The 55,081-nt window shown below is 33.7% G+C and carries 60 protein-coding genes (1 of these 60 running past the window's edge); 37 read left to right on the top strand and 23 right to left on the bottom strand.

Features of this window, described 5'->3' with window-relative positions; translation table 11 throughout:
• Window positions 1-358: 358 nt before the first annotated feature.
• Complete coding sequence (gene gcvP / locus BSF41_RS21500) at window positions 359-3,208, bottom strand: aminomethyl-transferring glycine dehydrogenase (RefSeq protein WP_095931533.1); 2,850 nt, start codon at window positions 3,206-3,208, stop codon at window positions 359-361.
• A 198-nt stretch (window positions 3,209-3,406) separates the two neighbouring features.
• Between gcvP and BSF41_RS21495 the strand changes: the two genes are divergently transcribed.
• Complete coding sequence (locus BSF41_RS21495) at window positions 3,407-4,219, top strand: hypothetical protein (RefSeq protein ID WP_095931532.1); 813 nt, start codon at window positions 3,407-3,409, stop codon at window positions 4,217-4,219.
• Here the strand turns inward: BSF41_RS21495 and BSF41_RS21490 are convergent.
• The 7 genes from BSF41_RS21490 to BSF41_RS21455 all read right to left on the bottom strand — a co-directional run bounded on the left by BSF41_RS21490 (window position 4,214) and on the right by BSF41_RS21455 (window position 8,881).
• Window positions 4,214-4,480, bottom strand: coding sequence for a DUF3781 domain-containing protein (locus BSF41_RS21490; RefSeq protein WP_216359051.1), 267 nt, complete (start codon window positions 4,478-4,480; stop codon window positions 4,214-4,216). The two genes, BSF41_RS21495 and BSF41_RS21490, sit on opposite strands and share 6 nt — an antisense overlap.
• Window positions 4,481-4,775: 295 nt before the next feature.
• Window positions 4,776-5,171, bottom strand: a complete 396-nt coding sequence (locus BSF41_RS21485) for a DUF1090 family protein (protein ID WP_095931531.1) — start codon at window positions 5,169-5,171, stop codon at window positions 4,776-4,778.
• A 69-nt stretch (window positions 5,172-5,240) separates the two neighbouring features.
• Window positions 5,241-5,696 carry an SRPBCC family protein gene (locus BSF41_RS21480; RefSeq protein WP_095931530.1) on the bottom strand — a complete coding sequence of 152 codons (456 nt, stop codon included), beginning with the start codon at window positions 5,694-5,696 and terminating at the stop codon, window positions 5,241-5,243.
• Window positions 5,697-5,838: 142 nt separating this feature from the next.
• Window positions 5,839-6,747: a TIGR01777 family oxidoreductase gene (locus BSF41_RS21475; protein WP_095931529.1), complete on the bottom strand. Its 909-nt coding sequence runs from the start codon at window positions 6,745-6,747 to the stop codon at window positions 5,839-5,841.
• Between the two features lie 59 nt (window positions 6,748-6,806).
• On the bottom strand, window positions 6,807-7,193 hold the full coding sequence (locus tag BSF41_RS21470; RefSeq protein WP_095931528.1) for a hypothetical protein: 387 nt from the start codon (window positions 7,191-7,193) through the stop codon (window positions 6,807-6,809).
• A 385-nt stretch (window positions 7,194-7,578) separates the two neighbouring features.
• Entirely contained in the window at window positions 7,579-8,316 is a 738-nt protein-coding gene (locus BSF41_RS21460; RefSeq protein ID WP_095931526.1) for a YqjF family protein, read from the bottom strand.
• Between the two features lie 61 nt (window positions 8,317-8,377).
• Window positions 8,378-8,881 (bottom strand): GbsR/MarR family transcriptional regulator, encoded by a 504-nt coding sequence (locus BSF41_RS21455; protein ID WP_095931525.1) that lies wholly within the window; start codon window positions 8,879-8,881, stop codon window positions 8,378-8,380.
• A gap of 137 nt (window positions 8,882-9,018) precedes the next feature.
• Between BSF41_RS21455 and BSF41_RS21450 the strand changes: the two genes are divergently transcribed.
• The 3 genes from BSF41_RS21450 (at window position 9,019) to BSF41_RS21440 (ending at window position 11,101) form a co-directional block, all read left to right on the top strand.
• Window positions 9,019-10,281 (top strand): sodium:proton antiporter, encoded by a 1,263-nt coding sequence (locus tag BSF41_RS21450; RefSeq protein ID WP_095931524.1) that lies wholly within the window; start codon window positions 9,019-9,021, stop codon window positions 10,279-10,281.
• Between the two features lie 225 nt (window positions 10,282-10,506).
• Entirely contained in the window at window positions 10,507-10,749 is a 243-nt protein-coding gene (locus tag BSF41_RS21445) for a type II toxin-antitoxin system HicA family toxin (RefSeq protein ID WP_095931523.1), read from the top strand.
• 1 nt (window position 10,750) lies between these two features.
• Complete coding sequence (locus tag BSF41_RS21440) at window positions 10,751-11,101, top strand: type II toxin-antitoxin system HicB family antitoxin (RefSeq protein ID WP_095931522.1); 351 nt, start codon at window positions 10,751-10,753, stop codon at window positions 11,099-11,101.
• 31 nt (window positions 11,102-11,132) lie between these two features.
• On the opposite strand, the gene BSF41_RS21435 is transcribed toward BSF41_RS21440, so the two are convergent.
• A complete protein-coding gene (locus tag BSF41_RS21435) occupies window positions 11,133-11,792 on the bottom strand; it encodes a vancomycin high temperature exclusion protein (protein ID WP_095931521.1) in 660 nt (219 codons plus the stop codon).
• A gap of 144 nt (window positions 11,793-11,936) precedes the next feature.
• On the bottom strand, window positions 11,937-13,964 hold the full coding sequence (locus BSF41_RS21430) for a M3 family metallopeptidase (RefSeq protein ID WP_095931538.1): 2,028 nt from the start codon (window positions 13,962-13,964) through the stop codon (window positions 11,937-11,939).
• Window positions 13,965-14,182: 218 nt separating this feature from the next.
• On the opposite strand from BSF41_RS21430, the gene BSF41_RS21425 reads away from it, so the two are divergent.
• Window positions 14,183-14,854 (top strand): hypothetical protein, encoded by a 672-nt coding sequence (locus BSF41_RS21425; RefSeq protein ID WP_253251872.1) that lies wholly within the window; start codon window positions 14,183-14,185, stop codon window positions 14,852-14,854.
• A 115-nt stretch (window positions 14,855-14,969) separates the two neighbouring features.
• On the opposite strand, the gene purE is transcribed toward BSF41_RS21425, so the two are convergent.
• The 5 genes from purE to BSF41_RS21400 all read right to left on the bottom strand — a co-directional run bounded on the left by purE (window position 14,970) and on the right by BSF41_RS21400 (window position 21,158).
• Window positions 14,970-15,455: a 5-(carboxyamino)imidazole ribonucleotide mutase gene (gene purE / locus BSF41_RS21420; protein ID WP_012022518.1), complete on the bottom strand. Its 486-nt coding sequence runs from the start codon at window positions 15,453-15,455 to the stop codon at window positions 14,970-14,972.
• Between the two features lie 104 nt (window positions 15,456-15,559).
• The gene (locus tag BSF41_RS21415) at window positions 15,560-16,717 is read right to left on the bottom strand and encodes a 5-(carboxyamino)imidazole ribonucleotide synthase (RefSeq protein ID WP_095931536.1); all 1,158 of its coding nucleotides are present in this window, start codon (window positions 16,715-16,717) and stop codon (window positions 15,560-15,562) included.
• 220 nt (window positions 16,718-16,937) lie between these two features.
• Window positions 16,938-17,489 carry a hypothetical protein gene (locus BSF41_RS21410; RefSeq protein WP_095931520.1) on the bottom strand — a complete coding sequence of 184 codons (552 nt, stop codon included), beginning with the start codon at window positions 17,487-17,489 and terminating at the stop codon, window positions 16,938-16,940.
• 22 nt (window positions 17,490-17,511) lie between these two features.
• Window positions 17,512-19,614, bottom strand: coding sequence for a TonB-dependent receptor (locus tag BSF41_RS21405; protein ID WP_095931519.1), 2,103 nt, complete (start codon window positions 19,612-19,614; stop codon window positions 17,512-17,514).
• Window positions 19,615-19,883: 269 nt separating this feature from the next.
• Window positions 19,884-21,158 carry a sorbosone dehydrogenase family protein gene (locus BSF41_RS21400; protein WP_095931518.1) on the bottom strand — a complete coding sequence of 425 codons (1,275 nt, stop codon included), beginning with the start codon at window positions 21,156-21,158 and terminating at the stop codon, window positions 19,884-19,886.
• A gap of 186 nt (window positions 21,159-21,344) precedes the next feature.
• Between BSF41_RS21400 and hpt the strand changes: the two genes are divergently transcribed.
• The 4 genes from hpt (at window position 21,345) to obgE (ending at window position 25,093) form a co-directional block, all read left to right on the top strand.
• Window positions 21,345-21,875, top strand: a complete 531-nt coding sequence (gene hpt / locus BSF41_RS23995; protein ID WP_244165420.1) for a hypoxanthine phosphoribosyltransferase — start codon at window positions 21,345-21,347, stop codon at window positions 21,873-21,875.
• A 66-nt stretch (window positions 21,876-21,941) separates the two neighbouring features.
• A complete protein-coding gene (locus BSF41_RS23990; RefSeq protein WP_057114947.1) occupies window positions 21,942-22,514 on the top strand; it encodes an adenylate kinase in 573 nt (190 codons plus the stop codon).
• Between the two features lie 200 nt (window positions 22,515-22,714).
• Window positions 22,715-23,989 carry a hemolysin family protein gene (locus BSF41_RS21390; RefSeq protein ID WP_095931517.1) on the top strand — a complete coding sequence of 425 codons (1,275 nt, stop codon included), beginning with the start codon at window positions 22,715-22,717 and terminating at the stop codon, window positions 23,987-23,989.
• 102 nt (window positions 23,990-24,091) lie between these two features.
• Window positions 24,092-25,093: a GTPase ObgE gene (obgE, locus tag BSF41_RS21385; protein ID WP_095931516.1), complete on the top strand. Its 1,002-nt coding sequence runs from the start codon at window positions 24,092-24,094 to the stop codon at window positions 25,091-25,093.
• Window positions 25,094-25,201: 108 nt separating this feature from the next.
• Here obgE and BSF41_RS21380 read toward each other — a convergent pair whose 3' ends face one another.
• Entirely contained in the window at window positions 25,202-25,732 is a 531-nt protein-coding gene (locus BSF41_RS21380) for an outer membrane beta-barrel protein (RefSeq protein ID WP_095931515.1), read from the bottom strand.
• A 314-nt stretch (window positions 25,733-26,046) separates the two neighbouring features.
• Between BSF41_RS21380 and BSF41_RS21375 the strand changes: the two genes are divergently transcribed.
• Both BSF41_RS21375 and murC read left to right on the top strand, forming a co-directional pair.
• The gene (locus BSF41_RS21375; protein ID WP_095931514.1) at window positions 26,047-28,191 is read left to right on the top strand and encodes a S46 family peptidase; all 2,145 of its coding nucleotides are present in this window, start codon (window positions 26,047-26,049) and stop codon (window positions 28,189-28,191) included.
• 201 nt (window positions 28,192-28,392) lie between these two features.
• Window positions 28,393-29,748, top strand: a complete 1,356-nt coding sequence (gene murC, locus BSF41_RS21370; protein WP_095931513.1) for a UDP-N-acetylmuramate--L-alanine ligase — start codon at window positions 28,393-28,395, stop codon at window positions 29,746-29,748.
• A gap of 87 nt (window positions 29,749-29,835) precedes the next feature.
• Here the strand turns inward: murC and BSF41_RS21365 are convergent, their stop codons facing one another.
• Complete coding sequence (locus BSF41_RS21365; RefSeq protein WP_095931512.1) at window positions 29,836-30,468, bottom strand: DUF1287 domain-containing protein; 633 nt, start codon at window positions 30,466-30,468, stop codon at window positions 29,836-29,838.
• A 104-nt stretch (window positions 30,469-30,572) separates the two neighbouring features.
• Between BSF41_RS21365 and radC the strand changes: the two genes are divergently transcribed.
• The 3 genes from radC to BSF41_RS21350 are packed head-to-tail and all read left to right on the top strand — an operon-like array spanning window position 30,573 to window position 32,704.
• Entirely contained in the window at window positions 30,573-31,262 is a 690-nt protein-coding gene (gene radC / locus BSF41_RS21360) for a DNA repair protein RadC (RefSeq protein WP_095931511.1), read from the top strand.
• Window positions 31,263-31,265: 3 nt separating this feature from the next.
• A complete protein-coding gene (locus BSF41_RS21355) occupies window positions 31,266-31,952 on the top strand; it encodes a YjjG family noncanonical pyrimidine nucleotidase (protein WP_095931510.1) in 687 nt (228 codons plus the stop codon).
• Between the two features lie 2 nt (window positions 31,953-31,954).
• Window positions 31,955-32,704 carry a hypothetical protein gene (locus BSF41_RS21350; RefSeq protein WP_172426953.1) on the top strand — a complete coding sequence of 250 codons (750 nt, stop codon included), beginning with the start codon at window positions 31,955-31,957 and terminating at the stop codon, window positions 32,702-32,704.
• A 13-nt stretch (window positions 32,705-32,717) separates the two neighbouring features.
• Here the strand turns inward: BSF41_RS21350 and BSF41_RS21345 are convergent, their stop codons facing one another.
• Entirely contained in the window at window positions 32,718-33,995 is a 1,278-nt protein-coding gene (locus BSF41_RS21345) for a replication-associated recombination protein A (RefSeq protein ID WP_095931508.1), read from the bottom strand.
• Between the two features lie 174 nt (window positions 33,996-34,169).
• Between BSF41_RS21345 and BSF41_RS21340 the strand changes: the two genes are divergently transcribed.
• Window positions 34,170-34,934 carry a rhomboid family intramembrane serine protease gene (locus BSF41_RS21340; protein ID WP_095931507.1) on the top strand — a complete coding sequence of 255 codons (765 nt, stop codon included), beginning with the start codon at window positions 34,170-34,172 and terminating at the stop codon, window positions 34,932-34,934.
• Between the two features lie 57 nt (window positions 34,935-34,991).
• The gene (locus tag BSF41_RS21335) at window positions 34,992-35,495 is read left to right on the top strand and encodes a hypothetical protein (protein ID WP_253251870.1); all 504 of its coding nucleotides are present in this window, start codon (window positions 34,992-34,994) and stop codon (window positions 35,493-35,495) included.
• Here BSF41_RS21335 and BSF41_RS21330 read toward each other — a convergent pair whose 3' ends face one another.
• From BSF41_RS21330 to BSF41_RS21310, 5 genes are all read right to left on the bottom strand, one after another.
• A complete protein-coding gene (locus BSF41_RS21330; RefSeq protein WP_095931506.1) occupies window positions 35,496-36,299 on the bottom strand; it encodes a DUF2490 domain-containing protein in 804 nt (267 codons plus the stop codon).
• A 52-nt stretch (window positions 36,300-36,351) separates the two neighbouring features.
• The gene (gene rlmB, locus BSF41_RS21325; RefSeq protein WP_095931505.1) at window positions 36,352-37,086 is read right to left on the bottom strand and encodes a 23S rRNA (guanosine(2251)-2'-O)-methyltransferase RlmB; all 735 of its coding nucleotides are present in this window, start codon (window positions 37,084-37,086) and stop codon (window positions 36,352-36,354) included.
• 83 nt (window positions 37,087-37,169) lie between these two features.
• A complete protein-coding gene (locus BSF41_RS21320; protein ID WP_095931504.1) occupies window positions 37,170-38,612 on the bottom strand; it encodes a SusD/RagB family nutrient-binding outer membrane lipoprotein in 1,443 nt (480 codons plus the stop codon).
• Between the two features lies 1 nt (window position 38,613).
• Window positions 38,614-41,844, bottom strand: a complete 3,231-nt coding sequence (locus BSF41_RS21315; protein ID WP_095931503.1) for a SusC/RagA family TonB-linked outer membrane protein — start codon at window positions 41,842-41,844, stop codon at window positions 38,614-38,616.
• 84 nt (window positions 41,845-41,928) lie between these two features.
• Window positions 41,929-43,365, bottom strand: a complete 1,437-nt coding sequence (locus BSF41_RS21310) for a hypothetical protein (protein WP_371611639.1) — start codon at window positions 43,363-43,365, stop codon at window positions 41,929-41,931.
• 446 nt (window positions 43,366-43,811) lie between these two features.
• On the opposite strand from BSF41_RS21310, the gene rpsL reads away from it, so the two are divergent.
• The 21 genes from rpsL to rplR all read left to right on the top strand — a co-directional run.
• Window positions 43,812-44,195 (top strand): 30S ribosomal protein S12, encoded by a 384-nt coding sequence (gene rpsL / locus BSF41_RS21305; RefSeq protein WP_007136570.1) that lies wholly within the window; start codon window positions 43,812-43,814, stop codon window positions 44,193-44,195.
• Window positions 44,196-44,219: 24 nt separating this feature from the next.
• On the top strand, window positions 44,220-44,696 hold the full coding sequence (gene rpsG, locus BSF41_RS21300; RefSeq protein WP_017495022.1) for a 30S ribosomal protein S7: 477 nt from the start codon (window positions 44,220-44,222) through the stop codon (window positions 44,694-44,696).
• Between the two features lie 11 nt (window positions 44,697-44,707).
• On the top strand, window positions 44,708-46,864 hold the full coding sequence (gene fusA, locus BSF41_RS21295) for an elongation factor G (RefSeq protein WP_095931501.1): 2,157 nt from the start codon (window positions 44,708-44,710) through the stop codon (window positions 46,862-46,864).
• Window positions 46,865-46,874: 10 nt separating this feature from the next.
• Window positions 46,875-47,180, top strand: a complete 306-nt coding sequence (gene rpsJ / locus BSF41_RS21290) for a 30S ribosomal protein S10 (protein WP_007803605.1) — start codon at window positions 46,875-46,877, stop codon at window positions 47,178-47,180.
• 406 nt (window positions 47,181-47,586) lie between these two features.
• Window positions 47,587-48,204 carry a 50S ribosomal protein L3 gene (gene rplC / locus BSF41_RS21285; RefSeq protein WP_095931500.1) on the top strand — a complete coding sequence of 206 codons (618 nt, stop codon included), beginning with the start codon at window positions 47,587-47,589 and terminating at the stop codon, window positions 48,202-48,204.
• Complete coding sequence (gene rplD, locus BSF41_RS21280; RefSeq protein ID WP_095931499.1) at window positions 48,204-48,833, top strand: 50S ribosomal protein L4; 630 nt, start codon at window positions 48,204-48,206, stop codon at window positions 48,831-48,833. The genes rplC and rplD overlap by 1 nt, the downstream gene beginning before the upstream one ends.
• Window positions 48,834-48,840: 7 nt before the next feature.
• Complete coding sequence (rplW, locus tag BSF41_RS21275; RefSeq protein WP_008464286.1) at window positions 48,841-49,131, top strand: 50S ribosomal protein L23; 291 nt, start codon at window positions 48,841-48,843, stop codon at window positions 49,129-49,131.
• A gap of 9 nt (window positions 49,132-49,140) precedes the next feature.
• The gene (gene rplB, locus BSF41_RS21270; RefSeq protein WP_008464287.1) at window positions 49,141-49,965 is read left to right on the top strand and encodes a 50S ribosomal protein L2; all 825 of its coding nucleotides are present in this window, start codon (window positions 49,141-49,143) and stop codon (window positions 49,963-49,965) included.
• 6 nt (window positions 49,966-49,971) lie between these two features.
• Window positions 49,972-50,250, top strand: a complete 279-nt coding sequence (rpsS, locus tag BSF41_RS21265; RefSeq protein ID WP_008464288.1) for a 30S ribosomal protein S19 — start codon at window positions 49,972-49,974, stop codon at window positions 50,248-50,250.
• 8 nt (window positions 50,251-50,258) lie between these two features.
• Window positions 50,259-50,672 carry a 50S ribosomal protein L22 gene (rplV, locus tag BSF41_RS21260; protein ID WP_095931498.1) on the top strand — a complete coding sequence of 138 codons (414 nt, stop codon included), beginning with the start codon at window positions 50,259-50,261 and terminating at the stop codon, window positions 50,670-50,672.
• A 5-nt stretch (window positions 50,673-50,677) separates the two neighbouring features.
• Window positions 50,678-51,436 (top strand): 30S ribosomal protein S3, encoded by a 759-nt coding sequence (rpsC, locus tag BSF41_RS21255; protein WP_008464292.1) that lies wholly within the window; start codon window positions 50,678-50,680, stop codon window positions 51,434-51,436.
• A 19-nt stretch (window positions 51,437-51,455) separates the two neighbouring features.
• A complete protein-coding gene (gene rplP / locus BSF41_RS21250; protein WP_008464295.1) occupies window positions 51,456-51,881 on the top strand; it encodes a 50S ribosomal protein L16 in 426 nt (141 codons plus the stop codon).
• A gap of 12 nt (window positions 51,882-51,893) precedes the next feature.
• Entirely contained in the window at window positions 51,894-52,085 is a 192-nt protein-coding gene (gene rpmC, locus BSF41_RS21245) for a 50S ribosomal protein L29 (RefSeq protein ID WP_008464297.1), read from the top strand.
• A 17-nt stretch (window positions 52,086-52,102) separates the two neighbouring features.
• Complete coding sequence (gene rpsQ / locus BSF41_RS21240) at window positions 52,103-52,363, top strand: 30S ribosomal protein S17 (protein WP_012022485.1); 261 nt, start codon at window positions 52,103-52,105, stop codon at window positions 52,361-52,363.
• Between the two features lie 2 nt (window positions 52,364-52,365).
• On the top strand, window positions 52,366-52,734 hold the full coding sequence (gene rplN / locus BSF41_RS21235) for a 50S ribosomal protein L14 (protein ID WP_007803649.1): 369 nt from the start codon (window positions 52,366-52,368) through the stop codon (window positions 52,732-52,734).
• An 11-nt stretch (window positions 52,735-52,745) separates the two neighbouring features.
• The gene (rplX, locus tag BSF41_RS21230; RefSeq protein ID WP_026727873.1) at window positions 52,746-53,060 is read left to right on the top strand and encodes a 50S ribosomal protein L24; all 315 of its coding nucleotides are present in this window, start codon (window positions 52,746-52,748) and stop codon (window positions 53,058-53,060) included.
• Window positions 53,061-53,062: 2 nt separating this feature from the next.
• On the top strand, window positions 53,063-53,614 hold the full coding sequence (gene rplE, locus BSF41_RS21225) for a 50S ribosomal protein L5 (RefSeq protein ID WP_012022484.1): 552 nt from the start codon (window positions 53,063-53,065) through the stop codon (window positions 53,612-53,614).
• Window positions 53,615-53,617: 3 nt separating this feature from the next.
• Window positions 53,618-53,887 (top strand): 30S ribosomal protein S14, encoded by a 270-nt coding sequence (rpsN, locus tag BSF41_RS21220; RefSeq protein ID WP_008464305.1) that lies wholly within the window; start codon window positions 53,618-53,620, stop codon window positions 53,885-53,887.
• A 105-nt stretch (window positions 53,888-53,992) separates the two neighbouring features.
• The gene (gene rpsH / locus BSF41_RS21215) at window positions 53,993-54,391 is read left to right on the top strand and encodes a 30S ribosomal protein S8 (protein ID WP_008464306.1); all 399 of its coding nucleotides are present in this window, start codon (window positions 53,993-53,995) and stop codon (window positions 54,389-54,391) included.
• Between the two features lie 19 nt (window positions 54,392-54,410).
• On the top strand, window positions 54,411-54,953 hold the full coding sequence (gene rplF, locus BSF41_RS21210; RefSeq protein WP_095931497.1) for a 50S ribosomal protein L6: 543 nt from the start codon (window positions 54,411-54,413) through the stop codon (window positions 54,951-54,953).
• An 11-nt stretch (window positions 54,954-54,964) separates the two neighbouring features.
• A protein-coding gene (gene rplR, locus BSF41_RS21205) for a 50S ribosomal protein L18 (protein ID WP_035650451.1) crosses the window boundary here: on the top strand, window positions 54,965-55,081 show its 5' portion. 234 nt of this gene lie beyond the right edge of the window; 117 of the gene's 351 nt are visible here — the first part of the coding sequence; its start codon is at window positions 54,965-54,967; its stop codon lies off the right edge, out of view.

Genomic DNA, 55,081 nt, shown 5'->3' with positions numbered 1-55,081 from the left:
ATATTATGATAACTATCATAAAAAATAGTATGCATGCATATAATTATGAAATAACTATTTTTCTGTAAATATATTGTCTTTTTTCTAATGATTTTTTAATATTTCCTAGATTTCAAACGATTGAAGGAGATTTCGAGGCTAATTTTTTTTGCTTTTACCTTGATTTTATTGAAATAATTTCACAAAAGATTAGCAGAAAGTTATGTTTCTTTAAATCAGATTTCTTCTTTGTTGTTTGATGTGGAAAGTTTTAGGTTTCAAGTTATGCTAGAACCTGAAACCTGAAACTGGAAACAAAAATAAACCCGACAAGTTTTTAAAACCTGTCGGGTTTGGATATTTATAAGGAAACTAAATTTTAGCTTTCCATGTAAGCTTCAATAGGAGCACAGCTACAAACTAAATTTCTGTCGCCATAAGCATCGTCAACGCGACGAACAGATGGCCAGAATTTATTGTCAGCAATATACTCTAATGGGTAAGCCGCTTTTTCTCTAGTATAAGGGAAATCCCAATTGTCTGTAGTTAACATTGCCAATGTGTGAGGTGCATTTTTCAATACATTGTTTTTATCATCGGCAGTTGCAGCTTCGATCTCTTTTCTAATTGAGATAAGAGCATCACAAAAACGATCTAATTCTGCTAAATCTTCAGATTCAGTTGGCTCGATCATTAAAGTTCCAGCTACTGGGAAAGAAACTGTTGGAGCGTGGAAACCGTAATCCATTAAACGTTTAGCAATATCACCAACCTCGATTCCGTTTTCTTTAAATGCACGGCAATCTAAAATCATTTCGTGAGCAGCTCTTCCGCATTCTCCAGTGTAAAGAATTGGGTAGTGACCTTCGAAACGAGATTTCATATAGTTCGCATTCAAGATTGCGTGCTCTGTAGCACTTTTTAATCCGTCAGCACCCATCATTGTGATGTAACCATAAGAGATTAAACATACTAAAGCAGATCCGTAAGGTGCAGATGAAATTGCTGTAATAGCTTGTTCACCACCTACTTTTAAGATTGGGTTTGTTGGCAAGAAAGGAACTAATTTCTCGTTCACACAGATTGGTCCAACACCAGGTCCACCACCACCGTGAGGAATAGCGAATGTTTTGTGTAAGTTTAAGTGACAAACGTCGGCACCAATTGTAGCAGGATTTGTTAATCCAACTTGCGCGTTCATGTTTGCACCATCCATATATACTAATCCGCCATTATCGTGGATTAATTTTGTGATTTCAATAATTGAAGATTCGAAAACTCCGTGAGTAGAAGGATACGTAACCATTAAGCAAGATAAATCATCTTTGTGCTCAATTGCTTTTTCTCTTAAATCTTCTACATCAATATTTCCTTCTGGAGTAGTTTTCGTAACAATGATTTTCATTCCAGCCATCGCTGCAGAAGCAGGATTGGTTCCGTGAGCCGATGAAGGAATCAAACATACATTACGGTGGCCTTCGTTTCTTGACATGTGGTAAGCACGAATTGCCATTAATCCAGCATATTCTCCTTGAGCACCTGAGTTTGGCTGTAAAGTTGTTCCAGCAAATCCAGTAATTACATTTAATTGTTGCTCTAATTTTTTAAGCATTGTAATGTAACCTTCTGCTTGCTCAACTGGTGCAAACGGGTGAATGCTGTTCCAGTTTGGCATTGAAAGAGGCAACATTTCAGAAGCTGCGTTTAACTTCATTGTACAAGAACCTAATGAAATCATTGAGTGATTCAATGATAAATCTTTACGCTCTAATTTTTTGATGTAACGCATTAACTGACTTTCTGAATGATGATTGTTGAATACATCATGTGTTAAGAAAGACGACGTTCTTTCTAATGAAGCAGGTAATTGACTAGCTTCAGTTAATTCAGAAACAGAAACCGTTTCTTTTCCTAAAGCTTCAGTAAAAATCGCAACGATTTGGTTGATGTCAGAAACTGAAGTCGTTTCGTTTAACGAAATAGAAATTGTATCAGCATCAACGTAGAAGAAGTTTACTTCGTTTTTCTCTGCTACAGCTTTTACTTTTTGAGCGTCTGCTTTTACTAAAATAGTATCAAAGTAAGCGGAGTTAATTTGAGAAACTCCAATTTTATTTAAAGCCTCCGCAGTAGTAACCGCCGATGCGTGAACTTTGTTTGCTATGTATTTTAATCCTTCTGGACCGTGGTAAACTGCGTACATTCCAGCCATAACTGCTAGTAAAACCTGAGCAGTACAAATGTTTGAAGTTGCTTTTTCACGTTTAATGTGCTGTTCACGAGTTCCTAAAGCCATACGTAAAGCACGGTTTCCATTTACGTCAATAGAAACTCCAATGATACGACCTGGCATAGATCTTTTGTATTCTTCTTTAGTAGCAAAGTAAGCAGCGTGAGGACCACCGTAACCCATTGGTACACCAAAACGTTGTGTAGTTCCAACCACTACAGCAGCTCCCATTTCTCCTGGAGAAGTTAAAGTTGCTAATGATAAAATATCAGCAGCAAAGGCAACTTTGATTTCGTTTTCTTTTGCTTTAGCAACAAAAGCACTATAATCGTTTACCTGACCGTATTTTCCTGGGTATTGTAAAATAGCTCCAAAAAACTCAGTTGAAAAATCAAAGTTTTCGTGGTTTCCAACAACTAATTCAATTCCAATTGGAGTTGAACGTGTTTGAAGTACAGATAAAGTTTGTGGTAAAATTTCTTCAGAAACGAAGAATTTGTTTGTATTGTTTTTCTTTTGATCACGAGTACGAACATCAAAAAGTAAAGCCATCGCTTCAGCAGCAGCTGTACCTTCGTCAAGTAAAGAAGCGTTTGCAATTTCCATTCCTGTCAATTCGATAACAGTAGTCTGGAAATTTAAAATAGCTTCCAAACGACCTTGAGCAATTTCTGCTTGGTAAGGCGTGTAAGCAGTATACCATCCTGGGTTTTCGAAGATATTTCTCTGAATTGGCGCAGGAACGATAGTTGGATGATAACCCAAACCAATATAAGATTTGAATACTTTATTTTTCTTCCCTAATTCTTGAATGTGATTTGCGAATTCATATTCTGTCATCGCAGGATCTAAGTTCAAAGGTGCTTTTAAACGAATATCGTCCGGAAGGGTTTCATAAACAAGTTGCTCAATTGAGTCAACTCCAATAGTTTTCAGCATGTGCTGAAGATCAGTTTCTCTTGGACCAATGTGTCTTAAAGCAAAAGCATCTGTTTTCATTTGTAGCTATCTATTTTTTTTAAATTGATGTGTTCGTACACCATTTTGACATACGAATCACATTTAAAAGTAAATGTGTTGTTTTTTTGTGGCGCAAAATTAAGTATTATTAATAATTTAATAGGTATTTTTAACTTCAATTTTTATCAATTTTATAACTAAAGAGTTGATTTGTTACCAATTGATTAGATTTGAGGCATGAAACTTCTAAAACAAATTTTCGATTTTTATTTAAACAGCAGTATTCACGTGGCTTTATCGTGCTATGCTTTGGTCCGAATTACATTTCATGTGTTTCATATTCAGTACGATGAGCCAATGGCATTGTTTGTTTTTTTCGGAACAATTGTAGGATATAATTTCGTAAAATATGACGCGCTGGTTCGGGTAAAGAAAAGCCCGATAGGAACTCAGCTAAAAATTATTGCTGTTTTGAGTTTTATTTCGGTGGTTTTAGTTGGGTATTATTTTTTTCATTTGAAGAGAATAACACAAATAGTCTCCGTTGGAATTTTTGCCATAACAGCGCTTTATACTTTACCTTTTTTTCCAAATCGAAGAAATGCCAGAAATTGGGCAGGAGTAAAAATCTACATTGTAGCTCTTTGTTGGGTTGGTGCTACTTTGGTTTTACCTTTAATAAATGCAGAAATTCCGTTTACCATAGATTTCTTTATCAAATGCATTCAACGTTTCGTATTGGTTTTTGTACTGATTCTAGTTTTTGAAATTTTAGATTTAGCCAATGACGATCCGCATTTGCAAACCGTTCCGCAGACAATTGGAGTAAAGAAAACCAAGTTTTTAGGATTTTTGTTATTGATTCCGTTTTGGTTTTTAGAAGTTTTTATTTCGACATTCAATATTCATGACGCGATTATAAATCTTATTATGGTCATCATGCTGATGTTGTTTATTGCTTTTGCCAATCCGAATCGTTCCAAATATTACACTTCCTTTTGGGTCGAAAGTGTGCCGATTTTTTGGTGGCTGATGATAGTGTTTTTATGATTTATTTTTAATCATATCAACTGTAATAATTCTGTAAGTATTTGAATTTACAGTAATTTTGATGTTGTTCTCATTATTTGAAACATAAAAATTTTTTCCAATTTTCTGATAATATTTTGCATCAGTTTTTTCTAAAATAGTCAAAAGCCTTTCTTCAATTTCAGATTTGGTAAAGTTGCTTTTTAGTTTTTTATTTATTCTACTATAAACTAGTTCTGTATAGCAGAGATTATCTAATATTTTATTTTTGGACGAAATCATTTATAGGTGTATTTTCTTATTTATTTGCAAATATAATTAAATAAGAGTATTCTACAATTTAAATGAATATCAATATTTGGGCGTGTCCCTCCGGGTCGGGCTTTCGGCTAAATCTTTTATTCCGCTCCGCTGCATAAAAGGATACCGCCTCTATCCCTCACGCAAACCGTAAAATGAGAAAATTTATTTTCAAAAGAAGATTTATTAATTTTTTGAGTTACCTCCAGTTAAAGTTGGAGGCAACTGAAATTAATATTATAAAATCTGCCCAATCTGCTAAATCTGCGAGAAAAAACTATTTCGTTTTCTGCTCCGCCAAAGCTTTATTCAAATCTGCTTTAGCCTCATTTAGTTTTTTTCTTTTCTTGTCGATTTTTTCTTTGCTTTCCTTGTCTTTAATCGCTTCGTTCAAATCAGCAGTTCTTTCATTGACTTTTTGCTGTTTCTCTTTTACCTTTTTGTCAAGATCTTTGTTGACTGTTTTGGTAGTGCAGTTTTTCTTAGTTTGTGCAATCGCTTCTTCAACACCTTTAATCTGATTTTGATTTCCAGCTTTTTTCGCAGCCACTAATTTTGTGTTTAATTCACAAAGCTTTCTTTCACATCCTTTTAAAGTTGTGCAATTGCTCTGCGAAAATCCTATAAAAGAAATAGCAAAAAGAAGTACAGTTAATATCGTTTTTAATTTCATAAGTATGTTTTTGATTTGTTATTCAATCATTGATAAAAATGAATTACTTATAAAAGTAAGGAATTTATCTTAATCAAGTTTTTCCGAAACAGCTTTCAAAACCTTATTTCTTTCTAAAAGAAAATTTGTAAGATGCTTTTCCAAAAATAAAATGTCGAAAAGTTTTCCAAATATCCCAAACGGAGTTTCATATTGCAATTTATCTTTCATTATTGTAAAACCATTTTCTTCTTCAAAAAAATGTTCATGTTTAAACGATTTGAATTTACCTTTCTCCATTTCATCCACAAAATAATCATAGAAATTCATTGCGGTAATTCGGCTTTTGTGCGTGATGTAAAATCCGAAATGTTTGCCACGCCAAGTTATCGTTTCATCTAAATTTATTAAACCCGATGTCACGCCCTCAATTGCCTTTTCTTTTGTTGGACTTGCAGATTGCTGGTGAATGTCGATATTTCTGGATGCATCAAAAACGATTTGTTTTGAGGCGTTTATTTTGGTTGTGAGGTTTATTGTTGTCATTTGTTTTAATTGTTTTCGACGTTATTTTGTCATCCTGACGGAGGAAGGATCACACTAGAAACTCCGCAAAGCATATCGACAATTCTTTGTCGAGATTCGTGTGTGATCCTTCCTCCGTCAGGATGACAAAAAACACGTAGTTTTAACGCAATAAATTTTTAAAAGCATTATCAATATCCCCAAACTTAAACTGAAACCCATTTTCTAAAAGTCGTTTCGGAATTACATTTCTACTTTTCAAAACCAATTCCGTTTCAGTTCGAATAATAAAAGATCCAATTTCAAGAAAGAATTTATTGATCGGAATTCCGAAAGGAAAACCAACAGCTTTTCTAAGCTTCTTCATAAAAATAGAATTCGCAATTGGTTCTGGAGAAACTACATTTATAACTCCAGTAGTTTCTTTTTGAATAATAAAATCAACAGCATTGGCAAAATCTGCCTCATGTATCCAACTTATAAACTGATTCCCTTTTCCTTGTTTTCCTCCAAAACCAATTTTAGCCAAAGTCTTTAACGGAATAAAAGCACCGCCATTTTTTCCTAAAACAATCGAAGTTCGCAAAGCAGTTTTTAAAGTCTTTGGAGTTTCAGTTTTAAAGAATGCTTTTTCCCAAGAAAGCGCCACATTTATAGAAAAGTCATTTCCAATCTCTCCATCAATTTCATCCATTTGTTTGTCTAATGAAAATCGATAAATAGTTGAGGTTGATGAATTCAGCCAATGTTTCGGCGGATTTTGACAATTTAAAACCGCTTTATTTAGAATTTTGGTGCTTTCGATTCGAGATAAAAGAATTTCTTTTTTGTTTTCTTTCGTATAACGGCAATCAACAGACTTTCCTGCTAGATTAATTAAAACTGTAGCATTCTCCAATTCATTTTCCCAGCCCGAAAAAGTTCTAGCGTTCCAATTTACATATTTAATTCCGTCAATTGTTTGAGATTTCCCTCGGGTTAGAATGACAATCTCTTCAAATTTATTTTTGAAATGATCGACTAAAACTTGTCCTAGAAAACCGGTTCCTGCTGCGATTATAAGCTTGCTCATGTGTTTTTCAAGTATTAAACCCGACAGTTTTTTAACCCTGTCGGGTTTCGTTAATCTTATTAAGCTTTAAAAACTAATCTTTCTTCTCGCTGTGCCTCTTTTGCTTTTCTTTTTCCTCTAAAAAAGAAATACAAATTAAAGAATAACATAATTCCAAGATAAATAGAAAATCCGCCAATTTTATAACTTAGATTTTCGATTAATTCTTGATAAGTATCGTTGCTCAATTGCAATTCAAGAATCATTAGCGCAAAGCCAATATTTAAAAGATAGAATCCAGTTTCAAATAGTTTGTTAGTTGCCTGTGCAATATCTTCACGTCCTTTAAATATGTCAAGCATAAAGATTTTTCCATTTTTGAAAAGGGTTTTAGAAACATAATAAGTTAAAAATAAAGCGACTGGTAAATAAATTCCGTAACCGATTAAGATTTTTGTAGTTTCCATAATATTTAGTTTTTATTGTTATGAATTAGTTTTTGAACATACTTAGTTATAATCAAAATGTTGAGATAATGTAGAATTGAAATAATGAAAATTATGACAGCTGTTTTGATGCAAATTATTTCGATCAATTGAGCCGGAGAAATAATTTTTTGCCAGGAAATTAAAGTCATTGCACAATAGCCAATATTCAAAAGATAATATGCTAAAAGCAAAATCTGATTAATTTTTTGACAGAGATCAGCGTGGTTTGGGATTAATTCTAAAACAAAAATATTTCCGTTTTTGTAGCAGATTTTCCCCACTTTTAGGATAATGAAAATAGTTATGCTGAGGTAGGTAAAATACCCAATGATATTAAGATTCATAGTTTCCTGATTTATGAGATTTAATATATTTCTTCTAGAACAGGAAGAATCTGCAATTTCCTTTTGTTCTTCACTGTAATTTTTGAGCCTTCAGCCAAGAAAATAGAAGTTGGTTTTTGAGTTTGAAGAAACCCAAAATCGGGTCCATAATTTTTTTCGAAATCAATATCAATTCGATGGTTTAATACTTCAAATTGTTCCCATCTTGGATGTGTCACTTCATATTCAAAAGTGGTTTCTTCATCGATTTTGGTGTATCCGAAATAATGTTCTGTAATAAATTCTGCTTCAGAATCGATTTCGATTTTACTTAAATCTTTTTTGGTTTCAATTTCAATTGTGTTCCATTCTTTATCCTTTTTCCATTGATAAATAAAAGTATTCGTGTTTTTATTTTCAATGATTTCATGTTTCATTTTCTGAGTTTCATAATGTTCCTGATACAAAGTATTGGCAATAAAAGTGATGGCTTTTTTAGGAACAATTTCTTTAATGAAAACCACTCCGCGTTTCCATTCGCCATTTTCAAAACGCTTTACATAAAATCTAAGATTCACTTCTTCAAAATTGGTATGAAACGGAACTTTCAATCCTAAAACTTTGGTGTTTTTAAACATAAATCCGACCAAGCTTACGTAACATTTGTTGTTCCAAATGTCAATTTGAGTTCCTGCAGGAAGATATTTTTCTAAAATTTCAGCATCAATTTCATAATTGAAAAGTGCTAAGTTTTTCCATTCTGCTTTTAAGAAGTTCATGATAAGTTGTTTTTAAATTTTTAAACTTTCAGAAAAAAATGAAAGTTTGGATTAAATTTTTTTATTTCATCATTTTTATAACCAGTTTTCCTAGCCAGTTATCATTAAATTCAGTCATTTTGTCCAACATATTGTCTGCTTTTAAAACGAAATCATACAATTTAGTAGTTTGATCTACAAAGTGTTTTTCTTCTGCCGAATCTTTCGGTTCGATAGTCGAAACTTCTTTTAAGATTTTTAGCGTTGGCTTGATTTCTCTTTTGCTTCTTTCTCTGGAAATTTTAACTGCTAATTCGTCTAAATCTTTTTCTGCTGTGAAAAATTCTTTTCTTTCCCCAGCTTTATATTCTTTATAAACAATTCCCCAATCCATTAAACCTCTTAAGTTCATACTGGCATTTCCGCGGGAAATCTGCAATTCTTCCATAATATCTTCCATAGAAACAGGTTCGTTCGAAACCATTAATAAAGCGTGGATCTGTGCCATCGTTTTATTAATACCCCATTGAGAACCTAATGCTCCCCAGGTTTGTACAAACTTATTTTTTGCTTCTTTGAATTCCATGAGTCAAATGTAAGTAAAAGTTTTTAAACTTTCAAAAATAATTGAAACATATTTAACGAATTATAAAGTTATGTTAATTCAAGTCTTGAATTTTTGATTAACTAATGAGAAAGATATTTTTGTAAAAATCACATTTTATGGAATTATACTACACATTTTCGGTACTTATTGTACTGGCTTCTTTCTTCGCCTATTTAAATTTAAGATTTTTAAAACTTCCAGGAACGATCGGAATCATGATTATTGCCATGTTGGTTTCGGTAGGAATTCGTCTTTTAGGAGACTCTTATTTTCCTGCAACGACTAAACATTTTTTTGATTTAATAAAAGAATTTGATTTCAACGAAATCCTAATGGGAGCAATGTTAAATTTTCTTTTGTTCGCTGGAGCACTTCACGTAAATATGGCAGATCTTAAAGAGCAAAAAGTTCCCATTATGATTTATTCTACAGTTAGTGTTGTATTGTCAGCTTTAATCATTTCTGGTTTGCTTTTTTATATTGCACCCCTTTTAGGAATAAAAATCCCTTATATATTTTGCTTAGTTTTTGGAACCTTAATTTCTCCAACCGATCCAATTGTGGTTTTAGGAGTTTTAAAGGAAGCGAAAGTTCCTAAAAGAATCGAAACTAAAATTGTTGGTGAATCTCTATTTAATGATGGAGTAGCTGTAGTGATGTTTGCTGTAGTTTTGAAAATGGCAACTGATCCAACATTTGATATGACTTTTGGTTCTATTGCTTGGTTATTTGCAAAAGAAGGTATTGGAGGACTTTTATTAGGTGCTGTTCTAGGAATTTCTGCATCAAACGTTATGAAGAAAATTGACGATTATAAAGTCTCAGTTTTAATCACGCTTTCTATCGTAATGGGAGGATTTTTAATCGCTCAAAGTTTACACGTTTCTAGTCCGCTTGCGATGGTTGTTGCCGGATTGATTATTGGAAATTATGGTAAAAAAGTCGCGATGAGTGAAGTTACCCAAGATTATCTAGGGAAATTTTGGGAACTTATCGACGAAATATTAAATGCTATTTTATTCTTATTTATTGGTTTTGAATTGTTGTTACTGCCAGATTTAAATAAACAATTGATAACAGGTTTTGTAGCCATTTTTATTGTTCTTTTTTCAAGATTAACTTCTATCGTTTTACCTTGGAAATTCTTCGATATCTTCAAGTTCTTCGGAATCAGGTCTGCTTACAACAAAGGTTCTCTAATGGTGTTAGTTTGGGGAGGAATTCGTGGCGGAGTTTCTATTGCTTTGGTACTTTCTATGCCTGAAGGAGAATACAAAAACCTTTTACTTGAAGTAACTTATATAGTAGTTTTATTTTCAATTGTAGTGCAAGGACTGACAGTTGGAAAGCTTGCTAAACGAGTTTTGGAGAAAGAATAGAGAGCAAAGAAAATAGATGCTAGAATAAAGATTTTATTTTTAAGCCATTTAATAAGAGACTTGCAAAAATATTTGCAGGTCTTTTTTTTTTGATTTGTTTTTCGATTAGATATTTCTGGTTTTAAAAATGCGGATACAAATTGAAAGATTTTTCTTAATTTTGTCTCGTGATTTAATCTGCAACTAAATTATAGTTGCAGATTAAAGATTTAATTATAAATTTGTATGAGTAAGATTGATAAACTTATTGAAAGATTAAAATCAAAACCAAAAGATTTTTCTTGGGATGAAATGCTGAAAGTTTTAAATCACTTTGGTTATAAACAAATCTCACAAGGAAAAACTGGTGGTTCAAGAAGAAAATTTGTGAATGAAAATAAACAGATTATAAGTTTACACGAACCACATCCGCAAAAAGTTTTGAAAGGATATCAGATTGATATTATTATTGAATATTTGGAATTGTAATATGAAAAACTATTTAGAATATAACGGCTACATTGGGACTTTAGAATTTTCTTCGGATGATAAAATATTCTTTGGAAAAATTCAAGGTATAAATGATTTAGTAACTTTTGAAGGATCTTCTGTTGCCGAATTGGAAGCATCTTTTAAAGAAGCTATTGAAGATTATTTAGAGACATGTAAATTGTTAAATAAAGCCCCGGATAAAACTTATAAAGGATCTTTTAATGTGAGGGTGTCTCAAGAGTTACATCAAAAAATAGCACTTTTAGCTTCCAGAAAAGGATTGAATTTAAATGAAGTTGTAAAAGAAGCATTGTTTTACGTTGTCAAACATGAAGAAATTTTAAATTAGAAACCCGAAACAAAAATGTTTCGGGTTTTGTTTATCGTTTATCTTCTTTAGAATAATTAGATTCTCCATTTATATTAATTTCTCCGCCTAAAAAACGAGGTTCCCGATTTCTTAAAACATCAAAAAAGGATTTAAAAACTGAACCATATTCTCTAAAGCGAACATAATTATATCCAAGATATTCTCCATGGTTTGCAGAATATCCAGCTGATTTTATTCCGAGTTTTTGCCCAATATAAATGGCGCGATTTAAATGATATTCCTGCGAAATTAAAGTCGCTTTTTTAATCTTAAAAATATGTTTTGCTCGATACATTGTCGAATAGGTATCGAAACCTGCATAATCAATAAATATCTTTGTAGTGTCGACGCCATGATTGTAACAATAATTCTTCATTACCGTCAATTCATCGTATTCATCACGCCCGTTATCTCCCGAAAGCAGAATTTTATTAATGCGTTTAGCTTTCCAAAGCATTATTCCAGCATCCAAACGATCTTTTAAATATTTGCTTGGCTGATTTCCATTAATTCCTGCGCCAAAAATAATTCCGACATCATTTTTAGGAAATTTTTTAATGGAATAGTGAATGTATCTCTTAGTAGAAGATTTTACATAGTAGTTTACTGAAACGACAGCAATCAATCCGATAATTGCAAGATAAAGCACTATTTTAAAATATTTTTTCACGGCTGGTATTTGTAAGATTAAGATTTAAAACACGAAGATAGTTAAAGTAAAACCAAATAAAAAAACCGAAGCATTTATACTTCGGTTTCAAAATTTAATTCTCTAGGAAACTTAGCAACTTAGGAGCTTAGTATCTTAGAAACTCTATAATAGTCCCGCTCTTTTCAATAAAGCTTCAGGTTTTGGTTCTTGTCCTCTAAAACGTTTGTACAAAGTCATAGGATGTTCTGTTCCTCCTTTAGAAAGAACATTGTCTTTGAATTTCTTTGCAATTTCTTCGTTGAAGATTCCATTTTCTTGGAAATATTCAAAAGCATCTGCATCCAAAACTTCTGCCCATTTGTAGCTGTAATATCCAGAAGAATATCCACCTTGGAAAATATGAGAAAATGCCGTACTCATTGCATTTTCTTTTACGTCTGGATATAATTGTGTATTAGCAAATTGCTCGGTTTCGAAAGCTTTTAAGTCTGTAATGTTAGTTGGATCTTGTCCGTGCCAAGCCATATCTAATAATCCAAAACTCAACTGACGTAATGTTGCTAAACCTTCTTGGAAACTTGCACTTTCTTTAATTTTCTGAACGTATTCAATCGGAATGATTTCTCCCGTTTCGTAATGATTTGCAAACAAAGCCAAAGCCTCTGGCTCGTAACACCAGTTTTCCATAATCTGACTTGGTAATTCTACGAAATCCCAGTAAACAGAAGTTCCAGATAAACTTGGATAAACGGTATCGGCTAACATTCCGTGTAATCCGTGACCGAATTCGTGGAATAAAGTGGTTACTTCATTAAAAGTTAATAACGAAGGTTTTGTTTCTGTTGGTTTGGTAAAATTACAAACGTTAGAAATATGCGGTCTTTCGTTTACACCGTCTTTCACATATTGTGATTTAAATGAAGTCATCCAAGCACCGTTTCTTTTTCCTTTTCGTGGGAAGAAATCAGCGTAGAAAATCGAAACTAAATTTCCGTTAGCATCTTTTACTTCGTAAGTCGTAACTTCTTCGTGGTATTTATCAATATCAAAAACCTCAGTAAAAGTTAAACCGTATAATTTTTTGGCAACGGTAAAAGCGCCATCTAATACTTTTTCTAATTGAAAATAAGGTTTTAGTTTTTCATCGTCTAAATTAAAAAGCTGCTGTTTTAATTTTTCAGAATAATACGCTCCGTCCCATTTTTCTAATTGTTCGATTCCGTCTAATTCTTTCGCGAAAGCAGTTAATTCTGCAAATTCTTTTTTAGCCGCTGGTTTTGCTTTTGCTAATAAATCATTTAAAAAAGAGAAAACTTTCTCCGGACTTTCGGCCATTCTTTCCTCCAGAACAAAATGAGCGTGCGTTTTATAACCTAATAAATTGGCTCTTTCAAAGCGCAATTTCGCTATCTTTAAAACATTTTCCTGATTATCAAATTCGTTATTCTGAAATGCTTTTGCACCAAATGCAATTGCCATTTTTTTACGCAATTCACGATTATCCGCATAAGTCAAAAACGGAACATAACTTGGATGATCTAAAGTGAAAATCCAGCCTTCTTTTTCCTGATTTTTGGCTAATAATCTTGCTGCTTCAATTGTACCTTCTGGAAGACCAGATAAGTCTTTTTCATCGGTTAAATGCAATTCGAAATTGTTGGTTTCTGCCAAAACATTTTCACCAAACTGTAAACTCAATTTAGATAATTCTTTGTCAATTTCTCTTAATTGGTTTTTCTTGTCTTCTGGCAGATTAGCTCCGTTTCTTGAAAAGCTTTTATATTTTTTATCTAATAAAGTCGTTTGCTCTGCATTTAGATTTAAACTTTCTTTTTGATCGTAAACAGCTTTTACTCGTGCAAATAAATCAGCATTTAAGCGAATGTCATTTCCAAATTCTGAAAGTAAAGGCGAAACTTTCTGAGCAATTTTCTGCATTTCGTCATTCGTTTCTGCCGAATTCAAATTGAAGAAAATACTAGAAAGACGATCTAAAATATCACCAGAATAATCCATTGCTACAATTGTGTTTTCAAAAGTGGGTGCATCAGGATTATTTACGATGGCATCAATTTCAGCTTTAGCCAAAGCAATTCCTTCGTTGAAAGCAGGAACATAATCTTCGATTTTAATTTGCGAAAAAGGTGCGGTGTTATGTTTAGTTATAAATTTTGAAAGTAAAACACTCATTATATTATTATATTTTTTATTAATAAAAGGCAATTTTTTGAATTTCAAAGATAGCAATTAATAAAAACCTAATCATCTATACAAAATCGATTCTCAGCATAAAATCCTCTTAAATTGTGTTATAGATATGTTATTTATTGGTCTAGGCGTTTTTAAAAGCGTAAATTGAAAAAATAGATTTGGCATTATAAAATGCGAATCATAATTAAAATAAAAAAATGATGAATTATCAAATTGTAATAAAGAATATTGATACGGTTAATGAAATTGAAGGTTATTGGTCTGACGAAGATTTTATTGCGTTATTAGAAAAATTCAATTATCCCGATGGCGAAACAGCTGAAAAAAGTAGTTTGCCAGAATTATTAGAAATGGCCATTTCAGATTATGAGCCTAATGAAGCGGCTCAAATAGTTTTGCACTATAAATTGGGAGATCAATTAAGCGAAGGTCAAATAGATCAAATATCGAACGATATGTTAATCGATAAAGTTTGCGAAGAATACCCCGAAATACACATGCAAGGCACTTTGTTTCATGTAAATCAATTGCTTTTTAAGGCGTATAATGGCAAATTTCCAAATGCAAAAGCTTCTATAGTTCATTTTTCAATGACACCAACTGATGGAGAAATACAAAAACTGACAGCCGAAAATGTACTAAAATTATTGAATAAAGGATTGTCTGAGAGAAATCTTATCAAGAGATTGTTTGAAAATCAAATTTCTCAAAATATTCCATTTCCAGAAGCTGAAAGTATTGTTTGGGATTTGAAAACAGATGATGATATAAACTATGATCTTGTTACTTCAGAAAATTGGATAAATAAAGAAGATATAAACGAATCTGAATTTGAATCTGTTTTGGAAGAAGTTGAAGATGTAGCTTAATTCAAAAAAGAGATAAAATTGTAAATTTAGTTTCACGAAGAAGCTCAAAGAAAAAACACAGAGATTCACAAAAAATTTGTGCGCCTCTGTGTTTTTTTTGTGTATCTCTGCGAAATTACTTTTTCAAACCTTCAGCCGCTTTATTTACTGCCGCTTTCAATTCTTCTTTATAAGAAATAATCGTATCTAAAACTTTTTTATCGTGGCTTCCGATGATTTGTGCTGCTAAAATTCCAGCATTTTTTGCACCGTTTAAAGCTACAGTTGCAACAGGAACTCCACCTGGCATTTGCAGAATAGATAAAACAGAATCCCATCCATCAATCGAATTGCTTGATTTTACGGGAACTCCAATTACAGGAAGCGGAGACATTGAAGCCACCATTCCTGGTAAATGCGCCGCACCTCCCGCACCGGCAATAATTACGGAGATTCCGCGAGTGTGTGCATTTTTGCTGAAATCGAATAATTTCTCCGGCGTTCTGTGTGCCGAAACAATATCTACTTCAACTTCTACATTAAATTGTTTTAATATGTCGATTGCATCCTGCATAACTGGCATGTCTGAGATGCTTCCCATTATAATGGCTACTTTGCTCATTTGTTTTTTGTTTGTTTTTGTTTCAGGTTTAAAGTTTCAAGTTTTGTTGAGACTGAAAACTTTATTTTATTCTAAGTTGTAAACTCCGACTGAATACTAAAAAATTACTGACCACTGATCACTTTAATCGTGTTCTTAACTTCCTGTGCAATTCTCCTAGCTTCCTGCATATTTTCATTTACGATTGTAACGTGACCCATTTTTCTAAACGGACGAGTTTGTTTTTTACCGTAAATATGTGGCGTAACGCCATCCCATCCTAAAATGGTTTCGATGTTTTCATAAACAACATCTCCAGAAAATCCTTCGGCACCCACTAAATTTACCATAATTCCGGCAACTTTACTGTCTGTGTTTCCTAACGGAAGATCTAAAATAGCACGTAAATGATTTTCGAATTGCGAAGTATAACTTGCTTCAATTGAATAATGTCCAGAATTATGCGGACGTGGAGCAACTTCGTTTACCAAAATCTCATCTTCATTGGTTTGGAACATTTCAACAGCCAAAAGTCCAACGTGATTGAATTTTTCTGAAACATTTAAAGCAATTGCTCTGGCCTTTTCTGCAACTTTTTCGTCGATTCTTGCCGGACAGATTACATATTCAACTTGGTTTGCTTCTGGATGAAATTCCATTTCTACAACTGGATACGTTTTTATTTCTCCTGATGGATTTCTTACCACAATTACCGCCAATTCATTTTTGAACGGAACCATAGTTTCTGCAATACATTCTACATTTGGTAAATCATCCATGTCAGAAATCTGGCGAATTACTTTTACGCCGTTTCCGTCGTAACCAAATTCAGTGCATTTCCATACAAATGGAATCGTGATTTCATTATTTCCAACTGATTTTTGCAAATGCAACGGACTTTCAAATCGTAAATATGCTGCGGTTGGAATATTACTTTCGGTATAAAAATCTTTTTGAGTTCCTTTATTCTGAATTCCTTTTAAGGTTTTTGGAGATGGATAAACTTTTACGCCTTCCTTTTCTAATTGCGTTAAAGCTTCAAGATTTACCAATTCGATTTCAAAAGTCAAAACATCGACTTGTTTTCCGAAGTTGTAAACCGTTTCGTAATCCATTAAATCGCCTTGGAAGAATTTGTTGCAGGCAATTTTACTCGGCGCTTCGTCACTCGGATCTAAAACATAAGTTTGGATGTCAAATTTTCTGGTGTCAGACAAAAGCATTTTGCCTAATTGTCCGCCGCCTAGTATTCCCAATTTAAAATCAGAAGAAAAATAATTCATTTTGTGTTGTGTTTTTGCAAAGATACCTTTTAATCTTTTTTTAGCCAAAATTTAGTTTTTTAGCTGTGGATGCATAAAGTTTTGCCACTCCCGATAGCTATCGGGATAAAAGGATTAAAAAGATTTTTCTCTGTGTGTAATTGCTTCGCCTATTCGCTATCGCTCGGGTCGTGGCGAAAAAAAATCTTTTTTTATCCTTTTAATCTGTGGCAAACGAAACCTATTTAATTTTCTTCAAAACTTCTTTGGCAACAGCTTTGTATGCGGCAGAATGGTCTGCGTAATCTTTGTCAATTATCACTTTGAGTTCGGGATGGATCCAGTCGTAATAATTTCCTAGGATATATAAAGTGCGAATAGAGTAGGCTTTTGTGGCCACTTTAATATCGGTAATTAACCAGTCAAAAGAAGCTTCGATACATTCTTGAAGATTTTCTTCAGAGAGTTTAATGCAATTTTCATTTTTTTTATAATGCGATTTCACCAAAAGCTGAACGACTTTTGCAATTGGGCGAAGCGAACTTTCGTCTTTTAAAACTTTCAAATTCGAACAGAAAAAATCAAGATGCGGCTGGAGCCAAAGCAATTCTTCGTAAGAAACAAATTCTAGAATCCAGCAGGCTTTATGATTGTTTTTGTCTTCGGGAGAAAAGCAGATGGAAACTAATTCAGCAAAAAGTGAAGGATTTTCTAAGACTTCCTGCGCTGCTTTAAGACGGTTTTCTCTATAAGCATTTACATAATCCAGTTTTTTTTGTAATTCAGACAGCATTTTTGTGGTATTAAATACTATGCTAAAATACGTAATTTAATGAGATAATTCCGTAATAATTTATGGGTAATCCAGGATAATAAAATCTTGGTTGTGCGTTTCCAACACCAGTTGCATTGGTCAGAATCATCGAAGCATATTTTTCATTTGTTAAGTTATTTACGCCTGCATCTAAATGCGCTTTTAAACCAGACAAAATTTCGAATTGATATCCCGTTTTTAAATTTAATAATGAATAAGAATCTGAAAAATTGGCATTAGAATCGTTCATTGGAATTTTATCTGTGAACTGAAAATCGGCTGAAATATAAAGCCCTGAATTTGTATTTAAAATAAAACCTGCACTTGCCGTATTGGCTGGAACGCCAGTTAATTTATTTCCTGAATAATCATTTCCGTTGTCGACAAATTCTTTGAATTCGTAATTTCCGATTGAAGTCCCGACATAAGAATTTAAATTAAAAGTTCGATTGATTGGCCAATTGTGGTTTAATGAGATTTCAATTCCTTCGTGAAACGTTTTTCCAGCATTTACGCCTTCGTATTGATCATCGCCAATTCTTTTGGCAACCAATAAATCTTTAATTTCCATTCGATAAACGGCAATTTGAGTGTAGAGTTTTTTATTGAAGAAATGCAATTTTCCGCCCAATTCAAAATTATAGCCTGTTTCGGGTTTAATATCCTGATTGATATTTCCCGTTGCCGTTAAAGTTTCTTCGGTTGCGGGAAGAGAAAATCCTCGACTTACAGAAAAGTAAAAAGTTTGAATTTCGTTTGGCTTAAATAAAAAAGAAAGTTGTGGCGAAAAAATGCCATCATAACTATATTCTTCCTTCGGGTTATCCGCGGAAGCGGGAAAATCATTCTGCAATTCGAATTTGGTTTTGTTGTAATTTAAACCTGCCTGAATTTCAAATCGATCAGAAAGTAAAGTTCTAATTTGCGAAAAAACATTATAAAAATGTCTTTTTTGATCAGTTGCTGTAAGTTGATCGCCCTGTAGACTTCCGTTTCCATTATTTTGCTGATATAGATTTTCAAAAGTATTGCCACTGTAATTATCTCTGAAATATTCCAATCCTGATATAAATTGATTTTTGATTTTTCCGATTGTAAAATCACCAGAAAATTGTGTTCTTGCGCCTGAGGCAAAAGTATATTGACGTAAAATATCAAAAGGTCTCGGTTCATTGCTGTCTTTATAATTGACGAAAACTGAAGTTGAATTATTTAAATGATCGTTTATTTTGAAATCATAAGCCAATCCGCCCAAAGTCGATTTGTATTCTTTAAAACCCTGAGAAGCAACCCAAGTTGGCGCACCCGCCTCTGGATTATTTTCGAAAGTAGTTTTATTGATGGAACTCGGAATGTAAGCTTTCAAATAAGTGTAATTAGAGAAGTATGTTAGTTTACTGTTTTTCTTTCGGAATAATTCTCCCGAAAGTGTAATTCCTTCCCGATTGTAAGCACTGTTTTGACGCCATCCGTCTGTCTTTAAATCATGATAGCTAAGGCTTAAAGAAGAACTTTTTTCATTCAAATCAAAACTTACTCTATTTTTCAATAATCCAAAAGAACCAAAAACAGAACTTATTTCAGTTTGATAATTGCCTTTTTTTAATGTTTGAGGCGAAATGAGAATCGCTCCGCCCAAACCTGCTCCATAAATACTCGAAATCGGCCCTTTTATGACTTCAAGTTGATTGATGTTTTGAAGATCGATATCGTCAATTACCGTTTCGCTGTTTCCAGATGTCAGCGGAATACTTCCGTAAAAAGCTCTGATTTTATTGGTTCCGTATGGAGTTCTCGCGCCAATTCCGCGAATCGAAATTCGGGTCGTCGTAATATTCGATGATTGCATAAGAACACCGGGAATAGTATTAATGACATTGCTGATATCTGTGGTATTATTTCGAAGCAATTCTTTCTCGGATAAAATGCCTATTGACGCGGGACTATTCTGTAAATCACGATTAATGTGAAGCGGACTTATTAAAACCTCATTTAGTTTTTGAGTTTTGACAGAATCAATATTTTGGACTTCTTTTTCTTGTGCAATTAGATTTTGTAAAATCGAAAAAACAATAATTAGAAAATAGTATTTTTTTAAAAACATATATTTTATGTAGCAATTCTAGGAATTTGGAATTTTATCTCAACAGATTACTATTGAGATTTATTTTTAACACATAGAAACATAGCATTGATTGAGGCAAAAAAGGCGTTTCACTTATCAAAAGCCACATAGCAAAACTATGTGCGAAAACGAGTTTTCTTAATAACATCTTTTAAACAAAAATCTATGTCTCTATGTGTTTAAAATTTTCTTTTTATAATTATTCCAATAATTTTCGGAATTGGAATTTGAGATTTAAGTATTGTGATTTATTTATTGGCCGTAACCTTCCAAATCGTATTACTGCTATCATCATTTACTAAAAGCGATCCGTCATTCATCACGGTAACGGCAACAGGACGTCCGTAAACTTCTGCTTTGTTTGCATCAGAAATAAAACCTGTTAAAAAATCTTCTGGTTTTCCTGAAGGTTTTCCATCTTCAAAAGGAACAAACAACACTTTATAACCCGAAATTTTAGAACGGTTCCAAGAACCATGCTGACCTACAAAAGCGCCGTTTTTATATTTTGCAGGAAAAGCATCTTTAGTATAAAAAGCCAATCCCAATGAAGCAGTATGCGAACCAACGGGAACATCTGGAACAATTGCTTTTTCGACTAAGTCTTTTCTTTCGCCTTTCATTCTCGGATCAGGAATATTTCCAAAATAAGAATATGGCCATCCGTAGAAACCATCTCTTTTTACACTTGTAATATAATCTGGAACTAGGTCGTCGCCCAATTCGTCGCGCTCATTTACTGCAGTCCACAGTTCTTTGTTGGCAGGATTCCAGTCCATTCCAACTGGATTTCTAAGACCCGAAGCGAAGATTTTTTCTCCAGTTCCGTCAGGATTAATTTCTAAAATCGCGGCACGACGAACTTCTTTGTCCATTCCGTTTTCGCCAACATTACTTCCAGAACCTACAGAAACGTAAATTTTGTTTCCGTCTGGACTTGCCAATAAATTTCTTGTCCAGTGATTGTTATAACCTCCCGCAGGAAGTTCAAGGATTTTTTCGACTTTAGTTTCTAGCTTAAGCGGATTGTTTTTATAAGGGTAACGGTATAATCCGTCGGTATTGGCAATGTAGAAAAAGTCTTTTAAGGCTAGCATTCCAAAAGGTTTGTTTAGCCCAGAAATAAAAACTTCTCTAGTTTCAAATTTTCCATCTTTGTCTTTATCTCTTAAAACGGTTATTTGGTTTTTACTGCTGCGTGTTCCGCTTTCTACAACAAAAATATCTTGGTTCGGCGCAATGTAAGTCCAACGCGGATTCTCAAATCCGTCAGCAAATTTAGTTACAGTAAAACCTTCAGGGGCTTTTGGAGTTTTGCCAGCAGGCCAGCCAATCACTTTACTATTGTTGCTTTTTGATTCGGTTGCATAGGGTGGAGGAAGCGTAATATCTCCAATGGCAGTTTTTACAATATTGCCTGGCTGTTTTGCCAAAGCTTCTTTTTCTTCTTTTTTTACTTGCCCATTGCAGGCAGTCATTAAGGCTAGTAACGGGATTGAAAATAAGGTTAAGGATTTTTTCATTGGTTTTTTGGAGTTAAATAATTATAGTACAACAATTTACTTAAAATTCAGATAGTCTCAAAAAATAATTTGTAAACATTAACTGATATTTAACATTCTTAAAAAATATCTCGATACACTCCATTTTGATAGAAGCAGTTAAGTTCTAATTCTTTATCTTTGTCCATTATTTTAAAATGAAAAATAATGATACAACTTCACGATAAACAATTTGTTCCGTTTATTTCGGCTAAAGAAATTGATTTTGCTTTAACTAAAATAGTGGCTCAGGTCGAAGATGATTTTGGAGATGATACGCCAATTTTTATTGGAGTTTTGAATGGCGCTTTTATGGTAGTGTCAGATTTTTTGAAAAAATATAAAAAACCGTGCGAGGTTTCGTTTATCAAAATGGCATCGTATGAAGGAACTGAAACAACAAATTCAGTTAAAGAACTAATTGGAATTAATCAAGATTTGTCTGGAAGAACGGTAATTATTATCGAAGATATTATTGATACTGGAAACACAATCGAAGAATTAAAGCATTTGTTTAAAGCACAAAATGTAAAGCATTTTAAAATTGCAACATTGTTTTTTAAACCAGAAGCTTATAAAAAAGATATAAAAATAGATTATATCGGAATTAGAATTCCGAACAAATTTATTGTAGGTTACGGTTTAGACTACGATGGTCTAGGAAGAAACCTAACTGAAGTTTACAAATTAGCAGAATAACAAAACACAACTATATATTCATTTAAAGACTTCTGAAAGACAGAGGTAACAACACTCATTTCAATTATGATTAACATCGTTTTATTTGGAAAGCCTGGTGCAGGAAAAGGAACTCAGGCAGAATTTTTAAAAGAAAAATACAATTTAACACACCTTTCAACAGGAGATATTTTTCGTTTCAATTTAAAAAATGATACTGAACTAGGAAAAAAAGCAAGAGTTTTTATGGACAATGGAGAATTGGTTCCTTGCGAAGTAACAACTGCAATGTTAATTGATGAGGTTAAAAAACATCCAGATACTGCAGGATTTTTGTTTGACGGTTATCCAAGAACAATCAATCAGGCAGAAGCTTTAGATAAATTTTTACCAACAATTGGGTCAAGCGTAACAGCAACAATCGCTTTAGAAGCTGATGATGAGATTTTGGTAGCACGTTTATTAGAAAGAGGAAAAACAAGCGGAAGAGCTGATGATCAAGACGAAGAAAAAATTCGTGTAAGATATCAAGAATATAATGAGAAAACAGCTCCGCTTATTGGATATTACAAAGAACAAAATAAGTTTCATGCCGTAGACGGTATCGGAACTATTGAACAAATTACAGAGCGCTTAACGTCAGTTATAGATAATTTGTAGAAAGCTTTTTAAGCTGTACGTTACTCCCGATAATTATCGGGCTCAAAAAAACTATTTTTCTAACTCTAAAACGGGCTTTTCAAATGTTTTTGACAATCAAAGTTTTTGGGTTAGAAAAATTAGTTTTTTAATTGACAGCCTTAATAAATTGAATACAAATTACATTTAACGAGACCATTTTATAACGAATCCCCTATCAATTGGAAATACTAATTATATTTTTTCTAATTCTATTAAACGGAGTTTTCTCCATGTCTGAAATCGCCTTGATTTCGGCCCGTAAAAACAGGCTGGAAACTGCTGCGAAAAAAGGCAACAAAAGCGCTAAAACGGCACTCGATTTAGCCAATTCCCCAAATAAGTTTTTATCTACTGTACAAATCGGAATTACCTTAATCGGAATTTTGACAGGTATTTATTCTGGTGACAAAATCACTGCCGATGTAGAACTTTTTGTAGCAAGTTTTGCTGCTCTTAAACCTTATGCACATTCAATCGCAGTTGGAATTGTAGTGGTAGTTTTAACTTTTTTCTCATTGGTTTTGGGAGAATTACTTCCAAAACGAATCGGATTAAATTATCCAGAAGCTATTGCTAAAATGGTTGCAATGCCAATGAAAGTGATTTCGATTATTACGGCGCCATTTATTTGGCTTTTAACTTCATCAACAGATTTTTTGCTGAATGTTTTTCAGATAAAACCAACTGCTGACGGAAAAGTTACAGAAGAAGAAATTAAAGCCATTATTAAAGAAGGTACAGAAGTAGGAGAGGTTCAGGAAATAGAACAAGATATTGTGGAACGTGTTTTCCATATCGGAGATAGAAAAGTAAGTTCGTTAATGACACACAGAAAATCTGTTGATATGCTTCCATTAAAAGCAGACAGAGAAAAGATCAAAGAATTGGTAGTTCAGGATCTGCATGCTGTTTATCCAGTTTATAACGATAATTATGATGATATTGTTGGAGTTGTAACACTTAAAAATATTTTTGCTAACATCGAAAATGATAATTTTGATTTGTCAGTTATAGTTTCTGATGCACCTTATTTAATGGAGCAAACTACAGCATACAAAGCTTTAGAAAATTTCAAAAAAACAGGTGTTCATTACGCTTTAGTTTCAGATGAATATGGGGTTTTTCAAGGTTTAATTACTTTGAATGATATTCTGGAAGCTTTAGTTGGAGATGCATCTGAATTTTATAAAGATGAATTCCAGCTAATAGAAAGAGAAGACGGTACATGGCTGGTTGACGGACATTATTCGTTACATGATTTCTTAACTTATTTCGAGTTAGACGAACTAACAAACGATTACGAAGTAAACACTGTAAGCGGAATGATCATGACTGAGCTTTCTCATATTCCAAAAGAAGGCGAAAAACTAGTTTGGCAGAAATTCGTCCTAGAAGTAATCGACATGGACGGTGTTAAGATTGACAAAGTGCTTGTGAGAGCATTGAAAGAGTAGAGAGAAAATTTGTTTCAGGTTTCATGTTTAAAATTTCAGATTATGCATTACGCAACTTGAAACTTGAAACATGAAACTTGAAACTTTACATAAACAAAGAAAATGACAGAAGGAAATTTTGTAGACTACGTTAAGATATATGTTTCTTCCGGAAAAGGAGGAAAAGGATCTACGCATTTACATAGAGAGAAATTTATTGAAAAAGGAGGTCCCGACGGAGGAGATGGAGGCCGTGGAGGACATGTGTATTTAGTTGGAAATAAAGGACTCTGGACATTATTTCATTTAAAGTTTGCACGTCACATTAAAGCTGGTCACGGTGGAGATGGAGGTGGCGATCGTAGTACAGGTGCAGATGGAGAAGATAAAATCATTGAAGTGCCATTAGGAACTGTTGTAAAAGACAAAGAAACTGGAGAGACACTTTTTGAAATTACGGAACACGGAGAAAAACAGATTCTTGCAAGAGGAGGAAAGGGAGGTTTAGGAAACTGGCATTTTAGAAGTTCGACAAACCAAACACCTCGTTATGCACAACCAGGTTTGCTTGGAATAGAAATGGATGTTATTCTAGAACTTAAAGTTTTGGCCGATGTTGGTTTAGTTGGTTTCCCAAATGCTGGAAAATCTACATTATTGTCTGTATTAACTTCAGCAAAACCAAAAATTGCAGATTATCCGTTTACGACTTTAAAACCTAATTTAGGAATCGTAGCTTACAGAGATTTTCAATCTTTTGTAATTGCCGATATTCCTGGAATTATTGAAGGTGCTGCCGAAGGAAAAGGTCTTGGTCATTATTTCTTGCGTCATATTGAGCGTAACTCAACGTTATTATTTTTAATTCCAGTTGATACCGCTGATATCAAAGCAGAATATGATATTTTGGTGAATGAATTGACAAAATACAATCCTGAAATGTTAGATAAAGAACGTCTTGTTGTTATCTCAAAATGCGATATGTTGGATGACGAATTGAAAGTAGAGTTGAAAGCAGAATTAGATGTTTCGTTCAACGGAGTTCCTTATATGTTTATTTCATCTGTTGCCCAGCAAGGTTTAACAGATTTGAAAGACAGGCTTTGGAAAATGCTTAACGAGTAAAAGTATTTTACTAAAAATATAAAACCCGACAATATTATTTATTGTCGGGTTTTTACTTTTTGCACGAAAAAACAAAAAGTATTAAGATGGCTAAATCTTTACTTTTAATTATAATCCGAAGTTTTTAGAAATTCCGATGTTTAGAGTTTTTCCAAAATCAAAACCTAAACGTTCTTGTCTTGGGTCATTTTTTCCATCAAGATTGTCATAATTGATTCCTCCAATAGAGAAATTTAAACCAAAACCATTTTTCATATTAATAAATAATCCTGGATCAAAACTTGCATACATTCCTTTTGCATTGTTTAGTGAAGTGTTTTGATATCCTGCACCTAAGTCTACATAAACAGAGAATAGTTCAGAAAGCAGAGTCGAGTAACGTACAAAACCACCAATTTTATATTTTTCTGTTTTGTCCAATCCTGTTGTTTTTACATTCATAATAGAACCTTCAACTCCAGCTGTCCATTGGTCAGCAAACTGATATCCAACTTTTGGAGAAAATTCAAAATTCTCCAATTTAGAATCGCCAATTTTCTCAGAAGTGAATCCAACATTTCCACCCAATAGGATAGAGTTTTTTTGTGCACTTGCCATAGTTGTAAATAATATAACTACAGCTACTAATAATTTTTTCATTTTAATTTAATTTTTGTTTGGGTGGCAAATGTAGTAGAAAACAATTTGTAAGAAAAGATTTAATTTATAATTTTAATTTTGAAAGTTTATTTTTATAAAAAATGATTTTAATTAAAGTTTAAAATCATTTTATCTAATCTTTTTATTATTTTTTGTGAAGTAACTTTTAAAATTTAAAGGTTATTCTTGTTTTGCTAAAATTGTGAATTTCGCAAAATCACCTTTTTGTTTTGTTTGTTATGTTTAGTTTATGATTGTTTAGCTTATTTTTTTTGCGAAAATGAGTTATATTCGCATCACTTAAACAAAATAACATGAAAAAAGTAATTTTATTCTTGACCATGTGCCTTATGGCTTTCCCAATGAGAGCCGATGAAGGAATGTGGTTTTTGATGTTTATCGAAAGATTGAACCATAGAGATATGGAAAAAATGGGCTTGCAATTGACAGCCGAAGAAATTTACAGTATCAACAATCATAGCTTAAAAGATGCGATTGTACAATTCAATGGAGGATGTACAGCTGAAATCGTTTCAAACAGCGGATTGGTATTGACTAATCACCACTGTGGATATAGCGCGATTGCAGAACTTTCAACTGCAGAACAAAATCATTTGAAAAATGGTTTTTGGGCAAAAAATCGTTCAGAAGAACTAAAGCCTAAATCTTTATACGTTCGTTTCTTTGTTCGTATGGATGATGTTTCAAAAAGAATCTTGTCTAAAGTAAATGATACAATGACAGAAACAGAAAGAAACAAAATCATTCAGCAAGAAATCGCTTTAATTGAAAAAGAAAATAGTGAAAACGGAAAATATACTGTTTCTGTTCGTCCTTTCTTTCAAGGAAATGAATATTACTATTTTGTTTACCAAGATTACACAGACGTTCGTTTAGTTGGAACTCCGCCTGAAAGTGTTGGTAAATTTGGTGGAGATACAGACAACTGGGAGTGGCCTCGTCAAACTGGAGATTTCTCTATGTTTAGAGTATATGCAGATAAAAATGGAAATCCAGCAGCATATTCTAAAGACAATGTGCCATTACAGCCAAAACACCATTTGCCAGTAAGTTTAAAAGGTGTAAAAGAAAATGATTTTGCGATGATCTTAGGTTATCCTGGTAGAACAAACCGTTGGATGCCAGCTGGTGGAATTGAGCAAAACATTAAATATGCTTATCCTGCTTGGGTTGAAGGTGCAAAAACCGGAATGGATGTAATGAAAAAGTATATGGATAAAGATGCAACTGTTCGTTTACAGTATGCTTCTAAATATGCTTCAACTGCAAACTACTGGAAAAACCGTCAAGGTATGATCGATGCTTTAACAAAGGCTGGAACTGTAGATACAAAAGCAGAACAAGAGGATAAATTCTACGAGTGGGCAAGTAAACCTGCAAACAAAGAGAAATATGAAAATGTAATTCCGACTATCAACGATTATTACAGAGAAACAAACTTAAAAGCACGTCACGATAATTATTTAATGCAACTTTTACGTACTTCTAGTTATGCAACTGGACCTGCTAATTTAGGAAATGCATTAATTGCTTACTATAAAGAAAATGATGCTAAGAAAGCAGAAATGCTTCCTAAAATTAATGCAATGGTTGAAAGCATCTATGGTGAGTTTAACGCTCCGTTAGAAAAAGATATTTTAGCTGCTCAATTGAATTTATACGCTTCAAAAGGTGCTGAATATGGAATTGCTTCAGAAATTGCAAAAATGAAAACAGCTAATAATGGTGACTTTACTGCAGATGTAGCAAAAGCAACTGAGATTAGTTATTTTACTAATAAAGAAAAAGTATTAGCATTTTTAGCTGATCCAAAGCCATTAGCAATTGTACACGATCCGTTGTATATTATTTCTAATGATTTATTGACAAAATACCGTTCTAAAACAGATGATCAAGCAAAAGCGGATGATGGTTTTGCAACTGCTTACCGTAAATTGGTAGAAGGTTTAAGAGAATCTAAATTGAACGCAATTAAATATCCAGATGCAAACTCTACGTTGAGGTTAACTTACGGAAAAGTTCGTGCTTTACCTGCCGATCCACGTAACGATGCTAAAATTAATAACTATACTACAATGGAAAGTATGGTTAAAAAATACAAAGCAGGAGATCAGGAATTTGACTTGCCAGCTCGTTTATTAGAGTTGAACAATAAAAAAGATTTCGGACAGTATGCTGATAAAGCGGGATACATGCCAGTAAACTTTTTAACTGATAACGATATTACTGGAGGAAACTCTGGTTCACCAGTTCTTAACGGAAAAGGAGAATTAATTGGAATTGCTTTTGACGGAAACATCGAAGCAATGGCTGGAGACGTTATTTTTGATCCTAAATTACAAAGAACTATCAATGTTGATATTCGTTATGTACTTTGGATTATTGACAAATACGCTGGTGCTAAAAACATTATTGACGAATTGACGATTGCTAAATAATCTTTAGTTCTGATTATAAATATCAAACCCGACAAGTTTTAAAAGCTTGTCGGGTTTTTTGTTGTCTTCTAATTAATTTATCTTTAAAACCAAATGAATGGAATCTATAATTCCTTATTTTTGAAGAATAATTATTGAGTTTAATAAGTTATTTGCCATTTCGATTAACCGATTAAACAGTTTAACGATTAAACATTTTAAATGAAAACACATTTTATCGCCATTGGCGGAAGCGCAATGCACAATCTGGCATTAGCATTACATAATAAAGGATACCAAGTTACAGGAAGTGACGATGCTATTTTTGAACCTTCAAAATCAAGATTAGAGAAAAAAGGAATTCTTCCTGCAGAAATGGGCTGGTTTCCAGAAAAAATCACTTCAGATATTGATGCTATTATTTTAGGAATGCACGCAAAAGCGGATAATCCTGAATTATTAAAAGCGCAAGAATTAGGATTAAAAATCTACTCTTATCCTGAATTCTTATACGAGCAATCTAAAAATAAAACGCGTGTCGTAATTGGTGGTTCTCATGGTAAAACTACAATTACTTCGATGATTCTTCATGTAATGCATTATCATAATATTGCTGTTGATTATATGGTTGGCGCGCAATTAGAAGGTTTTGACACAATGGTGCATTTAACAGAAGAAAATGATTTTATGGTTTTGGAAGGAGATGAATATTTGTCTTCACCAATTGACAGACGTCCGAAATTTCATTTATATCAGCCAAACATTGCTTTGATTTCTGGAATTGCTTGGGATCATATTAATGTTTTTCCAACGTATGAAAACTACGTTGAACAGTTTGAGATTTTCATCGAAAAAATTACAAATGGTGGAATTTTAGTTTACAACGAAAATGATCCAGAGGTAAAACGTGTTTCTGAGGCAGCAACAAATCCGATTAGAAAAATCGCGTATTCAACTCCAGAATATGCTGTGAGTGATGGAGTGACTTTGTTAAAAACACCAGAAGGCGATATGCCGATTGAAGTTTTTGGTGCGCATAATTTAAATAACTTGGCAGGAGCAAAATGGATTTGCCAAAACATGGGTGTTGATGAAGCGGATTTCTACGAAGCAATTGCAAGCTTTAAAGGCGCTTCTAAGCGTTTAGAAAAAATTGCCGAAGGAAAAGGAAAAGTAGCTTATAAAGATTTTGCGCATTCGCCAAGTAAAGTGGCTGCGACAACAAAAGCGGTAAAAGAGCAATATCCAAATAGAACTTTAGTAGCTTGTTTAGAATTGCATACTTATAGCAGTTTAAATGCTGAATTCTTGAAAGAATATGAAGGCGCTCTAGAATATGCAGATGTTGCGGTTGTTTTTTATTCGCCAGATGCTGTAAAAATTAAGCAACTGGAAGAAGTAACTTATGAGCAAATAGCGACTGCATTCAATAGAAAAGATTTAATTATTTATACCAATCCAGCTGAATTTAAAGAATACTTATTCAACTTAAATTTAGATAATTCTGCACTTCTATTAATGAGTTCAGGAAATTATGGAGGTTTGAATTTTGATGAAGTAAAAGGATTGATTAATTAGAAAATTAGTCAATTTGGAAATTAGATAATGTGTCAATTGCTATATGATTGGCACATTTTTTTTTGAATTATATAATTGACAAATTTTCTAATTAGAAATTTCTTCGTATTTATAATGTCCTACAATTTTATATTTAAATAAGCAATCTTCCAAAACTTGTCCGCCTCCTACATTATGGACTATCAAATTGCGTTTTCCGTCAGCTGATTTTTTATTAGTTACAATACCAATGTGCGGAAGTTTGTTGTTAATTGTCCAGGTGACAAGTTCTCCAGTTTTATAGTCTTTAGCATTTTGTGTAACAGGCAATTTAGCGCCTTTTCTCTCAAAAAAGACTTCAAGATTAGGAACTCTTCTGTGATCTATATTGGTATCGGTTTTTGTCATTCCCCATTTTTTTAGATTTGGATAAAGCGAAAAATTTTCAATCATATCTTCATGGACTTCTTTTTGTAAATCGATATTTAGAATTCGATACGATCTTACTATTACATCGGTACAAACTCCTTTGTTTTTTGGAATATCACCATTTGGATAATCAATTTTAAAATAAGAAGGATCATAATCTATTGATGTATCAATTATTGAAATTGCGGCTTGTGATAGCCTTTCGGAAAAAGTTTTGGGTTCGGTATAATTTGCAACGGCGATGCTTTTAGTTTCTTTTTGCCGACAGGAGAGAAAAGATAATAAAATAAGGAAGGAAAGGAAAGGTTTCATTTTCAGGTGATTTAATTTTTAAAGATAAGAAATTTTAAAAACGGCTGATATTTTTTGAAAGATTTTTCTTCTTTTTAATATCTTCGCCTTTCAAAATTAATATTATGGAAGGTGGGCATTTTGCTATAAAAAATTGGTCAGATGATGACAAACCTCGCGAAAAACTAATGCTCAAAGGAAAAGATGCTTTAAGTGACGCCGAATTATTAGCTATTCTAATTGGTTCTGGAAGTCGCAATGAATCTGCGGTTGCTTTAAGTAAGCGTATTTTAGCGGCTACCAAAAATCTAACTGCCTTAGGTAAAATGACTATTTCTCAGTTGATGAAATTTAAAGGCATAGGTGAAGCAAAAGCTGTTTCAATTGTATCGGCTTTAGAATTGGGTAGGAGACAAAGAATAGAAGATGTTTTAAAATTAAAAAAAATAACTTCGAGTAAAGCTGTTTTTGATATTATGCAGCCCATTATTGGAGAACTTCCGCATGAAGAATTTTGGGTACTTTTTCTTAATAATTCAAATAAAGTGATTTATAAATCGCAATTAAGTAAAGGAGGTATTGCTGGGACAGTTGTAGATATACGATTGGTTTTTAAATTAGCGCTAGAAAATGGCGCTACAGCCTTGATTTTGTGTCATAATCATCCTTCAGGTGGTTTGGATCCGAGTAATGCCGACAAACAAATTACCAAGAAAATTAAAACTGCTGGAGAAATATTAGATGTTAAAGTTTTAGATCATGTGATTATAACTGAATCAAAATATTATAGTTTTGTAGATGAAGGAATTTTTTAATACATGAACACCAATATTACTGACATCTTTTTTGATTTAGATCATACGCTTTGGGATTTTGATAAAAATTCAGAAATGGCTTTTGATCGAATTTTCAAAACTAAGCATCAAGAAATCGTTACTCAAGATTTTATTAAAGAATATATTCCGATCAATCAAGAATGTTGGAGATTGTATCAGAATGATAAAATTACACATCAGGAGCTTCGTTATAATCGTTTGAAGTTTTCATTTGATGCTTTGAATTATGTAATTTCAGAAGAGAATATTTTGGAAATTGCCAATGACTATATCGAGTTTCTTACCGACAACAATTATCTTTTTGATGGGGCAATTGAAGTTTTGGAATATTTAAAGCCTAAGTACAAACTTCATATTATAACAAACGGATTTGCTAAGGTTCAGGAAAAGAAAATTAATAATGCTTCGCTTGGAGGATATTTCAGTACCATTACAAATTCGGAATTAGCTGGAGTTAAAAAGCCAAATAGTATTATATTTGACTATGCATTAAAATTAGCCAATACATCTAAAGAAAGCAGTATCATGATCGGAGATGATTTTGAGGCTGATGTAAATGGTGCTTTAAATGCTGGTATAGATGCTATTTTCTTTAATGAAAAGCGAGTAGACGTTTCCGAAAATTATAAACAAATTAACCATTTATTAGAACTAAAAAAATATTTATAATGATGAGAATTAAAATTTTACTTACTGCAATTTTATGTTCAGTTGTTGGATTTGCACAGTCTATTAATGATTACAAAGCTGTAATTATTCCTCTGAAATATGAGTTTATGAAGACTGATAATCAATATCGTTTGGCAACTTTAAGCAAGCAAAATTTGACTAAAGGTGGTTTCGAAGCTTTTTATTCAAATGAACAACTTCCTGAGGGATATACAGACCGTTGCCACGTTTTATATATGGATGTAGTAAGAGATAATGCTTTCTTGGTAACTAAACTTATTATACAATTTAAGGATTGTTTTGGACAAGTAGTTTTTACTTCAGAAGCAGGAAAAAGTAGAGAGAAAGAATATGAAGTGGCTTATAAAGAAGCGTTAGACAATGCCTTTAAGTCAGTTTATGCTTTGCATTATAAATATAGTGGAAATCCAGTTGCAAATTCAAAAACATCTGCTCCTGTAAAAGCTGCTGTGGCAACAACTGTGGTTGCAACTCCAGTTGCTACTGCATCTTCGCCAGATTTGAAAGATCCAAATTTATTATATGCGCAACCAACAGAATCTGGCTATCAATTGATTGATAAAACACCAAAGGTAGTTATGAAGCTTCTTAAAACTTCTCAGCCAAATGTTTATATTGCTATAAAAGATAACGTTCAGGGTTCTTTAATTTTAAAAGAAGATGGACAATGGTACTTTGAATCTTATCAGAATGATAAATTAGTTTCAGAAAAAATTGTAGTTAAATTCTAAATACAAATACGGCTTAATAACCGTATTTATCTTTCCAACGGTTCTTTAAAAATTCGCGGGTACTGTTCTCTCTAGAATTGTTTCCAGGATTATAAAGAACCGTTTCTTTTATAGCATCTGGAAGGAATTCTTGTTCAGCAAAATTATTGGCATAATCGTGCGAATACTTGTATTCATCTCCGTATCCTAATTCTTTCATTAGTTTCGTAGGAGCATTTCGCAAATGAATTGGAACAGGCAAATCGCCAGTTTGTTTTACAAGCTGTTGCGCATTGCCAATTGCCATATAAGAAGCGTTGCTTTTTGGTGAAGTGGCCAAATAAATTGCACATTGACTTAAAATGATACGGCTTTCTGGATATCCAATTGTTGTAACAGCTTGAAAAGTATTATTGGCCATTATAAGAGCAGTTGGGTTAGCATTGCCAATATCTTCACTTGCCAAAATAAGCATTCTTCGGGCAATAAATTTCACCTCTTCCCCGCCTTCAATCATTCGTGCCAACCAATAAACGGCTCCGTTAGGGTCGCTACCGCGAATAGATTTAATAAACGCAGAAACAATGTCGTAGTGCTGTTCGCCAGTTTTGTCATAAAGAACGGTGTTTTGCTGTACAAGTTCAAAAACACGATCGTTGGTAATGGTAATTTCATCGCCAGATGAAGCATTAACGACTAGTTCAAATACATTTAAGAGTTTTCTTCCATCACCGCCAGAAATACGCAATAAAGCTTCTGTTTCTTTTAGATTTATTTTTTTTGTCAGCAAATAGGAATCGGTTCTCATTGCACGCTGTAAAAGAGCTTCTAAATCGGCTTTTGTAAATGCATTTAGTATGTAAACCTGGCAACGTGACAATAATGCAGGAATCACTTCAAAACTTGGATTTTCGGTTGTCGCACCGACCAAAGTAATCCAGCCTTTTTCTACAGCGGCTAAAAGCGAATCTTGCTGTGATTTGCTAAATCTATGAATCTCATCGATAAAAAGAATAGGGTTTTTAGCAGTAAAAAGTCCGCCACTTTGTTTTGCTTTTTCTATAACATCTCGAATATCTTTTACGCCAGAATTTATAGCGCTCAAAATATAAAAAGGTCTTTTGGATTCCTGAGCAATAATTTGAGCCAATGTTGTTTTTCCTGTACCAGGAGGTCCCCAGAAAATTAATGAAGGAATAATTCCTTTTGAAATTTGCTGTGTTAATGAACCAGTTGGTCCAACCAAATGGTGTTGGCTTATATAATCTTCTAATTTTTGCGGACGAATACGCTCTGCTAAAGGTGCTTCCATAAATACAAAATTACTATTTTAAGATTTAAATTTCATTCATTCAAAAGTTAAAACAGTTCGCAGAGAGAATGATTGTTCTGATTTGAGACAATTTTGTATTTTGATATGACAAAATATCAGTAAAATATTTTTGGATAGTTTTTTGAGTCCTGTTAATTGTTATTTTCTAAAAATATGAACGACAGTAATTTTAGGTTTTCAAATTCGGTTATTGGACTTCCGATGTTTTTTGTCCTCTTTTTATGGATAGTATATTGGCTTCAGATCCGTTTTGATTTTGATTTTTATCGATACGGAATTTATCCTCGAGACTTGATTGGTTTGCGTGGTGTTTTGTTCAGTCCATTTATTCATGAAAATTTAGATCATTTGTATAACAATAGTATTCCGCTTATAATACTATTGGCGGCGATGCAGTTTTTTTATCCAAAACAAACATTAGGTGTTATAGGCTACGGGATTCTATTTTCGGGATTAATCACTTGGGTTGTCGGAAGAGAAAATTTTCATATCGGCGCCAGCGGATTAATTTATGTTTTAGTTAGTTTTATTTTCTTTAAGGGCATTCAAACTAAATATTATAGATTGGTGGCATTATCTTTAACTGTGATTTTGCTTTATGGCGGAATGATATGGTATGTTTTCCCAGATGTTGATCAATCTATTTCTTGGGAAGGGCATTTGGCAGGACTTATTACAGGTTTTGTTTTGACATTGTTTTACAAAGCGCCCGAATATGCAAAACCAATTGTTTACGATTGGCAACGTCCAGATTTTGATCCGAGTAGTGATTCTTTTATGAAGCATTTTGATGAAAACGGAAATTTCGTTACTTTTTCCCATGCGGAGGAAGAGGATCAGATAGAGTATTTTTCGTCTAGTCATCCAGTAAATTATATTGTAGTTAAAAAAGCAGATCAAGAAGAAACCGATGAATAATTTTCTTTGAAATAAAAAAAGTAAATTTGTTAGAGTAACAATTTAATCTTGAGCATTATGAAAATGAAGTTTCTACTTTTGTTTTTTAGTCTTGTTTTTACTGGGAAAGGAATTGCTCAATGTGAAATAAAAAATAGGGTACAGGCAGATGGTAGTATGATTTATTATTTTGAGCCAGCAGTTTTTTATACTACGAAATCAAAATCGTTGAAAATTAATATTGTTACAGATAAAGAGAATTATTTTGTTGCACTGCAGCCCACACCGTTTCCAGAAAAGAAAGTTGGAAAAAAGATCAAAGATGATTTAATAATTCATTTGGCGGATAATAAAACATATAATTTAGCGCATTACGATACACAATATCGGCGTAACGATTCTATAATGCAAGTTCTCTATTTGATAGACAATAAGGATCTTGAAGCGTTTTCTAATTACGAAGCTATTAGTGCTGAAATCAATATGCAAGGAACTGAATTTGTTAGGAGCTATAACTTTAAGCTTCACAAAGACGCTATTGTCGAACAGCTTAAATGTTTTTTAAAGAAAGAAGAAAATTAATTATTCTTCATCCTTCATTTCAGGATGCTTTTTGGCTTCGATTTTCTTCTTAAGGTTCCTAATAAGATTATTGAATGTTAGAGTAAGCGAGGCTGCGTTGGTTGTTTGATTTCCGCTGTTCCGGGGAAGATATTCATTGCAATAGGTTAGTTCAACCTGAATATCATCCGAAAATAAATATCCAGCTCCAATATTTAAACGATTCCGATCAAAGAAACTTTCACCAGTAACTTTTGCTCCAGATTTGAAATAAAGCTCGTCTGATGCAATTGCATATACAACACCGCTTCTTAATATTTTACTATTGATTGGTTGTATATATTTAATTTGCTGTCTATATCGAAAAACATTTTCATAATCATCATCTTCATTTCTCATATGACGGAATTCAGCACGCATTCTTGTGCTTAAAGTATATCCGGTTTTATGAAAGTAATAAATACCTTGAAGAGCAAATCGTGTTTCTGGAGATTCGAACTGACCAATTTCGGGAACATCTCTATTGTTGAAATAGGCGATGAAAGCAGAAAACTTCCATCTTGGAGAAAAGTAATAATGTCCCCAGCCTCTAATAGATCTTTGTATTGTGTTCTCAAATAAGTTTGATGAAGATTCTGTTCCACTGTAGGCTGATGCAAAATCTATTTCTGTGGCCCATTTTTTGCTTAAAGTTTGGTTGAACTGAATTTCATTCCAAAATTGATTGTACGTAGTATTTTGTCCGTAGCTGTTTGTAATTAGTAAAATTACAAACAGGCAGCGGAATATTGTAACTTTTGATTTTGAATTAGATTTTGAAAGCATTAATTAAAGGTATTTAATTATTTCATTCGCATCTTAATCTCTCAATGTGTTTTTAGGTTCTTTGGCGAACAGCTTCGTATAGAAAAGCGCCACAGGCTACAGATACGTTTAATGATCCAATTGTACCGAACATTGGCAATTTGGCTTTTTCGTCAACTATTTTTAAAACAGAAGGGTTTATTCCTCGATCTTCAGATCCCATAATAATAGCCAATGGTTCTGTTAGTGATATGTCGTATATGTTTTGATCTGTTTTTTCAGTTGCAGCAACTGTTTTTACTCCAGAACCTTGCAAGTAAAAGATCGCATCTTTTATATGTTCAACTTTGCAAATAGGCACATTGAATACTGCTCCAGCAGAAGTCTTAACTGTATCTCCATTAACGGGAGCCGACCCTGCTTTTTGTATAATAATTCCGTTTACACCAGTACATTCAGCTGTTCTAATAATAGCACCAAAATTTCTAGCGTCTGAAACCTGATCTAATATTAGAAAAAGAGGTTTTTGGCCTGACTCAATCGTAGACTCAACTAAATGTTCTAAATCAATAAAACCAATAGGAGAGATGGTTGCTACTGCACCTTGGTGATTATTTGGAGTAAGGCGGTTTAGTTTTTCTACAGGTACATAAGAGAAGTTAACGTTTGCACGTTTCATTACCTTCATTAAATCCTTCATAAGCTCACCAGAAATGTCTTTCTGTATAAAAACTTTGTCTACTTCTTTTCCTGCTTGAATTGCCTCTATGATGGCTCTAATGCCAAATATTTGATGTTCTTTTTCCATTGGACAAATATAGGTAATATGTTTATATAAAAAAACCGCCCTGTATTAACAGAGCGGTTTGATATAATTGTTTTTAGAATAAATTAGAATTTATCCCAGAAAACGTGAACTTTAAGTTTGTTTCCTCCAATTGCAGTAGAAGCAGCAGCCCAATTTGCATTGTTTACTGTTTGCTCGTTGATTGGATAAGTGTAACGTTTTGGAATTTCTCCTTCAGCAGCAGCAACAGCGTTAGCAGGTGCAACTAAAGCAGGGAAATCTAATCTTCTGTAAGAGTTCCAAGACTCGAATGGTCTGTTGAAGAAAGCAATCCAAGCTTGTTTACCGATTTTTTCTTTGTAAGTTGTTCCTGAAGCAGTAGCATAAGCTACTTCTGGTTTAGCTAAGTAAGCAGCAGCTTCACTTGCAATTCCCCAGTTTTCAAAAGAAGCAGTAATCGCTCTGTTATAGTAGTACTCAGCAGTATTTCCAACAGCATATCCTCTTGCAGCAGCTTCAGCTAAGTAGAAGTTAGATTCAGTAGCCTCAGCTAATAAACCTGGGAAATCAGCAGCTTTTAACTTATCTCCAATAGCAGAGAAATTTTGGTAAACGTTAGTTGGACCATTAAGACCTCCTTTGTAAGATCCGTCAGGCATTGCATTGAAATAAATAGCTCTTCTTGGATCTTCCAAAGCGTTCATTTCATTAACAATAGTTTCAGAAGCAACGAAGTCATTACGGTTACTAGCTACTAAGTTAGCAAAGATAGGATTGTACATTGGAGCAGCTCCTGGATAGTCAAAAGTTGCATTTTCTGTATTGTTTAAGATAACTCCAGCGTTGTAAGCGCTTTCAACTGTACTTTTAGAAAGTGCAGCATCAGCATCAGCTAAATTCAAACCAATTTTTAATTTCAAAGTGTTAGCAAAAAGTTTCCATTTTGCTACATCACCTCCATAGATAAAGTCAGCAGAACCAAAAGAATCAGCACTAGTATCTAATTGAGCAATAGCCGCATCTAATCTAGTGATTAATTTAGGATAAATAGCTGCATCATCTTCGTATTTAGGTAAAATTACTTCTTTTACTTTTAATGCGTCAGTATAAGGAACATCTCCATAAGTATCCACTAAAACTTGGAAAGTGTAAACTTGAAGGATTTCAATTAAAGCAATTTTATTTTTTTGCACAGTTGGATCACCAGCTTCAGTTAAAATTACTTCTTTTGAAGTTTGTAAGTTTCCTAATGTACTTCTATATAATGCATTCCAGTGTCCGTCTCCAATTCTTCTTGTAGTAATATTGAATCTAGCTTCTGTATTGTATTGAGTTGCAGCCCAATATTGAGATGCATATCTTAGGATACTTAAGTTAACACTTGGAGTTACTAGTTGATCTGTCAACTCTTTTTCAGCATTTGTGAAAAGCGTCTCAGAAGGCACATCGTAAGATTTGTCCTGGTCATTGTTGTATGTAGGATCATCACTTACACAGCTTGTCATAAATAATGACAATGCTGTTATTGAGAGGATTAATTTTTTCATCTTAGAAAGTCGCTTTAATATTAAATGAGTATACTTTTGTTGTTGGCATTACACCTGATTGAAAACCTTGAATGTTTCCAGATGATTGTCCAGCTTCTGGGTCAGCATACGGTAAATTTTTGTGAATAATCCAAAGATTATTTCCTAATAAACTAAATGAGATTGATTTAGCCATTGTTTTGTCTAAGAATTTAGACGGTACATTGTATGTGAAACCAACTTCTCTTAATTTTACGTAAGATGCATCGTAGATGAATTTTTTGTTTGGCTCAACTTCAACACCAAAACCAGCTCCTACCATGTTTGCAGGGATTCTAGATTGGTTTGGAGTACCATCTTCGTAAACTCCATCAAGGATAATACCTCCACCATTAGCGATAGAGTTTCTTAATGGGTTTCCTAAGTCGTTAAGACCAGCAGTTTCTGGGTAAAGACCTGTGTATTGTCCGTAAGCTTGATCTAGAGAATAAACACTTCCTCCTTTTTTCATATCGATTAAGAAGTTCAAAGAGAAATCTTTGTAGTTAAATCTGTTAGAAAGACCTCCGATCCAATCAGCTTGGATGTTTCCAATTACTTTATCAGTAGCAAGTAGGTAGTAACCATCTTCGTCAACTGTTTTGTTTCCGTTTGCATCATATACATAATCTGTTCCTCTCATTGTACCGTATGGTTGACCAACAGTAGCATTTAAAGAAACTCCATTTTGCCATGAAGCTAATTGTAAGTTATCTCTTCCTGCGTTCAAAGAAACAACTTTGTTTCTGTTCCTAGACCAGTTTACACCAACTTGCCATTCGAAATCTTTAGTTTTAACTGGCGAACCAAATAAAGATACCTCGATACCATTGTTTTGTAATTCTCCAGCATTAACTTGTGAAGATGCAAATCCTGTAGACGTAGATTGTGGTACGTTGAAAATTTGGTCTGTAGTGTTAGATTGGTACACAGATACGTCAAAACTTAATCTATTTTTGAACATAGCTGATTCAACACCAAACTCCCAGCTTTTTAATTTTTCTGATCTCAAATCTTTAAAGTTAACAAAAGTAGAGTTGTTAGCAAACATTAAGTTTCCGCCAATTAATCCATTGTTAATTTTCCATCCAAGTCTGCCAGCAACTGGGTCATTACCTACAACCGCATAGTTAGCTCTAAGTTTTAAGTTGTTTAACCAATCTTGTTTGATTAATTCAGATACAATGAAACTTGTTCCAAGTGACCAGTAATCATATTTATTGTTGTTTTGTGGTAAAGCAGTAGATTGATCTCTTCTGTATGAACCTTCAACGAATATAATTCTGTTGTAATCGATAGAACCTTGAGTATAAAGACCCAATTTGTTATAATTGATTTCTTGCTCTAATGGAGCAACAAATGACATTGAATTTGCTAAAGTAAACAATCCAGGAGCTACTAAACCTCCAGTTGTTGATCCGTCGAATGAATCTGTATGAGATTTGATGAAAGTTGATCCACCTAAAAGTTTTGCTGAAATTTTTTCAGAAATTTTTAAATCGTAAGTAGCAATGAAATCGTAAGTTGTCTGTAAGAAACTTCTTGTGTATAGCTCGTATCCTGAAGTTTCATCAAGAGCTTGTAAACCAAACTCTTCAGCGTGGCTTCCTTTTTCTTTTCTTAATTCTTGTCTGTCGTTAGAAGTATCAACAGTAACACGTCCTAAAACATTAAAGTTTTTTGTTATATCGTAAGAGATATTAGCACCTGCAAGAACTCTCGTTCTGTCATCAGAAGAGTAGTTTTTGTAACGGTCAAAGTATGGGTTGTTCCAATAAGCTGGAGAGAAATTTCCATTTAATGGATCATTCATATTCCAAGTAACGTTTTGTCCGTTTACGTCGTATGCTTGTTTTAAGTCTCTAATATCAACGTTAGTTTGCCACCATTGTCTGAAACCAGTTAAGATGTTATCTCCATAACCTGTACTATTTCTACCTACAGTAGATTGGTCAGAGAATGTAAAGAATGCAGACGTTTTAATTTTGTCTGATAAGTTTCTTGTGAAACTACCATTAAGAATGTTTCTGTTTAATCTACTGTTTGGTAAAATTCCAGATTCATTGTTGTTAGTGTAGCTAAAGTTATAAGAACCTTTTTCGTCTCCACCACTTAATCCAATATTGTTAACTGTGCTGAAAGATTTTTGGAAGAATTTTCCAGGGTCATTAGCAGCAGCAACCCATGGAGTAGCTTTACCATAATTAGCGTTACCTGGAGCAAAAGCAGTCCATTGGAACACGTTCAAACTTGGGTCGAAAGCATTACCGAAAGATGAATCGGCTGTCATATCAACAACTTGATCAGGAATACCATCTCCGTTAGCATCTGCTGTGTAGAAACTATCGTTTGGTCCTGAATAACCATTAGCTCCGTAACCTTTTTGGTACTTAATGAAAGTGTCTTTGTCATAAGAACCCATAGAAGTTGTAGAACTGAAACTTACTCCTAAAGCGCTGTTTTTCTTACCTTTTTTAGTAGTAATCATAATCGCACCATTCGCAGCCTGGCTACCATATAATGCAGTCGCAGCAGCACCTTTAAGTACTGTAATAGATTCAATGTTGTTTGGGTCAATATCAGAAGCAGAGTTACCAAAGTCAAAACCTTGTCTTCCGCTTTTTGCTGATGCTGAGTTTAAGTTATCATTGCTAATAGCAACACCATCAACAACCATTAATGCTTGGTTGTTTCCAGTTAAACTTTTTGATCCACGTAGTACGATGTTAGTAGATCCACCAAAGTTAGAGTTAGTTTTAACCTCTAAACCTGCAACTTTACCAGATAAGTTGTTTAGGAAGTTGTTTGTTGGTGTTGAGTTAACTGTTTTTTCATCAAGTTTTTGTGATGAGTAACCTAAAGATTTTTTCTCTCTTTTGATACCTAAAGCTGTTGTTACTACAACTGCTTCAAGTTCTTGTGCGTCACCTGATAATTTAACATTAACTACAGATGAGCTTGCAGCTACTTCTTGGGTTTTCATTCCAATGTAGCTAAATACCAAAACTTGGCTTGAAGATGCTTTAATAGAATATTTTCCATCAAAATCAGTTTGTGTTCCAGTTTTGCTTCCTTTCACTAATACACTTACCCCCGGTAAAGGCATACCTGTATTATCGGAAACTGTTCCTGAAACAGCTCTTTCTTGCGCAAATGTCAATTGCGCAACTAGTACTAATAAAAGCACTAAGAATCCATTGAACTTTAGTTTCATTTTTAAATATTTTGAATTAGTATCGCAAAACTCTTAATAATTTGTTAACTTTCCTAATAAAAAAAATATTTTTTTTGGTAAACCCTAAAATTTAACATTATAACATATGTTTACGATAGTGTTATATAATTGTATTTCCTGTTGATTTTGCTGTCCATTCGTGAGAATAATTCGTAAAATTCCGTTTTTTGTTTCTATTCCTACACCTATGCCGATTCCTATTAAATTCTTAATTTTTTTAGGATTTGAAATATTGGTTAAGTCTTGATATATAGCATAATCGGCTATAGAATGGATGTAAGCGCTTTTTGAAAACATATATCTGTATTCTGTAAGAAATGCAGAATAAAAATTTGCCTGTAGACTGTTTTCTGAAAATCCTCTGATCGAATTCATGCCTCCAAATCGAAATAATTCATTGGTAATATAATTTTTGCTGTCTAAATAGCAACTTTGAGAATTTATGTTAATGAAATTCTTGTTATTAAGTTCGAAATTGTACGCGGCATTTACATTTATATAAAATTGTTTGCTAGGATCTGCTGTTTCAAGATCATTATTTGTTTCTCTTTTTCCAAGGCCTAGTATCGAACTTAAAAATGCTTTTCCAGGCATGAGGCTGTTATTGGAGTCCGTTTTTTTGTATTCGTATGTTGAAGTGAAGTAGGAATTGTTGAAATCACTAATAGTAGAATTATTGATGTTTTGAATATCGCTTGATTCGGTAGATTGGTAGCCAAGGTAGATCTTGGAGTTGTAGTTTAAATAGTAGCCAAGATTGATATCTGTTTTAGTGTTCTGAAATGTGCTGTCTTGCTTGAAGATGTTTAATTGCGCTTTTATTCCGAGAGGTAATTGAAATAGATAGGGGATTTCAAGTTTCGTGTTGAAGGTCTTTTGTTGGTTTCCGTCGCTTTTCCAATAAAGAGAAAATTTTTCGCCAGCTCGTAATATGTTTGTTAGTGAAATGTCTAAATAGCCATTTAGAATTAGCTTTTTGTTTTCATCATTTGAGAAGCCAATATATCCATCAAAGTTATTGGCTTTTCTTTTGTCAAGATAAGTGTAGATTTTGGTCGAATCTGAAGTGAATAAGATTTCGGGATATTTGGGCTGTGAAACAAATTCAAAACTATTAATATCGTCATGAAGTTTTTTGACAGTTTCTTGATTAAAAGTTTTGTTTAGGTATTTTTTGTTTAATTGCTTAAGTGCTCCTTTTGGGAAATAGTCTTTCAAAGAAGAATTCGCGTAATTTACAATAATGGAATTTAAGGTTCTTTTTTTTTCGGAATCAAAATTTAAGTCGGCGTAAATTATCGAATTCTTTTTTTTGATGTTTTCAAGTTTGATTTTAGAAAATGCAAATCCTGCCTTTTCGTTGTCTGATATTTCTTGATTTAAGAAGTTTTCAAGTTCGGTATAGGGTATAATTATGGTGTCTTTAGCTGTTTTTTTTGAGTTATAAAAAAAGCTATTTATACCTATATATATATGTATCTCTTTTATTCTAGTTTGCAAGTCTATTAAAACGGTGTAAGTGCTATCATTTACCTTTTTGTTTTCTAATGTTTTAGCGCTTATATAGCCTTGTTTTGCGAGTCTGTTTGTTAGTATTGAAATCTCGTTGTTTAGTGATTTTATATTTGGATGTTTTTTTGTGTAGATTATTGAGTCAATAGTTTGACTTTGTTTTTTGTTTATTCCATTTATATTAAGGTAGAAAGATTGCGCAAAACAATTTGATGATAGGAGCAAAATGAGTATGTAATATAATTGTTTCAAAAGCAATTGTTTTGTTAGTTAAATGTAAAGCAAATATCTAATGTTTCTTTGTGAAATCATAGATATAAATAATGTTGTTGAAAATTAATGATTTAACGTTTGTATAGTGAAAATTATTTTATACATTTGCAACCCCGTAAAAAGCGGGAATTTAATAAACATAATAATTTTTAGTATTAATTATGCCAACAATTCAACAATTAGTAAGAACAGGAAGAACTCAGATCACTAAGAAGAGTAAATCGGTTGCTTTAGATTCTTGTCCTCAAAGAAGAGGGGTTTGTACGCGTGTTTACACTACTACACCAAAAAAACCAAACTCTGCAATGCGTAAAGTTGCGCGTGTACGTTTGACAAATGGTAATGAGGTGAATGCTTACATCCCAGGAGAAGGACATAATCTACAAGAGCACTCGATAGTATTAGTGCGAGGTGGAAGGGTAAAAGATTTACCAGGTGTTAGATATCATATCGTTCGTGGAGCTCTTGATACGTCAGGTGTTGCAGGAAGAACGCAAAGAAGATCTAAGTACGGTGCTAAACGCCCAAAAGAAGCAAAAAAGTAATTTAAAAACTTTTAAGAAAAAGACATGAGAAAAAGAGCGGCAAAGAAAAGACCACTTTTACCGGATCCAAGGTTTAATGACCAATTAGTAACACGTTTTGTGAATAACTTAATGTGGGATGGTAAGAAATCTACAGCTTTTAAAGTATTTTATGATGCTATTGATATCATCGAATCTAAAAAGCAAAATGATGAGAAAACTTCATTAGAGATCTGGAAAGATGCTTTAACAAACGTTATGCCTCACGTAGAAGTACGTAGCCGTAGAGTTGGTGGAGCTACATTCCAAATCCCAATGCAAATTCGTCCAGACAGAAAAATTTCTATGGCAATGAAGTGGTTAATACTTTATTCAAGAAGAAGAAATGAAAAATCTATGGCACAACGTTTAGCTTCAGAGTGTTTAGCTGCTGCTAAAGAAGAAGGTGCTGCAGTTAAGAAAAGAATGGATACTCACAAAATGGCAGAGGCTAACAAAGCATTCTCTCATTTTAGATTTTAATTCGTAAAGAAATGGCTAGAGATTTAAAATATACAAGAAATATCGGAATCGCTGCTCACATTGATGCTGGTAAAACAACAACAACTGAGCGTATTCTTTTTTATACTGGAAAGTCACACAAAATTGGTGAGGTGCACGATGGTGCTGCAACAATGGACTGGATGGCTCAAGAGCAAGAAAGAGGTATTACAATTACTTCTGCTGCTACAACTTGTACTTGGAATTTTCCAACTGTACAAGGTAAAGTTATTCCAGAATCATTACCATACCACTTTAATATTATTGATACTCCTGGACACGTTGACTTTACTGTAGAGGTAAACCGTTCTTTACGTGTGCTTGATGGTTTGGTTTTCTTATTTAGTGCAGTTGATGGTGTTGAGCCTCAATCAGAAACTAACTGGAGACTTGCTGATCAATATAGAGTTCCTCGTATGGGATTCGTAAATAAAATGGACCGTCAAGGTGCTAACTTTTTAGCTGTATGCGGACAGGTTAAAGATATGTTGAAATCGAATGCGGTTGCAATTACTTTGCCTATTGGTGATGAAGCAGATTTTAAAGGTATTGTTGACTTAGTTAAAAATCAAGCTATCGTATGGCATGATGAAACTCAAGGAGCTACTTTTGATATCGTTGATATCCCGGCTGATATGGTTGATGAAGTAAGACAATATCGTTCTATTCTTATCGAAGAGATTGCAACTTATGATGAAAATCTTTTGGATAAATACATGGAAGATGAAAACTCTATTACAGAGGAAGAAATCAACAATGCATTAAGAGCGGCTACTATTGATATGGCAATCATTCCTATGCTTGCTGGTTCTTCTTTCAAAAATAAAGGAGTTCAGTTCATGTTAGATGCTGTTTGTAAATATTTGCCATCTCCATTAGATAAAGAAGGTATTGAAGGAATTCATCCTGACGACGCTGATTTATTAGAGGAAGATCAAACGAAAATTTTACGTAAGCCAGATGTTAAAGAGCCATTCGCTGCTTTAGCATTTAAAATTGCTACTGATCCATTCGTTGGACGTTTAGCTTTCTTCCGTGCATATTCTGGACGTTTAGATGCTGGTTCTTATGTTTTAAATACTCGTTCTGGTAATAAAGAAAGAATTTCTCGTATTTACCAAATGCACGCTAATAAACAAAATCCAATCGAATTTATTGAGGCTGGAGATATTGGTGCTGCTGTTGGATTTAAAGATATTAAAACAGGAGATACTCTTTGTGATGAAAAGAATCCAATTGTATTGGAGTCTATGAAATTCCCTGATCCAGTAATTGGTATTGCTATTGAGCCAAAAACAAAAGCTGACGTTGATAAAATGGGTATGGCTTTAGCTAAATTAGCTGAAGAGGATCCAACATTTACAGTTAGAACTGATGAGGCTTCTGGTCAAACTATTATTTCAGGTATGGGTGAGCTTCACTTAGATATCTTAGTAGATCGTATGAAACGTGAATTTAAAGTTGAAGTAAACCAAGGTGAGCCTCAAGTTGAGTACAAAGAAGCGTTTACAAGATCTGCAACACATAGAGAGACTTACAAGAAACAATCTGGAGGTCGTGGTAAATTCGGTGATATCGTATTTACAATCGAGCCTGCTGATGAAGTTGATGGTAAAGTTCCAGTTGGATTACAATTTATCAATGCTGTAAAAGGTGGTAACGTTCCTAAAGAATATATCCCTGCTGTTGAAAAAGGATTTAGAGAAGCTATGAAAACTGGTCCATTAGCAGGTTATGCTGTGGATAGTTTAAAAGTTACTTTAACTGATGGATCTTTCCACCCTGTGGATTCTGATGCATTATCTTTTGAATTAGCTGCAAGAATGGGTTATAAAGAATCTGGACGTGCTGCTGGAGCTGTTATTCTTGAGCCAATCATGAAAATCGAAGTTATTACTCCAGAAGAAAACATGGGTGATATCGTGGGTGACTTGAACCGTCGTAGAGGTCAGGTTAATGATATGGGTGATAGAAATGGTGCTAAAACGATTAAAGCTGATGTGCCTTTATCAGAAATGTTTGGTTATGTAACTACATTGAGAACATTGTCTTCTGGTAGAGCAACTTCAACAATGGAGTTTTCTCACTATGCAGAAACACCTTCTAATATTTCAGAAGAGGTAATCAAAAAAGCAAAAGGTAACGCTTAATTTTAAGAAAATGAGTCAAAAAATCAGAATAAAACTAAAATCTTACGATCACATGTTGGTAGATAAATCTGCTGAAAAGATCGTAAAAACAGTAAAAACTACTGGAGCGGTTGTAACAGGTCCAATTCCGTTGCCAACTCACAAAAAACTTTTCACTGTATTGCGTTCTCCGCACGTTAACAAAAAAGCGAGAGAGCAATTTGAAGTAATGTCATACAAGAGATTGATTGATATTTATTCATCTTCATCTAAAACTATTGATGCTTTAATGAAACTTGAATTACCAAGTGGAGTTGAAGTAGAGATTAAAGTATAATTTTTTTTATATTTTTTTTATATAAAAAGCGAGGCATTTTTTGTCTCGCTTTTTTTGTTTTAAAAAGTTGTTTTTAGGTTGTGGAATTTATTTATTTTTTATTTATAAAAATTTTTACTTTTTTGTAAAAGCCTTTGTTTTAAAGGGGTGCGAGTTTTTTTGTTGCGATTTTATTAATTAATTGTTATGATTGGGTTGCTTGAAGATTGAAAAAAATAGACTCAAATTTTGTTATAATTAAGGTCGGTTTTGGTGTTGTTTTGGAGCTTGGATTTTGATTATGAGCGATTTAATTTTTGCAACTGTTTGGTATATTCGTTTTTAATGTCTACTTTTGCACTCCCTGTTTGGAAATTTCTGTTATTTTCAAATTGAAGGGAATTTTAGTAATTAATAATTAATATTTATGTCTGGGTTAATTGGTAAGAAAATCGGCATGACTAGTATCTTTGATGAAAACGGGAAAAATATTCCTTGTACAGTAATCGAAGCTGGCCCATGCGTTGTTACCCAAGTCAGAACCAAAGAGGTTGACGGGTATGAAGCGTTGCAACTTGGTTTCGATGACAAAAACGAGAAACATTCTACTAAAGCTGCTTTAGGGCACTTTAAAAAAGCTGGAACTGTTGCTAAGAAAAAAGTCGTTGAATTTCAGGATTTTGCAACTGAACAAAAATTAGGGGATCTTGTAGATGTTACTATTTTTGCAGAAGGAGAATTTGTGGATGTACAAGGTGTGTCTAAAGGTAAAGGTTTCCAAGGTGTTGTTAAACGTCACGGTTTTGGTGGTGTTGGACAAGCTACTCATGGTCAGCACAACCGTTTAAGAGCGCCAGGTTCTGTAGGAGCTTCTTCTTATCCATCTAGAGTATTCAAAGGAATGCGTATGGCTGGAAGAATGGGAGGAGAAAATGTAAAAATTCAAAACCTTAGAGTTTTAAAAGTAGTTGCTGATAAGAATCTACTTGTTGTTAAAGGATGCGTTCCTGGGCACAAAAACTCTTATGTAATCATTCAGAAGTAATGGAAGTAAAAGTATTAGATTTCAACGGAAAAGATACTGGTAGAAAAGTTCAACTTTCTGATTCAGTATTCGCAATTGAGCCAAACAATCACGCAGTATATCTTGATGTTAAGCAATATCTTGCTAATCAAAGACAAGGTACTCATAAAGCTAAAGAAAGAGCTGAAGTAACTGGAAGTACGCGTAAGATTAAAAAACAAAAAGGAACTGGTACTGCACGTGCAGGAAGTGTTAAGAATCCATTGTTTAAAGGTGGTGGAACAGTTTTCGGACCAAGACCGAGAAGTTATTCATTCAAATTGAATAAAGGCTTGAAGAGATTAGCTAGAAAATCAGCTTTCTCAATCAAAGCAAAAGAGTCAAATATCGTAGTTTTAGAAGACTTTAATTTTGAAGCACCAAACACTAAAAATTTCATTAACGTTTTGAAAGCTTTAGGGTTAGAGAATAAAAAAACTTTATTTGTGTTGGGTGAGTCAAATAAAAATGTATATTTGTCGTCACGTAATTTAAAGGCTTCAAACGTCGTAACTAGCTCAGAATTAAGCACTTACGCAATATTAAACGCTAGTAATTTAGTGCTTTTGGAAGGTTCTTTAGAGTTAATTGAAGAAAATTTAAGTAAATAATAGGAATATGAGCATTATTATTAGACCTATAGTAACGGAAAAAGTAACCAAAGAAAGTGAAGTTCTAAACCGCTTCGGATTCGTTGTTAACAAAAAAGCAAACAAAGTTGAGATTAAGAAAGCTGTTGAAGCTGCTTATGGAGTAACTATCGTTTCTGTTAACACAATGAATGTGAGACCAGATAGATCTACTAAATACACTAAAAGTGGTTTAATCAGTGGAAAGACAAATGCTTATAAAAAAGCAATTGTACAAGTACAAGAAGGAGAAACAATTGATTTTTACAACAATATCTAAGATAGAAAAATGTCAGTAAGAAAATTAAAACCTATTACCCCGGGTCAGCGATTTAGAGTTGTGAATGGTTATGACGCTATTACAACTGATAAGCCGGAACGCTCATTGATAGCGCCGATAAAAAACTCAGGAGGTAGAAATAGTCAAGGAAAGATGACCATGCGTTATACGGGTGGTGGTCACAAGCAGAGATATCGTATTATTGATTTTAAAAGAACTAAAGATGGAATTCCAGCTACAGTGAAATCAATTGAATATGATCCAAATCGTACTGCATTTATCGCTTTATTAGCTTACGCTGATGGAGAGAAAACTTATATTATCGCACAAAATGGATTGAAAGTTGGTCAGAAATTAGTTTCTGGACCAGAGTCTCAACCAGAAATCGGTAATACATTACCTTTAAGCAGAATTCCTCTTGGAACTGTTATATCTTGTATTGAGTTACGTCCAGGACAAGGAGCGGTTATCGCTCGTTCAGCTGGAACTTTTGCTCAGTTAATGGCAAGAGACGGGAAATATGCAACAATTAAAATGCCTTCTGGTGAGACAAGATTAATCTTGTTAACTTGTTCGGCTACAATTGGAGCTGTTTCTAACTCTGACCACCAATTAGTTGTATCTGGAAAAGCAGGTAGAACAAGATGGTTAGGAAGAAGACCTAGAACTAGACCAGTAGCGATGAACCCAGTTGATCACCCTATGGGAGGTGGTGAAGGACGTTCTTCTGGAGGGCACCCACGTTCAAGAAACGGATTGCCAGCTAAAGGTTACAGAACTCGTTCTAAGAAAAACCCGAGTAACAAGTATATCGTAGAACGTAGAAAGAAATAATAAGATATGGCACGTTCATTAAAAAAAGGACCTTTCGTTCATTATAAATTAGACAAGAAAGTTCAGGAAAACGTAGAAAGTGGTAAAAATGCAGTTGTTAAGACTTGGTCTAGAGCTTCAATGATTACTCCAGATTTCGTTGGACAAACTATCGCAGTTCATAACGGTCGTCAATTTGTACCAGTTTACGTAACAGAAAACATGGTAGGTCACAAATTAGGAGAGTTTTCGCCAACTAGATCTTTTAGAGGTCATGCTGGAGCAAAAAATAAAGGTAAAAAATAAAAGAAGCAATGGGAGTTCGTAAAAGAGAAACAGCAGATGCGAGAAAAGAGGCTAATAAGTCTATCGCTTTCGCAAAATTGAATAACTGCCCTACTTCACCTAGAAAAATGCGCTTAGTAGCGGACTTGGTAAGAGGTCAGAAGGTAGAAAGAGCACTTAACATTTTAAAATTCAGTTCTAAAGAAGCTTCAAGAAAATTAGAAAAACTATTATTATCTGCAATCAATAACTGGGAGCAAAAAAATAGTGAAGGTAATTTAGAAGAGGCTGGATTATTTGTTAAAGAGATCAGAGTAGATGGTGGAATGATGTTAAAAAGACTTCGTCCAGCTCCACAAGGTCGTGCACACAGAATAAGAAAACGTTCTAATCACGTAACAATCGTGCTTGGAGCTATCAATAACACACAAAGCAATTCTTAAGCAGCATGGGACAAAAGACAAATCCAATTGGAAATAGACTTGGTATCATCAGAGGATGGGACTCAAACTGGTATGGTGGAAATGATTACGGTGATAAACTTGCCGAAGATCACAAAATCAGAAAGTATATCCACGCTCGTTTATCAAAAGCTAGTGTATCAAAAGTAATCATCGAGAGAACTTTGAAACTTGTAACCGTTACTATCACTACTGCTAGACCTGGTATCATTATCGGAAAAGGTGGACAAGAGGTAGACAAGTTAAAAGAAGAACTTAAGAAAGTTACTGACAAAGAGGTTCAAATCAACATCTTTGAAATTAAAAGACCTGAGTTAGATGCTTATCTTGTGGCGACAAGCATCGCTCGTCAAATCGAAAGCCGTATTTCTTACAGACGTGCAATCAAAATGGCTATTGCTGCTTCTATGCGTATGAACGCTGAAGGTATCAAAGTTTTGATTTCTGGTCGTTTGAATGGTGCTGAGATGGCGCGTTCGGAAGGTTTCAAAGAAGGTAGAATTCCTCTATCAACTTTCAGAGCTGACATTGATTATGCACTTGCTGAAGCTCACACTACTTACGGTAGAATGGGGATCAAAGTGTGGATCATGAAAGGTGAAGTTTACGGTAAGAGAGAACTTTCTCCACTTGCTGGAATGGACAAAAAACAATCTGGTACAGGTGGTGGAAAAGGTGGAGATGCTCCTAGAGGCAAATCTAACTTTAACAAAGGTGGAAAACCAGACGCTCGTAAAAGAAAGTAAATTTTTAAACTAAAGAAAAATGTTACAGCCTAAAAGAACAAAATACCGTAAGGTACAAAAAGGTAGAATGAAAGGTAACTCTCAAAGAGGGCATGAACTTTCAAATGGAATGTTTGGTATTAAATCTGTACATGAAGATGGAATGTTCTTAACTTCTCGTCAAATCGAAGCTGCACGTATCGCTGCAACTCGTTACATGAAAAGAGAGGGACAATTATGGATTAAAATTTTCCCAGACAAACCTATTACTAAGAAACCTCTTGAAGTACGTATGGGTAAAGGTAAAGGAGCAGTTGAGTATTGGGCTGCTGTTGTTAAACCAGGAAGAATTATGTTTGAAGTTGGAGGAGTTCCATTGTCAGTTGCAAAAGAGGCTTTACGTCTTGCAGCTCAAAAACTTCCAGTAAAAACTAAGTTCGTCGTTGCTAGAGATTTCGAAGCATAATTTATATTTATTATGAAACAATCAGAAATAAAAGATCTTTCTGCAGCGGAGTTGCAAGAAAAGCTTAGTCAAACTAAGAAAGTATATGCTGACCTAAAAATGGCTCACGCAATCTCTCCAATTGCTAACCCACTTCAAATTAGAAGCGTTAGAAGAACAGTTGCAAGATTAGCTACAGAGTTAACTAAAAGAGAGTTACAATAATTGTATTCTGCTGAAAGATGGAAGAAAAAAGAAATTTAAGAAAAGAAAGAATAGGTGTTGTTACTTCAAATAAGATGGATAAATCTATCGTTATTTCGGAAGTAAGAAAAGTAAAACACCCATTATACGGTAAGTTCGTGTTGAAAACTAAGAAATATGTTGCACACGACGAAACAAACGACTGTAACATTGGAGATACTGTAAGAATTAGCGAAACGCGTCCTTTAAGTAAAACAAAATGTTGGAGATTAGTTGAAATCTTAGAAAGAGCTAAATAATTATGGTACAACAAGAATCAAGACTAAAAGTAGCAGATAACACGGGAGCTAAAGAAGTTTTAACTATTCGTGTTTTAGGAGGTACTAAAAGAAGATATGCCTCTGTTGGTGACAAAATTGTAGTTTCTATCAAAGATGCAACTCCAAACGGAAACGTGAAAAAAGGAGCTGTTTCAACTGCAGTTGTTGTGCGTACTAAAAAAGAAGTGAGAAGAGCTGATGGTTCTTATATCCGTTTCGATGACAATGCATGTGTTCTTTTGAACGCTGCAGGGGAAATGAGAGGAACTCGTGTTTTTGGTCCGGTAGCAAGAGAACTTCGTGAAAAACAATTCATGAAAATTGTATCATTAGCACCAGAAGTGCTTTAATTCGTTTTAAGATGATAAAGCTAAAAATAAAATCAGGAGATATCGTAAGAGTTATTGCTGGAGACCATAAAGGGGCTGAAGGTAAAGTTTTACGTGTTTACCGTGAAAAAAACAAAGCGATCGTTGAAGGTGTAAACATGGTTTCTAAACATACTAAACCAAGTGCTAAAAACCCTCAAGGTGGTATCGTTAAGAAAGAAGCTTCTATTCAAATTTCTAACATTGCTTTAATTGATCCTAAAACTAAGGAGACAACTAGAGTAGGTATTAGAGTAGAAGGAGATAAGAAAGTAAGATTTTCAAAAAAATCTAATCAAGTACTATAGTAATGGCATATACACCTAGACTAAAAGAAGAATATAAGAGTAGAGTAATCTCTGCTCTTAAAGAAGAGTTCGGATATACAAACGTGATGCAAGTTCCTAAACTTGAGAAAATCGTTTTGAGCCGTGGAGTTGGTGCAGCTGTATCTGATAAAAAACTTATTGACTATGCAGTTGATGAGTTAACAAAGATCACTGGACAAAAAGCAGTTTCTACAATCTCTAAGAAAGACGTTGCGTCTTTCAAATTGAGAAAAGGAATGCCTATTGGAGCAAAAGTTACTTTACGTGGAGAAAGAATGTATGAGTTTTTAGATAGACTTATCACTTCTGCTTTACCACGTGTTAGAGATTTTGGTGGTATTAAAGCTACTGGATTCGACGGAAGAGGTAACTACAATCTTGGAGTTTTAGAGCAAATCATTTTCCCAGAAATTGATATTGACAAAGTAAACAAAATTTCAGGAATGGATATTACTTTTGTTACTACTGCAAAAACAGACAAGGAAGCAAAGTCATTATTGGCTGAATTAGGATTACCTTTTAAAAAGAATTAAGACATGGCTAAAGAATCAATGAAAGCCCGCGAGGTGAAAAGAGAGAAAACGGTAGCTAAGTACGCTGAAAAGAGAAAAGCTTTATTAGAAGCTGGAGACTATGAAGGTTTACAAAGATTACCTAAAAATGCTTCACCAGTTCGTTTACACAACCGTTGTAAGTTAACAGGTAGACCTAGAGGTTACATCCGTCAATTCGGTATTTCACGTGTAACTTTCCGTGAAATGGCTAACAATGGATTAATTCCTGGTGTTAAAAAAGCATCTTGGTAATCTGGCAATAAGTTATTACTTTTGCAAACCAAAAAATAATTTTTAATTGATTAAAGGTTCGGGAGATGAGTATCTCCCGAAAACCATAATCGCAATCAAATACATATGTATACAGATCCTATTGCAGATTATTTGACTAGAGTTCGTAACGCTGTGGCTGCAAACCACAAAGTTGTTGAAATTCCAGCATCTAATCTTAAAAAAGAGATAACTAAGATCTTATTTGATCAAGGTTATATCTTAAGTTACAAATTTGAGCAGAACACAGTTCAAGGTTCTATCAAAATTGCTTTGAAGTATGATAAAGATACTAAAGAGCCTGTAATCAAAGATATCCAAAGAATTAGTAAACCTGGTTTACGTAAGTACGCAGGTGCTGCCAAATTACCTAGAATCCTTAACGGATTAGGAATTGCTATTGTTTCTACATCAAAAGGTTTGATGACAGGAAAACAAGCTAAGCAATTAAATGTAGGTGGTGAAGTAATTTGTTACGTATACTAATTTTAAACACTAGATAAAGATGTCAAGAATAGGTAAAAGCCCAATTGTAATCCCTGCTGGTGTAACTGTTGAAGTTAAAGACAGTATAATTACAGTAAAAGGAAAAAGAGGTCAACTAGTACAAGAGTTTTCGGACGTAAATGTAACTGTTGAAGGCGATCAAGTTTTAGTTGAAAGATCGTCTGATCATAAAGACCATAGAGCAAAACACGGATTATTTAGATCTTTGATCAATAATATGATTGTTGGTGTATCTGAAGGTTTCACAAAAGAACTAGAATTAGTTGGAGTAGGTTATAGAGCTTCAAACCAAGGTCAAAAATTAGATTTAGCTCTTGGATATTCTCACAATATTGTTTTAGAAATTGCTCCAGAAGTATCTTTAGAAACAGTATCTGAAAAAGGTAAGAACCCTATCGTAAAATTAACATCGTTTGATAAACAACTTTTAGGTCAAGTAGCTGCGAAAATTAGAGGTTTCCGTAAGCCTGAGCCATACAAAGGAAAAGGTGTTAAATTTGTGGGTGAAGTATTAAGAAGAAAAGCAGGTAAATCAGCTTAAAATATAAGATTATGTCATTAACAAAATCTGAAAGAAGACAGAGAATTAAATTCAGAATTAGAAAATCGGTTAGTGGTTCTGCTGCAAGACCTAGACTTTCTGTTTTTAGAAGTAATAAAGAAATTTAC

Origin of the sequence: Flavobacterium sp. ACN2, from assembly GCF_002303885.1 — a bacterium.
Taxonomy (GTDB): domain Bacteria; phylum Bacteroidota; class Bacteroidia; order Flavobacteriales; family Flavobacteriaceae; genus Flavobacterium.
The sequence above is the reverse complement of the archived record's forward strand: the minus strand, read 5'-3'. Positions and strand labels throughout refer to the sequence as shown.

Bases quoted from the DNA above. Each gene is read 5' to 3' on its own strand.
- gcvP (WP_095931533.1), bottom strand. From the start codon at position 3,208: ATGAAAACAGATGCTTTTGCTTTAAGACACATTGGTCCAAGAGAAACT.
- BSF41_RS21495 (WP_095931532.1), top strand. From the start codon at position 3,407: ATGAAACTTCTAAAACAAATTTTCGATTTTTATTTAAACAGCAGTATT.
- BSF41_RS21490 (WP_216359051.1), bottom strand. From the start codon at position 4,480: ATGATTTCGTCCAAAAATAAAATATTAGATAATCTCTGCTATACAGAA.
- BSF41_RS21485 (WP_095931531.1), bottom strand. From the start codon at position 5,171: ATGAAATTAAAAACGATATTAACTGTACTTCTTTTTGCTATTTCTTTT.
- BSF41_RS21480 (WP_095931530.1), bottom strand. From the start codon at position 5,696: ATGACAACAATAAACCTCACAACCAAAATAAACGCCTCAAAACAAATC.
- BSF41_RS21475 (WP_095931529.1), bottom strand. From the start codon at position 6,747: ATGAGCAAGCTTATAATCGCAGCAGGAACCGGTTTTCTAGGACAAGTT.
- BSF41_RS21470 (WP_095931528.1), bottom strand. From the start codon at position 7,193: ATGGAAACTACAAAAATCTTAATCGGTTACGGAATTTATTTACCAGTC.
- BSF41_RS21460 (WP_095931526.1), bottom strand. From the start codon at position 8,316: ATGAACTTCTTAAAAGCAGAATGGAAAAACTTAGCACTTTTCAATTAT.
- BSF41_RS21455 (WP_095931525.1), bottom strand. From the start codon at position 8,881: ATGGAATTCAAAGAAGCAAAAAATAAGTTTGTACAAACCTGGGGAGCA.
- BSF41_RS21450 (WP_095931524.1), top strand. From the start codon at position 9,019: ATGGAATTATACTACACATTTTCGGTACTTATTGTACTGGCTTCTTTC.
- BSF41_RS21445 (WP_095931523.1), top strand. From the start codon at position 10,507: ATGAGTAAGATTGATAAACTTATTGAAAGATTAAAATCAAAACCAAAA.
- BSF41_RS21440 (WP_095931522.1), top strand. From the start codon at position 10,751: ATGAAAAACTATTTAGAATATAACGGCTACATTGGGACTTTAGAATTT.
- BSF41_RS21430 (WP_095931538.1), bottom strand. From the start codon at position 13,964: ATGAGTGTTTTACTTTCAAAATTTATAACTAAACATAACACCGCACCT.
- BSF41_RS21425 (WP_253251872.1), top strand. From the start codon at position 14,183: ATGATGAATTATCAAATTGTAATAAAGAATATTGATACGGTTAATGAA.
- purE (WP_012022518.1), bottom strand. From the start codon at position 15,455: ATGAGCAAAGTAGCCATTATAATGGGAAGCATCTCAGACATGCCAGTT.
- BSF41_RS21415 (WP_095931536.1), bottom strand. From the start codon at position 16,717: ATGAATTATTTTTCTTCTGATTTTAAATTGGGAATACTAGGCGGCGGA.
- BSF41_RS21410 (WP_095931520.1), bottom strand. From the start codon at position 17,489: ATGCTGTCTGAATTACAAAAAAAACTGGATTATGTAAATGCTTATAGA.
- BSF41_RS21405 (WP_095931519.1), bottom strand. From the start codon at position 19,614: ATGTTTTTAAAAAAATACTATTTTCTAATTATTGTTTTTTCGATTTTA.
- BSF41_RS21400 (WP_095931518.1), bottom strand. From the start codon at position 21,158: ATGAAAAAATCCTTAACCTTATTTTCAATCCCGTTACTAGCCTTAATG.
- hpt (WP_244165420.1), top strand. From the start codon at position 21,345: ATGATACAACTTCACGATAAACAATTTGTTCCGTTTATTTCGGCTAAA.
- BSF41_RS23990 (WP_057114947.1), top strand. From the start codon at position 21,942: ATGATTAACATCGTTTTATTTGGAAAGCCTGGTGCAGGAAAAGGAACT.
- obgE (WP_095931516.1), top strand. From the start codon at position 24,092: ATGACAGAAGGAAATTTTGTAGACTACGTTAAGATATATGTTTCTTCC.
- BSF41_RS21380 (WP_095931515.1), bottom strand. From the start codon at position 25,732: ATGAAAAAATTATTAGTAGCTGTAGTTATATTATTTACAACTATGGCA.
- BSF41_RS21375 (WP_095931514.1), top strand. From the start codon at position 26,047: ATGAAAAAAGTAATTTTATTCTTGACCATGTGCCTTATGGCTTTCCCA.
- murC (WP_095931513.1), top strand. From the start codon at position 28,393: ATGAAAACACATTTTATCGCCATTGGCGGAAGCGCAATGCACAATCTG.
- BSF41_RS21365 (WP_095931512.1), bottom strand. From the start codon at position 30,468: ATGAAACCTTTCCTTTCCTTCCTTATTTTATTATCTTTTCTCTCCTGT.
- radC (WP_095931511.1), top strand. From the start codon at position 30,573: ATGGAAGGTGGGCATTTTGCTATAAAAAATTGGTCAGATGATGACAAA.
- BSF41_RS21355 (WP_095931510.1), top strand. From the start codon at position 31,266: ATGAACACCAATATTACTGACATCTTTTTTGATTTAGATCATACGCTT.
- BSF41_RS21350 (WP_172426953.1), top strand. From the start codon at position 31,955: ATGAGAATTAAAATTTTACTTACTGCAATTTTATGTTCAGTTGTTGGA.
- BSF41_RS21345 (WP_095931508.1), bottom strand. From the start codon at position 33,995: ATGGAAGCACCTTTAGCAGAGCGTATTCGTCCGCAAAAATTAGAAGAT.
- BSF41_RS21340 (WP_095931507.1), top strand. From the start codon at position 34,170: ATGAACGACAGTAATTTTAGGTTTTCAAATTCGGTTATTGGACTTCCG.
- BSF41_RS21335 (WP_253251870.1), top strand. From the start codon at position 34,992: ATGAAAATGAAGTTTCTACTTTTGTTTTTTAGTCTTGTTTTTACTGGG.
- BSF41_RS21330 (WP_095931506.1), bottom strand. From the start codon at position 36,299: ATGCTTTCAAAATCTAATTCAAAATCAAAAGTTACAATATTCCGCTGC.
- rlmB (WP_095931505.1), bottom strand. From the start codon at position 37,086: ATGGAAAAAGAACATCAAATATTTGGCATTAGAGCCATCATAGAGGCA.
- BSF41_RS21320 (WP_095931504.1), bottom strand. From the start codon at position 38,612: ATGAAAAAATTAATCCTCTCAATAACAGCATTGTCATTATTTATGACA.
- BSF41_RS21315 (WP_095931503.1), bottom strand. From the start codon at position 41,844: ATGAAACTAAAGTTCAATGGATTCTTAGTGCTTTTATTAGTACTAGTT.
- rpsL (WP_007136570.1), top strand. From the start codon at position 43,812: ATGCCAACAATTCAACAATTAGTAAGAACAGGAAGAACTCAGATCACT.
- rpsG (WP_017495022.1), top strand. From the start codon at position 44,220: ATGAGAAAAAGAGCGGCAAAGAAAAGACCACTTTTACCGGATCCAAGG.
- fusA (WP_095931501.1), top strand. From the start codon at position 44,708: ATGGCTAGAGATTTAAAATATACAAGAAATATCGGAATCGCTGCTCAC.
- rpsJ (WP_007803605.1), top strand. From the start codon at position 46,875: ATGAGTCAAAAAATCAGAATAAAACTAAAATCTTACGATCACATGTTG.
- rplC (WP_095931500.1), top strand. From the start codon at position 47,587: ATGTCTGGGTTAATTGGTAAGAAAATCGGCATGACTAGTATCTTTGAT.
- rplD (WP_095931499.1), top strand. From the start codon at position 48,204: ATGGAAGTAAAAGTATTAGATTTCAACGGAAAAGATACTGGTAGAAAA.
- rplW (WP_008464286.1), top strand. From the start codon at position 48,841: ATGAGCATTATTATTAGACCTATAGTAACGGAAAAAGTAACCAAAGAA.
- rplB (WP_008464287.1), top strand. From the start codon at position 49,141: ATGTCAGTAAGAAAATTAAAACCTATTACCCCGGGTCAGCGATTTAGA.
- rpsS (WP_008464288.1), top strand. From the start codon at position 49,972: ATGGCACGTTCATTAAAAAAAGGACCTTTCGTTCATTATAAATTAGAC.
- rplV (WP_095931498.1), top strand. From the start codon at position 50,259: ATGGGAGTTCGTAAAAGAGAAACAGCAGATGCGAGAAAAGAGGCTAAT.
- rpsC (WP_008464292.1), top strand. From the start codon at position 50,678: ATGGGACAAAAGACAAATCCAATTGGAAATAGACTTGGTATCATCAGA.
- rplP (WP_008464295.1), top strand. From the start codon at position 51,456: ATGTTACAGCCTAAAAGAACAAAATACCGTAAGGTACAAAAAGGTAGA.
- rpmC (WP_008464297.1), top strand. From the start codon at position 51,894: ATGAAACAATCAGAAATAAAAGATCTTTCTGCAGCGGAGTTGCAAGAA.
- rpsQ (WP_012022485.1), top strand. From the start codon at position 52,103: ATGGAAGAAAAAAGAAATTTAAGAAAAGAAAGAATAGGTGTTGTTACT.
- rplN (WP_007803649.1), top strand. From the start codon at position 52,366: ATGGTACAACAAGAATCAAGACTAAAAGTAGCAGATAACACGGGAGCT.
- rplX (WP_026727873.1), top strand. From the start codon at position 52,746: ATGATAAAGCTAAAAATAAAATCAGGAGATATCGTAAGAGTTATTGCT.
- rplE (WP_012022484.1), top strand. From the start codon at position 53,063: ATGGCATATACACCTAGACTAAAAGAAGAATATAAGAGTAGAGTAATC.
- rpsN (WP_008464305.1), top strand. From the start codon at position 53,618: ATGGCTAAAGAATCAATGAAAGCCCGCGAGGTGAAAAGAGAGAAAACG.
- rpsH (WP_008464306.1), top strand. From the start codon at position 53,993: ATGTATACAGATCCTATTGCAGATTATTTGACTAGAGTTCGTAACGCT.
- rplF (WP_095931497.1), top strand. From the start codon at position 54,411: ATGTCAAGAATAGGTAAAAGCCCAATTGTAATCCCTGCTGGTGTAACT.